37 protein-coding genes, 5 pseudogenes and 1 riboswitch (1 of these 43 running past the window's edge) are annotated in these 40,389 nt (G+C 68.1%); of the genes and pseudogenes, 26 read left to right on the top strand and 16 right to left on the bottom strand.

Annotated elements, in window-relative coordinates:
* Window positions 1-268: 268 nt before the first annotated feature.
* A pseudogene (locus tag L6E10_RS33590) lies at window positions 269-755 on the top strand (adenosylhomocysteinase); the annotation flags it as partial.
* 320 nt (window positions 756-1,075) lie between these two features.
* Here L6E10_RS33590 and L6E10_RS33585 read toward each other — a convergent pair.
* The 5 genes and pseudogenes from L6E10_RS33585 to L6E10_RS33570 form a co-directional block, all read right to left on the bottom strand.
* Entirely contained in the window at window positions 1,076-2,422 is a 1,347-nt protein-coding gene (locus tag L6E10_RS33585) for a cytochrome P450 (protein WP_236224169.1), read from the bottom strand.
* Window positions 2,423-2,659: 237 nt separating this feature from the next.
* Window positions 2,660-3,090: pseudogene (locus L6E10_RS40500) on the bottom strand (aromatic amino acid lyase).
* Between the two features lie 61 nt (window positions 3,091-3,151).
* Window positions 3,152-3,604, bottom strand: a complete 453-nt coding sequence (locus L6E10_RS40495) for an aromatic amino acid lyase (RefSeq protein WP_275677250.1) — start codon at window positions 3,602-3,604, stop codon at window positions 3,152-3,154.
* Window positions 3,598-3,912, bottom strand: a complete 315-nt coding sequence (locus L6E10_RS33575; protein ID WP_236224168.1) for a hypothetical protein — start codon at window positions 3,910-3,912, stop codon at window positions 3,598-3,600. The genes L6E10_RS40495 and L6E10_RS33575 overlap by 7 nt, the downstream gene beginning before the upstream one ends.
* 11 nt (window positions 3,913-3,923) lie before the next feature.
* Window positions 3,924-4,106: a hypothetical protein gene (locus tag L6E10_RS33570; RefSeq protein ID WP_236224167.1), complete on the bottom strand. Its 183-nt coding sequence runs from the start codon at window positions 4,104-4,106 to the stop codon at window positions 3,924-3,926.
* A 788-nt stretch (window positions 4,107-4,894) separates the two neighbouring features.
* Between L6E10_RS33570 and L6E10_RS33565 the strand changes: the two genes are divergently transcribed.
* The 7 genes and pseudogenes from L6E10_RS33565 to L6E10_RS33535 all read left to right on the top strand — a co-directional run.
* A complete protein-coding gene (locus L6E10_RS33565; RefSeq protein WP_236224166.1) occupies window positions 4,895-5,968 on the top strand; it encodes a ketoacyl-ACP synthase III family protein in 1,074 nt (357 codons plus the stop codon).
* Window positions 5,965-7,395 carry a class I adenylate-forming enzyme family protein gene (locus L6E10_RS33560; protein WP_236224165.1) on the top strand — a complete coding sequence of 477 codons (1,431 nt, stop codon included), beginning with the start codon at window positions 5,965-5,967 and terminating at the stop codon, window positions 7,393-7,395. Before L6E10_RS33565 ends, L6E10_RS33560 begins: the two co-directional genes overlap by 4 nt.
* A complete protein-coding gene (locus L6E10_RS33555; protein ID WP_236224164.1) occupies window positions 7,392-7,658 on the top strand; it encodes an acyl carrier protein in 267 nt (88 codons plus the stop codon). Before L6E10_RS33560 ends, L6E10_RS33555 begins: the two co-directional genes overlap by 4 nt.
* Window positions 7,659-7,669: 11 nt before the next feature.
* On the top strand, window positions 7,670-7,819 hold the full coding sequence (locus tag L6E10_RS33550; protein WP_236224163.1) for a hypothetical protein: 150 nt from the start codon (window positions 7,670-7,672) through the stop codon (window positions 7,817-7,819).
* Between the two features lie 104 nt (window positions 7,820-7,923).
* Window positions 7,924-8,196, top strand: a pseudogene (locus L6E10_RS33545) (transposase); the annotation flags it as partial.
* Window positions 8,197-8,263: 67 nt separating this feature from the next.
* Window positions 8,264-9,428: pseudogene (locus L6E10_RS33540) on the top strand (IS3 family transposase).
* A 32-nt stretch (window positions 9,429-9,460) separates the two neighbouring features.
* Window positions 9,461-9,620: pseudogene (locus L6E10_RS33535) on the top strand (ISL3 family transposase); the annotation flags it as partial.
* A 172-nt stretch (window positions 9,621-9,792) separates the two neighbouring features.
* Here L6E10_RS33535 and L6E10_RS33530 read toward each other — a convergent pair.
* Window positions 9,793-11,010: an acyl-CoA dehydrogenase family protein gene (locus L6E10_RS33530; RefSeq protein WP_236224162.1), complete on the bottom strand. Its 1,218-nt coding sequence runs from the start codon at window positions 11,008-11,010 to the stop codon at window positions 9,793-9,795.
* Between the two features lie 262 nt (window positions 11,011-11,272).
* On the bottom strand, window positions 11,273-11,608 hold the full coding sequence (locus L6E10_RS33525; protein ID WP_236224161.1) for a hypothetical protein: 336 nt from the start codon (window positions 11,606-11,608) through the stop codon (window positions 11,273-11,275).
* Between the two features lie 197 nt (window positions 11,609-11,805).
* Here L6E10_RS33525 and L6E10_RS33520 point away from each other — a divergent pair, with 197 nt between their 5' ends.
* From L6E10_RS33520 to L6E10_RS33510, 3 genes are all read left to right on the top strand, one after another.
* Window positions 11,806-12,264 carry a hypothetical protein gene (locus L6E10_RS33520; protein ID WP_236224160.1) on the top strand — a complete coding sequence of 153 codons (459 nt, stop codon included), beginning with the start codon at window positions 11,806-11,808 and terminating at the stop codon, window positions 12,262-12,264.
* Window positions 12,265-12,719: 455 nt separating this feature from the next.
* A complete protein-coding gene (locus tag L6E10_RS33515) occupies window positions 12,720-13,136 on the top strand; it encodes a hypothetical protein (RefSeq protein ID WP_236224159.1) in 417 nt (138 codons plus the stop codon).
* Window positions 13,137-13,142: 6 nt separating this feature from the next.
* The gene (locus tag L6E10_RS33510) at window positions 13,143-13,508 is read left to right on the top strand and encodes an ANTAR domain-containing protein (RefSeq protein WP_236224158.1); all 366 of its coding nucleotides are present in this window, start codon (window positions 13,143-13,145) and stop codon (window positions 13,506-13,508) included.
* A gap of 202 nt (window positions 13,509-13,710) precedes the next feature.
* Here L6E10_RS33510 and L6E10_RS33505 read toward each other — a convergent pair whose 3' ends face one another.
* Together L6E10_RS33505 and L6E10_RS33500 are read right to left on the bottom strand one after the other, a co-directional pair.
* Window positions 13,711-14,064 (bottom strand): hypothetical protein, encoded by a 354-nt coding sequence (locus tag L6E10_RS33505; protein ID WP_236224157.1) that lies wholly within the window; start codon window positions 14,062-14,064, stop codon window positions 13,711-13,713.
* A 569-nt stretch (window positions 14,065-14,633) separates the two neighbouring features.
* On the bottom strand, window positions 14,634-15,263 hold the full coding sequence (locus L6E10_RS33500) for a superoxide dismutase (RefSeq protein WP_236224156.1): 630 nt from the start codon (window positions 15,261-15,263) through the stop codon (window positions 14,634-14,636).
* A gap of 584 nt (window positions 15,264-15,847) precedes the next feature.
* Window positions 15,848-16,055: riboswitch (cobalamin riboswitch) on the top strand.
* 111 nt (window positions 16,056-16,166) lie between these two features.
* Here L6E10_RS33500 and L6E10_RS33495 point away from each other — a divergent pair.
* Window positions 16,167-18,509 (top strand): ribonucleoside-diphosphate reductase subunit alpha, encoded by a 2,343-nt coding sequence (locus L6E10_RS33495; protein WP_236224155.1) that lies wholly within the window; start codon window positions 16,167-16,169, stop codon window positions 18,507-18,509.
* Window positions 18,506-19,534 carry a ribonucleotide-diphosphate reductase subunit beta gene (locus tag L6E10_RS33490; RefSeq protein ID WP_236224154.1) on the top strand — a complete coding sequence of 343 codons (1,029 nt, stop codon included), beginning with the start codon at window positions 18,506-18,508 and terminating at the stop codon, window positions 19,532-19,534. Before L6E10_RS33495 ends, L6E10_RS33490 begins: the two co-directional genes overlap by 4 nt.
* Here L6E10_RS33490 and L6E10_RS33485 read toward each other — a convergent pair.
* Both L6E10_RS33485 and L6E10_RS33480 read right to left on the bottom strand, forming a co-directional pair.
* Window positions 19,428-19,829: an adenosylcobinamide amidohydrolase gene (locus L6E10_RS33485; protein WP_236224421.1), complete on the bottom strand. Its 402-nt coding sequence runs from the start codon at window positions 19,827-19,829 to the stop codon at window positions 19,428-19,430. The genes L6E10_RS33490 and L6E10_RS33485 overlap by 107 nt on opposite strands.
* A gap of 187 nt (window positions 19,830-20,016) precedes the next feature.
* On the bottom strand, window positions 20,017-20,238 hold the full coding sequence (locus L6E10_RS33480; protein WP_236224153.1) for a hypothetical protein: 222 nt from the start codon (window positions 20,236-20,238) through the stop codon (window positions 20,017-20,019).
* 223 nt (window positions 20,239-20,461) lie between these two features.
* Here L6E10_RS33480 and L6E10_RS33475 point away from each other — a divergent pair, with 223 nt between their 5' ends.
* Window positions 20,462-20,782 (top strand): hypothetical protein, encoded by a 321-nt coding sequence (locus L6E10_RS33475; RefSeq protein WP_236224152.1) that lies wholly within the window; start codon window positions 20,462-20,464, stop codon window positions 20,780-20,782.
* Window positions 20,783-21,103: 321 nt separating this feature from the next.
* Here the strand turns inward: L6E10_RS33475 and L6E10_RS33470 are convergent, their stop codons facing one another.
* From L6E10_RS33470 to L6E10_RS33460, 3 genes are all read right to left on the bottom strand, one after another.
* Window positions 21,104-21,340 carry a hypothetical protein gene (locus L6E10_RS33470; RefSeq protein WP_236224151.1) on the bottom strand — a complete coding sequence of 79 codons (237 nt, stop codon included), beginning with the start codon at window positions 21,338-21,340 and terminating at the stop codon, window positions 21,104-21,106.
* A 341-nt stretch (window positions 21,341-21,681) separates the two neighbouring features.
* On the bottom strand, window positions 21,682-22,788 hold the full coding sequence (locus tag L6E10_RS33465; RefSeq protein ID WP_236224150.1) for a protein kinase: 1,107 nt from the start codon (window positions 22,786-22,788) through the stop codon (window positions 21,682-21,684).
* 1 nt (window position 22,789) lies between these two features.
* Entirely contained in the window at window positions 22,790-23,434 is a 645-nt protein-coding gene (locus L6E10_RS33460; RefSeq protein ID WP_236224149.1) for an SAVMC3_10250 family protein, read from the bottom strand.
* Between the two features lie 81 nt (window positions 23,435-23,515).
* On the opposite strand from L6E10_RS33460, the gene L6E10_RS33455 reads away from it, so the two are divergent.
* Entirely contained in the window at window positions 23,516-24,142 is a 627-nt protein-coding gene (locus tag L6E10_RS33455) for a hypothetical protein (protein ID WP_236224148.1), read from the top strand.
* Between the two features lie 6 nt (window positions 24,143-24,148).
* Window positions 24,149-27,415: a serine/threonine-protein kinase gene (locus L6E10_RS33450; protein ID WP_236224147.1), complete on the top strand. Its 3,267-nt coding sequence runs from the start codon at window positions 24,149-24,151 to the stop codon at window positions 27,413-27,415.
* Window positions 27,416-27,460: 45 nt separating this feature from the next.
* On the opposite strand, the gene L6E10_RS33445 is transcribed toward L6E10_RS33450, so the two are convergent.
* Window positions 27,461-27,808 carry a hypothetical protein gene (locus tag L6E10_RS33445; RefSeq protein WP_236224146.1) on the bottom strand — a complete coding sequence of 116 codons (348 nt, stop codon included), beginning with the start codon at window positions 27,806-27,808 and terminating at the stop codon, window positions 27,461-27,463.
* 227 nt (window positions 27,809-28,035) lie between these two features.
* Here L6E10_RS33445 and L6E10_RS33440 point away from each other — a divergent pair, with 227 nt between their 5' ends.
* From L6E10_RS33440 to L6E10_RS33395, 10 genes are all read left to right on the top strand, one after another.
* On the top strand, window positions 28,036-29,232 hold the full coding sequence (locus tag L6E10_RS33440) for a zinc-dependent alcohol dehydrogenase (protein WP_236224145.1): 1,197 nt from the start codon (window positions 28,036-28,038) through the stop codon (window positions 29,230-29,232).
* Window positions 29,229-30,116 (top strand): SDR family oxidoreductase, encoded by an 888-nt coding sequence (locus L6E10_RS33435; protein WP_236224144.1) that lies wholly within the window; start codon window positions 29,229-29,231, stop codon window positions 30,114-30,116. Before L6E10_RS33440 ends, L6E10_RS33435 begins: the two co-directional genes overlap by 4 nt.
* A gap of 309 nt (window positions 30,117-30,425) precedes the next feature.
* Window positions 30,426-31,229: an alpha/beta fold hydrolase gene (locus L6E10_RS33430; RefSeq protein WP_236224143.1), complete on the top strand. Its 804-nt coding sequence runs from the start codon at window positions 30,426-30,428 to the stop codon at window positions 31,227-31,229.
* Window positions 31,229-32,587 carry a SpoIIE family protein phosphatase gene (locus L6E10_RS33425; RefSeq protein ID WP_308102930.1) on the top strand — a complete coding sequence of 453 codons (1,359 nt, stop codon included), beginning with the start codon at window positions 31,229-31,231 and terminating at the stop codon, window positions 32,585-32,587. Before L6E10_RS33430 ends, L6E10_RS33425 begins: the two co-directional genes overlap by 1 nt.
* A gap of 6 nt (window positions 32,588-32,593) precedes the next feature.
* Window positions 32,594-32,941: an STAS domain-containing protein gene (locus L6E10_RS33420; RefSeq protein WP_236224142.1), complete on the top strand. Its 348-nt coding sequence runs from the start codon at window positions 32,594-32,596 to the stop codon at window positions 32,939-32,941.
* A 367-nt stretch (window positions 32,942-33,308) separates the two neighbouring features.
* Entirely contained in the window at window positions 33,309-34,298 is a 990-nt protein-coding gene (locus tag L6E10_RS33415) for an iron ABC transporter substrate-binding protein (RefSeq protein WP_236224141.1), read from the top strand.
* A gap of 56 nt (window positions 34,299-34,354) precedes the next feature.
* Window positions 34,355-35,800, top strand: coding sequence for an iron ABC transporter permease (locus L6E10_RS33410; protein ID WP_236224140.1), 1,446 nt, complete (start codon window positions 34,355-34,357; stop codon window positions 35,798-35,800).
* Window positions 35,797-36,798, top strand: coding sequence for an ABC transporter ATP-binding protein (locus L6E10_RS33405; protein ID WP_236224139.1), 1,002 nt, complete (start codon window positions 35,797-35,799; stop codon window positions 36,796-36,798). Before L6E10_RS33410 ends, L6E10_RS33405 begins: the two co-directional genes overlap by 4 nt.
* Window positions 36,795-39,230 carry an AMP-binding protein gene (locus tag L6E10_RS33400; RefSeq protein ID WP_236224138.1) on the top strand — a complete coding sequence of 812 codons (2,436 nt, stop codon included), beginning with the start codon at window positions 36,795-36,797 and terminating at the stop codon, window positions 39,228-39,230. Before L6E10_RS33405 ends, L6E10_RS33400 begins: the two co-directional genes overlap by 4 nt.
* Window positions 39,231-39,234: 4 nt before the next feature.
* Complete coding sequence (locus tag L6E10_RS33395; RefSeq protein WP_236224137.1) at window positions 39,235-39,834, top strand: GrpB family protein; 600 nt, start codon at window positions 39,235-39,237, stop codon at window positions 39,832-39,834.
* On the opposite strand, the gene L6E10_RS33390 is transcribed toward L6E10_RS33395, so the two are convergent.
* Window positions 39,812-40,389 carry the 3' portion of a HAMP domain-containing sensor histidine kinase gene (locus L6E10_RS33390; protein ID WP_236224136.1) on the bottom strand. 496 nt of this gene lie beyond the right edge of the window, so 578 of the gene's 1,074 nt are visible here — the last part of the coding sequence; its start codon lies beyond the right edge, outside the window; it ends in the stop codon at window positions 39,812-39,814. The genes L6E10_RS33395 and L6E10_RS33390 overlap by 23 nt on opposite strands.

Below are 40,389 nucleotides of genomic sequence, written 5' to 3'. Positions count from 1 at the left end.
CCGCATCGGCCCCGGGACGCAGGCCGTGCTCCAGGTACAGGTCCGGTCGAGTACCGAGGTCATCGAAGACGTCCCGGTAACGACTGATTGCGCCGAGCCAGGCATCCACGCCCGCAGCATGCTCAGGCCACATGCACACCGTCACACCGTTTCGAGTTCCGCAGCTCACCGACCGGTTCAAAGCCTGGAGGCCGCGGCAGAGGTCGATGTGTTCCCGGCTGTCCGGTCAGGACAGTTCCCCCTCTGAAGTGCCTTGGAGGACTTGGTAATGACCGCGGAACGGTTGCAGACCCGCAACGGCATCGACTTCGCAGTGGCCGACCTGTCGCTCCACGAGTTCGGTCGTAAGGAGATCCGGCTGGCTGAGCACGAGATGCCTTGCCTCATGGCGTTCCGCCGCGAGTACTCCGGGGTGTACCCGCTCAAGGGCGCCCGCATCTCGGGCTCGCTGCACATGACGATCCAGACGGCCGTCCTCATCGAGACCCTGGTTGGCCTGGGCGCCGAGGTGCGCTGGGCCTCCTGCAACATCTTCTCGACGCAGGACCACGCGGCCGCAGCCGTCGTCGTGAGCCCCCACGGCACGAAGGAGGAGCCCAAGGGCGTCTCCTGCTTCGGTTGGAAGGGCGAGACCCTGCCGGAGTACTGGTGGACGGCCGAGTAGATGCTGACCTGGCCGGACGGCAAGGCCGAACATGATCCTGGACGACGGTGGCGACGCCACCATGCTCGTCCACAAGGGCGTCCAGTACGAGGCGACAACCGCTACGACATCCGCCACTTGCTGATCGACGGCATCAACCGCGGCGCGGACGTCCTTGGCACAGCGGCTCGATCGAGAACAGGTCGACCTCGCTGCGGAAGACGCCCCGCCACCGCGCCCACTCCGCCGTTCGCTGCCTGGTCGAACGCGACATCGCCACACTGAAGCGCTGGTGCGTCCTCACCCGAGCCCGCACCAGCCCCGACCGGTCACCTACTACGCCCGCCCCATCCTCACCCCTCGAACAACGCACGTGATCATGAGGATGGACAAGGTTCGGCAGCATCAAAGCAGGGACGCTCACGACAGTCCTCAGTCGAGCACGACAGGAAGCGACTCCAGCCGCCTCAGGAACATGCTTGGACGCCACGGTGCCTGCGCGATCGGATCGGCGAAGCGGACGGAGGAGAACCTGGTGAACAACGCGTGGAGGCCGACTTGCGCCACCATCGTACCCAGCCGAGCACCGGGGCATCGGTGGATGCCATGCCCGAACGCCAGATGACTCTTCGCATCACTCCTGTGAATGTCGACGCGTTCCGGCTCCTCAAACCGCTGGGCGTCGTGGTTGGCCGCGGACAACGACACCAGGACGTATTCCCGCGGAGGAATCGTCACCCCCTCAAGTTCAACCGGTGCATTTGTGTGACGCGGCAATGTCAGGCGCAGCGGGCCCTCATAACGCAGCAGCTCGTCGATGGCGGCCGGCAGCAACGACAGGTCGTTGAGGACCTCACTCAACTGGTCCGGATGCCGGAGCAGCCCAACTAAGCCATTCGTCAGTGCGGCGTGTGCCTCCTGGCCAGCGTGTAGCATCAGCACCACGAGGCCGTGCATCTCGAAGTCACTCAGGATCCCCTCGTCCCGCGCGTGACACAGGTCGGTGAGCGCATCGTCACCTGCGTTCTCTCGCTTACTCTCCATGAGAGAAGCGCAGAACCCGTAGAGTGTGCGCCCTGCCAAGCGAGCGGCTTGCGGGTCCAGCATATGGAAGTTCAGCAGATCGCTCCATCGGGGGAACTCGCGCGGCGTGTCAGAAGGGATGCCGAGGAGGCCGGAGAGCGCTTCCGCGACCAGCGGAACCCCGTACCGGGCGTGCAAGTCCACCGGTTCGCCCACGGGAAGATCGCGGACGAGCCGGTTCGCGGTCTGTTCCACCAAGGACTTCAACGCGTTAACACGGCTGGGGTTCAGGGCTTTGACCAACAGCGGCCGGATGCGGACGTGACGCTCGTCCTCCATGGCGAGCGGGATGTTCTTGGCGTGGTAGCCATCGTCCGGAATCCTGACGCGCGGATCGTCAGCTCGGTTCACCTGAAGCGGGGCGTCGAAGATGTCGCTGCTCACGTGGGGGTGCGCGAGCACTTTACGGGCATCATCGTACCGGGTGACGAACCAGACGTTCGCACCGCCGAACGTACCGATTACTTTGGCCGGACCGCCTTCCCGAACCGCCTTCAGCACCTTGTACGGGTCAGCGGTGAAGCCGAGTGCTCGCAGGTCGTGCCATCGGGACGACGTGGTCTTCGTCGACGCGGGCGCCGCGGAACCGTTCGCGCTGGGCAAGTCGAAGGTCTCCTCGAAGAGTTCCACGAAGTCGGCGATCTCGATGAGGATCATCTCTGTCAGCTGGCTCGCCTGTTCATCAATGCTGGTCATATCAGCTTCCTTTCTTTGATTTTGTCTGCGGCACGATCGAGGAGTTCAGCGGCGCGCAGGACGTCCGTGTCAAGAGGACGATCTGGATCAATCGACGTCACGACGACGGCAAGCCCTGGCGTATCCGGCTGCTGTCGGTGTTCGCTTCCCGACGTCAGCGGCTTGGCGCAGGGCCACGGCCGGCGAGCCGTGCACCAGTCGCAGGGATTCCGCCTGGTGGTAGCCATTCAACGCCGCCTATGTGCCGAACGGGACGATGTCTTGGTTGTGGAGATTGGTGTGCAGGCTCTGGACGTTGGCCGGCGTCGCGGCACGGCGCGTGACGGCAACGATCACCGTGGCGGCGAGTTGAACGCCTTGAACACCGTCCTGCCAAGCTCGGGCGATGGACAACATCGGGGAAGGCCGCCGTTGCGATGCGGATCAACCAGCAGGTTGAGCTGGCGTTCGACGAGGTTGCCGAGTTGCATCGCGACCACGGAGAGATCTCCGGCGAAGGCGATCGACTGCCCGAAGAAGTTCCCTCCGTGCGCGATCTCGTCGAACTCGGGAAAGAACAAGGGTCGCTCACTCCGTTGAGATCCGATCACGTCGCCGGCGTGCGGCAGACTGGCCCGCGCCGCACTCACCAGCTGAGGGGTGCACCGGATTGCATACGGATCCTGCAGCGGACGGTGCCCGCTCGGTGCCGCGCCTTTGAGTTGTCGTCGTAGAACCCAACCGGCATGTTCAGTGGCGGGGGTACCCGAACGCCTTCAGCAGCGGGGCGGAGAGGACGTCCTGAGTACGGCCGAGCAGATCGGTGAGCACACCAGTGAGGTGTATTGCCGTGACAACACCGCGGCGCAACTTGGCGAGTGTGAGCACTGCAACTGCGGAGGTGACCGAAGTTCCATTGACCAACGCCACTGCGCCCCGGCCGCCGAGGGCGAGTGGTCCGGGCTCGGCTCGCGTCAGCGCCACGTCTGCAGCCAGACGCGCACCGGTGTGATAGGCGAAGCCAAAGCCGCGCAACGCCTTCACCACGTGGGCCGGAGGAACGAGGTCACCGCTTGCGTCGACTGAGCCGAGTTCTGGGACAGCGAAGGCGAACGACGTCCGCAGTGCACCAGCCAAGGCGTCGATGACCCGCGTCGACACACCGGAGTGGCCGCACACGAGCGAACACAACCGCGTCAGCATCGTGGCGCGAACGACAGGAAGCGGTTGATCGCGGCCTTGGCCGCGGGCAGATGAGCCAGCACGTCTTCACATTGCCCGTTGCTGTCACCGTGTCCCGGTAAGGCAACCGACAGGCCGAATCTGCTGCTGCCGTAGATCGAGTCATCGGCCGCTAGCCGTCCAACCATGAAGGTCCGGCACGCTGCCACTCGGTCGGGGGTGGTCGCCTCCATGGTGACGTCGATCGGATCGACGGCTTGTTCGAGGATCCTCGTGCTGAGCCGATCCGCTGCGGAGAAGGCCGGCGGCGCCGGGCTGAGGTCCGGCATTCGCCATCCCTTCATTTCGAGATCAGTGGCTTGGCGATGGTCCTGCTGTCCATGGTCTTGTAGACGCTGTGGAGGCTGGGCAGATCCACGACGAGATCGAAGACAGGTGAAAAATCGATGCGGCCCAGCAGAACCTCGGTGCGCAACGACGGTAGATGGTGCCGAGCGAGGGTGGCTCCTTCGGTGACGGTCACGTCCAGCGTGGTGGCGGTCGTCGTTTAGGTCGAAGATCGTCACGTGTGGCGTCCTTCGGTTGTAGCTGTCCTTTGCTCGACAAAATCAGAGCTTAGCCAGCGCTGCAACGGTGCCGTGCCAAAGGGTGGAACGGATAGTGGCGATTTCGCCCTCCGGGGCGCAAACTCGCCTGAGCTGGAGTGAACAGGCACAAGCGATCACCACTGGCATGCCTCCAACCTCAAGCAGCCGGGAACTGCTGATCAGTGCCGATTGTGGAAATGAGGGCGTTGCCGGTGGCCAATTGCTGGATTACGGGTGTGACGGGTCTGCTGCACCGTAGGCGACACCTGAATTGACTTACCATGATGGTGAGCTGAGGTGATGTCGCTGTATCCACGCCCTGCCCTCAGGAGTCCCCGACAATGTCGTGAGGGTTGCTGAGAACACATCGGGAGAGGTGAATAGGAATAATATCACGCTGTTCTCCGATCGCCTCGGCTTGCTGTGGCTTGTGGTATGGCGGAAAGTGTTCGCGAAGTGGTCTAATGTGTTCTTGAGAGTTGGGAAGTGTGAACTTCCCGCTGACTCGAAGGTAGAACATGCCCGGTTGGACCACTGATCTCCGAATGGCGATGGTGAACTTGACCCGTATTAGTTGCGGAGACGCCAACGTCGTGTCCGGCTGTTGCCTCAGTGTGCACGACGACACTGGCGAGCTTATGCGTGATCGCGCAGAGCGGCCGAACGCAAAAGTCTTGCGGTTGAACAAGTCCGAGGCGCTGCTTCATAGAGAAGGAGGGGACACATGAAAATCAACGGTCGAATCGGAATCAAAGCCCTGTCGACGTGGTTACCGGACGATTCGGTTCTGCCGGATCAGGAGTCGGTGGCACCGACGCCGTTGCGCAACGGTGGGCCATCGCTGCGAGTGGAGTCGCTGCCCGTCTCCAACGCGCTCGCCCCGCCGGAGATGGCGGTAAAAGCAGCACAACAATGCCTGAAGAAAGCGGATTGCGAGTCCGGTCGCGTGGACCTGCTCATTCACGCGTGGCTGTACCACCAGGGACACGACGTCTGGCCAGTCGCCCACTACATCGCCGACCAGATCGGCGCCGGAGAGCAGGTGCACCTCGTTGGCCTGCAGCAAGGTTGCACTGGTGGCCTGAGTGGCATGTACTTCGCGGCGACGGCTCTGCTTGCGGACCCCACGGTGCAACTCGCTCTGGTGACCACTGCGGACCGGTTCTGCGAACCTGGCTGGAAGCGCTGGGAGAAGGGAGGCGCCAGCGGCTTCGGCGACGGTGCCACCGCGGCCCTGCTGCACCGCGCCGACGGCACCCCCGATGATCTGAGCTTGCTCTCGATCGCGCAGACCTCGTCGTCGCCGTCCATGGAGTGGCTGTTCCGCGGTGAACCGGACTTCACTCCAGCGCCCATGTGGGAAAAGGCCTTCATCGACACCGCCGTGCTTGCCGGGGTCGCCGGGAGCGCGCCAACGGCGCCGCCGCACAAGCCGGAAGTCATAATTGCTGCCATGCGGGCGGGAGTGGAACGGAGCCTTCACCAGGCGCTCGCCCATGCGGACATCCGGCCCGACGACCCTCGTCTGCGCTTCGTCACGGTGCCCCGCATCGATCAAATGCTGCTCGACATCATGTACGACGGAGCTTTCGCGGGACTGCCCAACGCGGAGCTTGTGCTATTCGGCACACATACCGGACACCTCGGCGCAGGTGATCCGATTGCCAATGCCACGGAACTGCTCGACCGGAAGATGCTGCGTCCAGGTGACGTGGCCGTGCTGGCGGGCGTCGGTGCGGGCTGGACCTGGACGACCGCCGTGGTCCAAATGCCAGGCACGGACGGCAGCGTGTCATGAGTCGGCCAATCACGACAGCGGACACGCCGCCGTCCCGCGAGGGTGCGTGGTGGGGCGCGAACCTGCTCGATCGGCAGCCCGCACAACAGCTCTGGGCGTCTGGCTGGTCGGACGTCACTTGGGAACAACTCCGTCAGGAGGTCGCTGGTCTGAGTCGGGAACTGGCCGATCACGGCATCGGCGTGAACAGCACGGTGGCCTTGCGATGTCCGCCCAGTTTCACGGTGGTGTGGCTGCTATTGGCGCTGTGGTCTCGGGGCAGCCAGGTCGTGCTGCTCGACCCCCGCCTTAAACCACAGGAGATCGAACGCATCCTTGAGCACACCCGTGCCGAGTACACGATCTCCGCAGAGACATCCGCAGAATCCTTGAAACCGTTCCACGACACCTGTCAGTTCACCGTCGAAAGCCGAGCCAGCGGCGTGCGCACGGACGACGACGTTTGTCTGGTGCTGTGCAGCTCCGGCACGACCGGAACGCCCAAGCTCATCGGGCGGACCCCCAGACACCTTATGGCGGACCTCGACCGGCACGCGCGCAACCCCGGCATGGTCAGGACCGGCGAAAGGGCTTTCCTGCTGGCGTCACCCGTGCATGGCTTCGGTCTTGCCTGCGGTGTGCTGCACGCACTCAACGTGGGCGCCACGCTGGTCTTCCCGCACAGCCTGCAACCGGACGAACTCGTTCGGCGCGCCCGCGAATCACGCGTCAACGCGATCCTGGGTGTGCCCGCCCACTTCGCGCTCCTCAGCCAAGCCACGGGTACGGACCCCGTTTCCGTGCTCCGGCTTGCGATCTCCTGCGGCGACGTGCTGTCCGCCGGCATCAGGCAGCGGTTTTACCACCGGTTCGGCGTTCCGCTGGGGCAGATATACGGGATGAGTGAGGTCGGTGCCATCGCCTCCGATCTCACCGGCGCCTGCCAACCACCTGCTGTCGGGCGCCTGCTGCCAGGTGTCGAGGGCAGGTGCGACGACGGCGAGCTGTACATCAAAGTGGACCGGTCGCCGTATTTGCGCAGTGATCGCGACGACCGCTACACCGACGGCTGGTTGCGCACCTTCGATCGCTGTGAAATCGACCCCGGATCCGGTGAGCTGCGGCTGATGGGACGTACCGACTCGGTGGTCACCGTCGGAGGGCTCAAAGTGGATCTCACCGAGGTCGAGGCGGTGTTGCGCGAGCATCCCCAGGTGATCGACGCACTGCTCGTGCACGGTGTTGCCGCCGGGCAAGCCGCACCAGGTCCAGTTCTCGAAGCCCATGTGACCGGTGACGCGTCGTTGACTGCCGATTCACTGGTCAGGTGGTGCAGGGAGCGGCTGAGCGACTTCAAGATACCCAAGCGCATCCATGTAGGAGTGGACCTTCCCCGCAACGCCAACGGAAAGCGGCTTCGCGTGCATCCGGCCGAGGACCAGACGTGATCACCGAGGAGGACGTCATGACCCTGATCGCGGATATCCTCGGGCAATCGGTCGAGGAGTTCGACGCCGATGCCGAGGTCGCCCTCGATTCTCTGTTCCTAGTCTGGCTGGTGCACAAGCTTCAGCAGCGAGTCGGCTCCTCCCTTCAAATTGACTTCGACGCGGTCATCGGCGGGCGCACTGCGCGAGAGATGTACAGCAGGTTGATGACGGAGATTGAGCGCTGTGGAGGAAAGGTGCGCCGTGCGAGCAGCCGTCCTTGAAGGTCCCGGTGATGTTCATGCCACTGAGGGTGCCGGATCCTGTGGTGGGCGATCCTCGTGACGCCGTCGTCGCGGTTGCACTGGCCGCGGTGTGCGGGACAGACCTGCTCAACGCGTTCGACATCGCCTTCGACGGCCGCCTGGCCGCCGACCGCAAGTAGTTTTCTTCAACCCGAGTTAGAACTCCTAACAGAATGATCTTGGAATACTGTCGATCATCGGTGTGTTGACCTTGGTGTGAGGAAGGGTGAGCTAGCTTACCTGGATCGTGTTCGACGAGTTGTGGACGCGGATCGAACCGCTGCTCCCGCTGCTCCCGGTGGTGCCGCGTCGCGCGGATCATCCGGGACGTAAGCGGCTGGATGACCGCAAGGTGTTGTGCGGCATCCTGTTCGTGCTCTACACCGGGACCCCGTGGGAGTTCCTGCCCCAGGAACTCGGCTTCGGCTCCGGCATGACCGCCTGGCGGCGACTGCGCGACTGGCATCAGGCCGGGGTGTGGCAACGGCTGCACGAGAACCTGCTCGCGGAACTCAAGGGTCTGCTGCACGAGTAGGTGACATCTGAGTTGGCTTGCCGTGATGGCGAGCTGGGAGGATGTCTCTGTGCCCAAGCCCTACCCTCAAGAGTTCCGCGACGATGTCGTACGGGTCGCCCGTGACCGTGAGCCCGGTGTGACGGTCGAGCAGATCGCGAAGGACTTCGGGGTGCACCCGATGACGTTGTTCAAGTGGCTGCGCCAGGCCGAGATCGACGAGGGTTTCAAGCCAGGCGTGGCCAGGAACGACTCGGCCGAGCTGCGCGAGGCGCGCAAGCGGATCAAGCTGCTGGAGCAGGAGAACGAGGTCCTGCGTCGCGCGACCGCGTATCTGTCGCAGGCGAATCTGCCGGGAAAAGGCTCTACCCGCTCGTGACGGAGCTGGCCGCGGACGGTGTTCCGGTCGCGGTGACGTGCCGGGTACTCGGAATCGCTCGGCAGCCGTACTACCGGTGGCTGGCCGCGCCGGTCACCGCCGCCGAGCTCGAGCGGGCGTATCGGGCGAACGCGTTGTTCGACGCCCACCGCGACGATCCGGAGTTCGGCTACCGGTTCCTGCCGACGAAGCCCGCGACGCCGGTGAGTCGATGGCGGATCGGACCGCGTGGCGGATCTGCTCGTCGATGGGCTGGTGGAGCGCGTTCGGCAAGAAACGCGGCCGCAACGGCAAGAAGACCGGCCCGCCGGTCCACGACGACCTCGTCCGCCGCGACTTCACCGCCACCACGCCCAACCGGCTATGGCTGGCCGACATCACCGAACACCGCACCACAGAAGGAAAACTCTATCTGTGCGCGGTCAAGGACGCCTGCTCCAACCGGATCGTCGGCTACTCGATCGACTCCCGGATGAAGTCCCGGCTCGCCGTCACCGCGCTCACCAACGCCCTCGCCCGCCGCGGTGACGTCGCCGGCTGCGTGGTCCACACCGACCGCGGATCGCAATTTCGATCAAGGAAATTCGTCCGTGCGCTCGCGCGTCACAGCCTGTCCGGGTCGACGGGACGGGTGGGCGCGGCGGGTGACAACGCCGCTATGGAGAGCTTCTTCGCGTTGCTGCAGAACAATGTTCTCGACCGCCGTTCCTGGTCGACTCGCGAGGAACTGCGGATCGCGATCGTCACCTGGATCGAGCGCACCTACCACCGCCGCAGACGCCAGGCCGCCCTCGGCCGGTTGACCCCTATCGAATACGAGACAATCATGGCCACGCCAGCCAGTCAGGCTGCGTGACTACCGCTGTCACCTACTCGTGCAGCAGACCCGTCCGCTCGCACGCCCGATGCTCGGCCACCATCAACCCGCACCGCCCCGGTGGCATTCATGAGCAGATCACGCGCGACGCTGGAACAAGGTCCACGATCTGCTCGGCCAAGGGCCGGGCTGCTCGACTGCGCCCGCCACCTCGGCGTGGCTCTCGGAACGGGGTTGCCGAGTTCATGCCGGCACCTTGACGTCGGTCTGGTGCGGCGGCGCGCTGGTGACCACAAAGTCGGCGAACCCGGAGATGTCCGGCTCGATGACGCAGGACGGACCAGTCCAGCTGCCCGTGCTGGGCAACCTCGGCACCCGCCTGGGCACGAGCAGGATGGGCCGGTCACGTGTACCAGGTGGGTTCGGGCAGTTCGTTCAGCAGTGCGTAGCGGCCGACCTCGGCGCGTTTGTGGGCGATGGGGTCGTGCAGGCTGTGGGTGCGAATGTTGCGCCAATAGATGTCCAGGCCGACGGTGTTGGCAGTGGCGCGGGCGCCGGTCACGTCGAAGACGCGGGTGCCGATCTCCAGGCCGGTGTCGATGGCGCGTTGCTTGGCTGCGGCGATGACGACTGCGGCTTCGCCGCGTTGGCGTTCGGTGACGGTGTCGGGGTGGGCGTTGATCGCCTCGATCAGCGTGGCGGCGCGGTCGGCCAGGGCTTCGGCGGCCCACAGCTTGGACTGGAGGTCGCCGTAGGTGTCCAGGACGTGGAACTCCTGCACCGCGGTCTCCTTGACGTCGACGGCGTAGGGCCAGGGGCGGGTGCGGTCGCGGGTGTAGGCGGCGGCGGTGGTGAGGGCGCCCTTGGCGATGCCGAGGTAGAAGTTGGTGAACACCAACTGGATCAGCGGTACGTTGAGACTGTTGTAGGCCCGCGGCTGGAACTGCTTGTCGACGTAACCCAAGGCATCCGACCAGGGTGCGCGCACGCCGCGGATTTCGACGCTGCCGCTCTCGGTGAGCCGCTGGCCGAGGTTGTCCCAGTCGTCGTTGAACACGATGGCGTCCTGGTGGGACGCGGCGATGGCAAAGACGTGCTTGTCGGTGCCTTCCAGCACTCCTTCCAGGACCGTGACGTCGGAGACCTTGCTGCCGGTGGAGAAGGACTTGCGGCCGGTGAAGACGAGCTCGTCGCCTTCGTCGACCACCACCAGGTCGTTGTCGCGCGGGTTGACCGCGCCGCCGAAGAACCAGCGCTCACGGGTGGCCTGTTCCTGCACCGCGGCGACCTGTTCGGGAGTGGCTATCAGGCGAGCGGTCCAGAACCACAGGTAGTGGTAGCCCAAGAGCTGGCCGATGGAACCGTCGCCCACGGCGACCTCGCGAACGACCCGGTAGGCGGTGGTCCAGTCCTGTCCGCCACCGCCGTGCTCGGCCGGTCCGAGCAAGGTGACCAGACCCGAGTCCTTGAGCAACGCCACCTCGGCGTACGGGGTGGCCCCGGCTTGGTCGCGGGCAACGGCGTTGGCGGCCAGCACGACGGCCACTTCCCGGGCGCGGTCGAGCCACTCGTCGGCGGTGGTCGCGGCGGTGGTCCAGGTGTGCTGCGCGGACGCGGTCACAAGGGGGCTCCGATCACGTATGCGGGTCTACGGCATGTCCTTCGTATCGAGAACACAGATCACGCGACAGGACCCAATCGGTGAAAACATATTCCCGTTCCACGCGAAAGCGCACCGGCGCGACTCCTTACTTCGGCGACGCAGCACTCAATCACGGTATTTCGCCGCAATCAGTTTTCACATGAGCCGGAACGTCGCGTACCTGTCGGCAACTACTCGGCAGTATGTCGGCCGAAGATCGGTCAGCCGGTGAACGTGATCGTCAGGGGGCCGTTGACGGTGCGACTCCGGTGGCCGAGCAGGCCAGGGGATCGGGGTGTACGAAGATGACCGTCTGCGTGAACTGGGCGTCCGCGAACAGGCCGGCCGTGACGGTTCCCCGCGTGACGACGATCGTCTGTCCCAGGGGCCGGGTGGCGATGGTGTCGCCCGTGGTGGTGCTGGTCGCACCGCTGTTCCAGCTGGTCTGCTGGGTGACGGTGGACGAGCCGCTAAGCAGGCAGCTGGCCTGTGCCGTGCTGGTGACGGCTGCGGTTCCGGCTGTCACCGGACCGCCGATACAGCTGCTGTAGGTCACGTCCGCGTCGATTTCGGTCATCTGCGTGCGCAAGGTGAGCGGCGGGCTGTAGGTCTGCGTGGGCTGGCTCGCACAGGCCATCAAGGTGGCCGCGGCCTGAGCGGCACGAGACCGTGGTCTATTCGGGTGAACGGGCATGGTCTTGCCGGGGGAAGCGCGGAGTCGCTGCCAGGCTGCTTCGTGGCATATCTGCCACGCGATCGATCTTGGGAGGGATCATGGCGGTAACGGGTTTGCGGCGCATGCTCGGCGCGGCAGCATTGGCGTGCGTGACGGTGCTGGCCTCAACCGTGATGGCGCCGGCCGCGCACGCGGCTGGCAAGAAGTGGGGGCCGATCTACGCGAAGACCGACGGCACGTCTGCCGCGGCCGCGTGGGGCGACTTCGCCAACAACGGTGGTGTCTACGCAACGGTCGGTGCCAACTGGACGGACTTGAAGTACACCGATGGCTGGGACGCCTACGTCGAGGTGCAGTTCACTTTCTGGAAGCAGGGTCGGTGGCAGTACGCCTCCACTGTGCAGTCCAAGCGCACCTACGACACGGCCAGTGGCCCCTTGTCAGCCAGGTTGCGCTCGGACGCGACGGCGGCCCGCGCGGTCATCAAGGTCTGCGTCGACAGGTCCGCTCGGCCCGACGTCTGCTCGCCCACGTCGATCGTGTCGTTCAACTACTGACCGACCACGTGATGGGCATCGGTTGGGGCCGGCCGCGGAACTACCTGGGGGTAGGTCCCGACCTGTGCAGGCGTGTGCAACCTGTTCGTGGAGGCCCGCACACGCTCGGGCGGGACGATCGGTGGCCATGTCGGCCTCCGCATGCGAGGAGTTCGGCACAACCGCCGGGATCGAGTACTGCGCGGCTTCGTACTGATCTGCGCAGGATTGGATCACCGTCGGCTGGGTATTGACGGAGCGCCGGACACGTGCGCGTGAACTCGGTAGGCCGCTTCCGAGCGGACCGGCCGGTTCCGGCGTGGGGAAGTTGAAACTCTGCAGCTCCCCGCGCCGGTCCCGGTTCGCTTGCGGCTGGACGGCCGCACAGTTATGTCTTGATCATTGCGTACCGTGCGCTGACGACGTCAAGCAGTGGCGCCGCAGATCAGTTCCTCTGAACCACGAGGTGCCGCGGCATGGCTGACGAAACGCATGCATCCGAGATGTCCCCGGCCAAGCCAGATGAGGGTTACCGTCCCGATGCCCTGAGCAGACTCGACGAGACCGCCGAGGCGCTGACGGTGCTCCGGAACTTCTTCACCGACGAGGAGCCGCTCGACACCGCGTTGCAGCGGCTGGCCGACACCGCCAGCGGGGCGATCCCGGACGCGGATGCGGTGACGGTGTCGCTGATGGATCTGGCGCAGCCACGCACCGCGGCCGCCACGAACCCCCGGCTGATCGAGGTCGACGAGAAGCAGTACAGCGCCAACCGAGGCCCGTGCTTCGAGGCCGCACGCACCCTGCGCGCAGTGCGGGCGGTCGTCGGCGAGCACTTCGAGGAGTGGCCGGAATTTGAGGCAGCCGCGGCCGAGCAGGCGATCCGCGCCTAACTGTCCGTGCCGGTGCTGCTGCCCTCCTCACAATCCACCCAAGAGCAGCACCTCGGCTCACTCAACATCTACAGCTATACCGCCGCGGCCTTCGACCCCTTCGACGAAGGGCTCATGCGGCTGTTCACCACCACAGCGTCGGCCACGATCGCCAGCGCCCAACGCCACCAGCGCTCACGAGACCACATCAGCAGCCTGGAACAGGCACTCGTCTCCCGGGCCGTCATCGACCAGGCTAAAGGCGTCTTGATTGCCGTGCACTCCTGCACCGCCGACAAAGCGTTCGCGATGCTCGTGCAACGCTCACAGCGCGAGAACATCAAACTCCGCGACATCGCCAAAAGTCTGCTCGACTCAGTCGCCCGCTCCTGAGCCCCTCTCGGCCGCATCCCTAGATCGCGTGAATTGTGATCCATGCGGTATCGGCCGGATGACCCCTGTCGGCGACATCTTTTGAGCAGCCCACGGCGGTGCCAGGCCTACGCACTTCTCGAAGACGTCAACGTTGTCTCGCCCACCGAGTCATTCTTCCTGAACCTTCAGGCGCTTGAGGCGCCGCTGGTGGAGTTCGACGTCAGCGACGGTAGCGCTGAGCTGGATCGTCACCTGCTCTCGGCGCCGGCCAAGAGCACTGCGGCCGGTCGTAGCCGGATCGGTGGCGGTAGGCGCTGGCGACGTGCCTCAGCAAGGTGTTGCCGCTCAACGCCCAAAACATCTCGTTGATGACGTCGGCCCCGCTGGCGGCGTCGAGCCCGATGGTGGACCGAACGTTGGACTCAAGGAAGACCAGCGGCGCCTCATGCGCGTCGGCGATCGCCAGCACGTCCCTCACGTCACGACCGCCGTCTCGGCGCTCCGCCCCCTTCTTCTCAGCACGCGCCCTGTCGTGCGCGATCTGCTCACGAATCCACGCGATCACCTCGCTCACACTGGATGCGCTCACGGAAGTCCTCACCTGCCTTCCACGCTCACGCTGAAACACCAGCCGAATCCACGCTTACCGAGCACCGATGTGCTGGACTGGTCGGCCGGACCTGCGCGAGGCGTTACCGCGAACGCAGCGGATCACGGCCTCGGCGAGGCTCAACGCGTGATGCGGTGCATCGGAGGAAGTGACACGACAACTGAGACTGATCATGGTGCCACCACCGTGAGATACGTGCAGATACGCAGGTCACACAAGATCGACATATCTCGCTTGGTGCTTCGTGATGCACTCCGAGCTGCTCGGCCAGCCGCCGGATCACCGGCTTCGGATCCGACTCCCGATACAGCCGGACCGCACGAGCCCCTCAGCTCATCGGGGTACTTCCTCGGTGCTGCCACGGACGACTCCCTTCAGGTCCTATCGGACCATGCTTGAAAGTCTCCGAGCTACCGGGGGAACCTCAGAGGGCCAAAGGGCCGTTGGAAGTAGCCGTGCCCCCGCCGGGTGACGGGGGCACGTCACGGCAGCGAGGTGGCTTGTCGGAGCACCCACTGCCAGCCTTCGGTGGCCTACTTCGACGGCGCGATGAGCCCCGAGCCGCCCGCGCGGGCCTGGTCGAACCGGCGGGTGACGTCGGTCCAGTTGACCAGTGACCACAGCTTCTGCACGTAGTCCGGTCGCACGTTGCGGTACTGCAGGTAGTAGGCGTGCTCCCACGCGTCGAACACCAGCACGGGCGTGGTGTTCATGCCGACGTTGCCGTGGTGGTCGTAGACCTGCTCGACGATCAGGCGCTGCGACAGCGGCTCCCACGCCAGCACGCCCCAGCCCGACCCTTGCACCAGCGACGTCGCGGCCGAGAGCTGCTTGGCGAACGCGTCGAACGAGCCGAAGTGCTCGTCGATCGCGGCAGCGAGCTCGCCGTCGGGGCGGTCTCCGCCGTCCGGGCTCAAGTTGTCCCAGAACATCGTGTGCAGCACATGCCCGGACAGGTTGAAGGCGAAGGTCTTCTCCAAGCCGACGATGCCGGTGAAGTCCTCCTTCTCCCGGGTTTCGGCAAGCCGTTCCAGGCTGTCGTTCGCGCCCTTGACGTAGGCGGCGTGGTGCTTGCTGTGGTGCAGCTCAAGGATCTCGCCGGTGATCGCGGGCTCAAGCGCCGCGTAATCGTAGGGCAGATCCGGCAGCACGTACTGGCTCATGGGGGCTTCTCCGAGAACTCCGTGGGGTCTATCGCCACTCTTTCGCAAGAGCCATAGATTTGCAACAGACTGATCGTGAGGTGGGGTGGAGGAGTGCTTCGCGGGAATCACGGACGGGTCCGTGGCGCGCCTCGCTATCCCGAGCACCCAGGATCATTCAGGCGCGTGTCCAGGTCATTGGTGCTGTCCACGGGCGGCCGACTGCCGGCGAGCCTCTTGACCTGATGGTGAATCCGGATCATCGGGAGCTGTAGCTGGGAGCGTGTCGCTCGGTCAGTTGGTCGACCCGCACCCGCTGGCCTGGTACGCCCACATCGCCTGTCCGTGGCTCGCGCACGCCGGGCTGGCCGTCACCAGGTCTGCTGGTCCAACAGGGGAATTGGCGTCAGTGAACAAGGCATGATGATCTGACGACGTCGATCCGCTGTTCACTGATCAAGCCGGTGCGAACGCACTTGGGCGCGACGGTGCGGCTCAGGGGAGTGCGGGCACAGCTCGGCCATCGCTGGAGTGATCGTTCGGGTGCTGCCCAAGCGAATAACACGCCCACTAGATGTAGTTGCAGATCACTCGACTCCGCCCATGTAGTGTGCCGCAGAGCTGGTTCGGCCGATCATCCAGATCGGTCGTCGCAAGAGGGAACCCGGTGTGAGTCCGGGACTGCCCCGCAGCGGTGAACGGGAACGAAAGCCGTCAGAAGCACTGGACGTGAACGTCTGGGAAGCGACGGCCGGTAGGAGCCGACAGGCGTGCCCGCGAGTCCGAAGACCTGCCAGCGCCCCGCACGCTTCGACGCGTGCGGGTGTCCGAGGCCCCGAGGGAGGGCGGGAGGACGTGGCGGTCGCGCGCGCCCGTTCGCTCCTCGCTGTCCTCGTGGCCACCTGAGCTCGCGAGGAGAGAGCTATGACGGCGGTCGACACAGTCGCCACCACGATGCGCGTCAAGAAACGCAATGGTTCACTCGAACCGGTCGACCTGAACAAGATCGTGCGCGCGGTCGAGCGCTGCGCGGTCGGTCTGCACGACGTCGACCCGTTGCGGGTCGCCACCAAGACGATCAGCGGCCTCTACGACGGCGCCACCACCGAGGAGCTGGACCGGCTGTCGATCCAGACCGCCGCGGCGCTCGTGTCGGAAGAGCCCGAGTACTCCAAGCTGGCCGCTGGTCTGCTTGCGGCGTTCATCGAGAAGGAAGTGCACCGGCAGGGCGTGCAGTCCTTCAGTCAGAGCGTTGCCCTCGGCCACGCGGAGGGCCTGATCGGTGACGCGACCGCGAAGTTCGCGGCCGCCAACGCCCGCGAGCTCGACAACGCGATCGACCTCGAGGGTGATCGGCGGTTCGAGTACTTCGGTCTGCGCACCGTCTACGACCGCTACCTGCTGCGCCACCCCGCGAAGCGCTCGGTGATCGAGCAGCCGCAGTACTGGCTGCTGCGCGTCGCCTGCGGTCTCTCGCACACCGCCGCCGAGGCCATCGACTTCTACCGGCTGATGTCGTCGCTGGCGTACCTGCCCAGCTCGCCGACCCTGTTCAACTCCGGCACGGTGCACACCCAGATGTCCTCGTGCTACCTGCTCGACTCGCCGCGCGACGAGTTGGAGTCGATCTACGACCGGTACAAGCAGATCGCCCGGCTGTCGAAGTTCGCCGGTGGCATCGGCGTGCAATGGTCCCGAGTCCGGTCACGTGGTGCGTTGATCCGCGGCACGAACGGCCACTCCAACGGTATCGTGCCGTGGCTGCGCACGCTTGACGCGTCGGTCTCGGCGGTCAACCAGGGCGGCCGCCGCAAGGGCGCTGCCTGCGTCTACCTGGAGACGTGGCACCCGGACATCGAGGAGTTCCTCGAGCTGCGCGACAACACCGGCGAGGACGCCCGCCGCACGCACAACCTCAACCTGGCCAACTGGATCCCCGACGAGTTCATGCGCCGCGTCGAGGCTGACCAGGACTGGTCGCTGTTCGACCCGGACGAGGTCCCGGAGCTGGTCGACCTGTGGGGTGACGAATTCGACCGCGCCTACCGCGGCGCTGAAGAGGCCGGCCGGGCTGTGCGCACGGTCAAGGCTCGTGACCTCTATGGACGGATGATCCGCACGCTCGCCCAGACCGGCAACGGCTGGATGACGTTCAAGGATACGGCGAACCGCATGTGCAACCAGACCGCCGAACCGGGCAACGTGGTGCACCTGTCCAACCTGTGCACCGAGATCATCGAGGTCACCAGCGACGAGGAGACCGCGGTCTGCAACCTCGGCTCGGTCAACCTCGGCGCGCACGTGGCCGATGGCAGGATCGACTGGCAGCGCCTGCGTTCCACGGTCCGCACCGCTGTGGTGTTCCTCGACCGCGTGATCGACATCAACTACTACCCGACCGAGCAGGCGGCGCGGTCCAACCCGCGCTGGCGCCCGGTGGGCCTCGGTGTCATGGGCCTGCAGGACGTGTTCTTCAAGCTGCGCCTGCCGTTCGACTCACCACAGGCGCGCGAGCTGTCGACGCGCATCGCCGAGGAGATCTACCTGACGGCCCTGGAATCCTCGGCCGAGCTCGCCTCGTCCGCAGGCGCGCACCCGGCGTTCGCGGAAACGCGCGCCGCCAAGGGAGATCTGCAGCCCGACCTGTGGGGCGTCACGCCCACGCAAACCGAACGGTGGAGCGCCCTGCGTGAGCGGGTCAGCGAGCACGGGCTGCGCAACTCGCTGCTGATCGCCATCGCGCCCACCGCGACGATCGCCTCGATCGCCGGCTGCTTCGAGTGCATTGAGCCGCAGGTGTCGAACACGTTCAAGCGTGAGACGCTGTCCGGCGAGTTTTTGCAGATCAACTCCTACCTGGTGCGCGAGCTCAAGTCCCGCGGCCTGTGGACGGACGCGATCCGCAACCGGCTCAAGCAGGACGAGGGCTCGGTGCAGGGCGTCGGCGAGTTGCCCGAGGAAGTGCGCTCGTTGTTCCGCACAGCGTGGGAGTTGCCGCAGAAGTCGCTGATCGAACTGGCCGCGGCGCGCGGACCGTACATCGACCAGAGCCAGTCGCTGAACCTGTTCGTCGCCTCGCCGACGATCGGCAAGCTCTCCTCGATGTACCTCTATGCCTGGAAAGCCGGGCTGAAGACCACGTACTACCTGCGCTCCCGTCCGGCGACGCGCATCCAGCAGGCCACCGTCAGCGTCCCGACCGCCACCTCGGCCGACGCCGTCGCCTGCTCCCTGGAGAACCCCGAGTCCTGTGAGGCTTGCCAGTGACCACGCTGTCGAACACCAGTCGCAAGAACGCCCTGCTCGACCCCGGCATGGACCTCACGCTGCGGCCCATGCGCTACCCGCTGTTCTACGAGCGCTTCCGTGACGCCATCAAGAACACCTGGACCGTCGAGGAGGTCGACCTCCACTCGGACCTCGCCGACCTCGGCAAGCTCTCCGAGGCCGAGCGGCACCTGGTCAACCGGCTCGTGGCGTTCTTCGCGACCGGCGACACCATCGTCGCGAACAACCTGGTGCTCAACCTCTACGAGCACGTCAACGCTCCCGAGGCGCGGCTCTACCTGTCGCGTCAGCTGTTCGAGGAGGCCGTGCACGTCCAGTTCTACCTGACGCTGCTCGACACCTACCTGCCCGACGAGAACGACCGCGCCGACGCGTTCGCCGCGGTCGAGACGATCTCGTCGATCCGCGCCAAAGCCGAGTTCTGCTACAAGTGGATCGACTCGATCTCGTCGCTGACAGAGCTGCGGACGCGCGAGGACCGCCGATCGTTCCTGCTCAACCTGATCTGCTTCGCGGCGTGCATCGAGGGCCTGTTCTTCTACGGCGCCTTCGCCTACGTCTACTTCCTGCGGTCGCGCGGGTTGCTGAACGGACTCGCGTCCGGGACCAACTGGGTGTTCCGCGACGAGTCGATGCACATGGCGTTCGCGTTCGACGTCGTTGACACCGTGCGCCGCGAGGAGCCGGACCTGTTCGACGAGTCATTGTTCGAGGACGTCCGGCAGATGCTGCGCGAGGCCGTGAACGCCGAAGTGCAGTTCGCCGAGGACCTGCTCGGCGGTGGCGTTGCCGGCATGTCGGTGGCGGACATGCGGTCGTACCTGGAGCACGTCGCCGACCGTCGGTTGCAGGTGCTCGGGGTCGAGCCGATCTACGGGTCGAAGAACCCGTTCGCGTTCATGGAGTTGCAGGACGTGCAGGAGCTGTCGAACTTCTTCGAGCGCAGGGTGTCGGCGTACCAGGTCGGGGTGACCGGCACGGTGTCGTTCGACGAGGACTTCTAGAGGAGAAGGGCGACCAGGTCCTCTGGCCGCCCTTCTGAACTGTTTGCTGACAGCGGTAATAGTGGCTCAGCTGCTGGATCAGGATGTCCTTACCCGGTAAGCAAAAATCCAGGTGTGGCCTGCACGTGATGCAGGCCCACGCCTGGATCGCGCCCCATGACGACCTCGAGCCGCCATGCTGCTCGCCGTCGCCGCTCGGGCAGCAGACTACGACCGCGTCGCTCGGTGTCCCTGTGCCTGGCGTGCCTGCTTCGGCCAGGGCTTGAGCTTTGGCCTCGGCGGCCGTCACGACCATCTCCCACGACAGAACGGGCCGCCGGTCGCCCCGTTCGTCGAGGACTTCCTTGATCGAAAGCACCGCCTCACGCCACCGCACTGATTCTCTCCATAGCTTCAGTGTATACTGAAAGCAAGCTCCGGCGCGGAGTCAACCGACGGCAAAGGCCACTAACCGCAGGATTGCAATCAAGGCACGACCACTGTCAGCTGAGTCGGCGAACCCGCAACACGGCGTAGTTCACGGTCCCTGGCTCTTCTGATGGCCCGGTGACCTCGCGGGAGATCACCTGTTCGGTGTCGACTGCCCATCCGCCAGGCCCGGCGTCCGGCACGTCGAGGATCACGGAGTCAGGGATCAGTTGCTCGGCCAGGAAGTCCGGTGGTGGTTCGGCCAGCCAGGTGGGGAAGCCGGCGTGACTGATCACCGGCAACGTCCCGCTCGGCGTGACGGCGGCACCGGTCGAGACGAAGATCGCCTCACGCTCGCGTGCACCGGCGACCTGTGAGCGCGGGAACCTCGCCGACACCGGTGGAATGCACCGGAGGGGAACAACCGCGTGAGGTCGTGCTCCTGTCCGCGACCCCTGCTCGGGCCGCGGCGGCGGCCGCCAGGACAACACCGTCGCCGACACGTCGGCCGCGCTGGCGGTGGGGGAGCTGCAGCGGTGGCTGACCCGCACGAACACCCGGTCGTGCGGGCAGGGCCTCGCCATCGACTTGCCGGCGAACGTGTGGCAGTGCGAGTTCACCGCGGACGACGGACGGCTGCTCATGATCCGCTGGACGCACGAGGGCACCGCGACGACGTCACTCCCACCACGTGCCGAGGAGGTGCGCGGTCTCGACGGCACCAGCCCTCCGGTGCGGGCGGGCTGCACCATCGAGGTCTCCGGAACGCCTGTGCTCATCGTGCAGCAGCCAGGAGCTAGTAGCGCTCACCGCAGCATTCGCACCGCGTTACGTCAGTGACGGATCAATGCCACTATTTCCGAACGAATCGACCGGATCGACCGCCGTAAAGTCAAGGCTCGGCATCGGCAGAACACCGCCCTTCGACCCGACCTGTACGAAAATCGCAACGTGGTTGAACGCTGCATCAACGGGCTCAAGCAGTTCTGCGGCATGGCAGTCAGCTTCGACGACCAGCCCGTCTGCCGCCGAGTCTTGGTAGTCCTGCCTGCATCGGTTTCGACCTCGCAGCGCAAATGGCTGGGCGGAGCCCGGTATACCCCACCGCGACTCCGCCCCGACTTGCCACCACGGCGCAACCGAAGGGATGCGCCGCTCACATCAGTTGTCGTCCGGGTTCGCGCACAGGCCGCTGTCGTTGCCGGACAGGACCGGCACCGCGATGACGTTGACGTCGATGAAGCAGACGTTCAGGTCGCTGAGCACCTCGGAGTCGTCGAGGTTGACCCCGCCGACCTGGTGGGTGAGGTCCAGCTCCGGGGCGTCGGCCGACGCCGTCGAGCCGATACCGATGAAAGCGCCCGCGATAGCGATGGCCGCTCCAGCCTTCTTCAGCACAAAAACTCCTTCAGATGTTTTGGGTCGCGGATCGCCAGAAGAGACACAGGTGACGATCTCGGCCGAACCATATCCAGCGGTGCGGGAAGAACCAAACTGCCCATCACTCGCGCGAGGATGCGAATCAGGTTTCGTTTACACGATTGGGTGAATTCGTGTCGCATTCCTGGGTGACACCCAGGCGACGACCTGCCGTTATCCTCACCGCAAAAACATCTCCAGCAGCGAAGAATCCATCGAAAGAGTGAGTGCGCTGGTGCGCAGTCGACGTGAAGCAATAGCGCGGCTGACGAGCTGACGGCGACTGCCGAACTCCGTTGAGCCGCAGGGGTTCGCGCGCCTCACCCAGCTTCGATCAGCATGTCGCGGAACCGCTCGGCGGACACCGGCTCGTCCTCGGTCAGCACCTCGTCGACGGCGGCGGCGAGACGTGCCGGCAGGGCTGGTTCGCGTGCCCGGATCGGCACCGCCGGCTCGCGGAGCACCACGGCGACCGGATCGGCGCCTGCGGGGAAGTCGCGTGGTGTGGTGCCGGTCAGCATCCAGTAGAGGGTCGCCGCGCATGCCCACACGTCCACGGAGGGTGGGGCGTAGCGGTAGTTCAGGATCTGCGCGCGTGGCATGAAACCGAGGCTGCCGCCCACTTCGCCGGTGCGGGTGTGTTCGGAGAGACCGGCGAGGTCGAAGGCTTTGGCGAGCCCGAAGTCGGCCAGTCGTGCGACGCCTCCGTGGAGCAGGACGTTCTGCGGCTTGACGTCCCGGTGCACGATGCCTCTCGCTGACCGGGTGGTGCCGTCGGCGAGGCGGACGCCGGGCACCTCGGCGGAATGGGCGTGGGCCAGACCGGTCAGGACGTCGCGGATGATCCGGACTGCCTCCACCAAGGGTTGTTTGCCCGACTCCTCGATGCTGCCGCCGTCGCAGTAGGAGCTCACGAGGAAAGGCACCGGCTCGGTACCCGCGTCGAGCAGCGGGACGATGTTCGGGTGCCGCAACGCTCGCATGGCCGTGACCTCGCGGATGAGGAGCGCCGCGGTCTGCGGCGTCATGTCGTGCAGCACCTTCACGGCCGCGGGACCGCTGTTGGCGTGCCGGGCGAGGAACACCGTGCCCTGAGCACCGCCTCCGAGTTCCTTTTCGAGCGTGTAGCCGGCGAACTGTGCCGGCGTCACGGCGATCCGCACGATCGTCGAACCGATGCGGACCTCGTCGCCGTCGGCGAGGTCGTGCTCGTCGACCGGGACGCCGTTGACGTGGGTGCCGTGGCGGCTGCCCAGGTCGTGCACGCGGACTGCGGGAGGTGCGATGGTGAAGCGGCAGTGCCGGCGGGAGGCGGTGAGGTCCCCGACCCGCAGCGCGCAGCCCGGGTCGCGGCCCGCCACCACCGTTCGAGGAGCCAGGTGGACTTGCCGCACCCCGTCGACCTTCAGGTGGACTGCCCAGCGCACGTCAGTCCACGAGTGCCACGTACAACGGCGAACCGAGCAGCACCGTGTCGCCGCCCGTGCTCTTCCCGTGCAGCAGCCGGCGGGCGACGAACTCCATGTTCTGGGCGGGTCCTCGCAGGTCGGCGGTCGTCCGGCGGACGGCTTCGAGCGCTTCGGCGTTCCCGTCGTACTTCTCGGTGAGCACGGCCGCGACCTCCGGCGCCTTGACGATGCCGTCCAGCAGGGACGGCAGCATCGACCGGCTGACCAGCGGGTCCTGTTCGCTCTGGGGCGGAGCGCCGAACACGTGGGCGCGTGAACCGCCGAGGCCGAGCACGGTCTGTCCGGTGCGTCCACCGAAGTACACGAGTGACAGGCCGTCCGCGCCGACCAGCGGGCCCCACGTCAGCGGCAGCATGCCCCAGAAGAACTGGCCCGGTTCGTCCACCGAACCGAGGTCGCCGAAGTCGGTCAGGTACCGGACGACGCGCTCGAGCCGCGCCGTGCGGTCGGCGCCCACCACGGCTTCCGCGCCACGCTTGCCCTTGAGGAACTTCAGGTCCACCGCCAGCTCGGACGTGCGCTTGCGCGTCGCGGCAGGGTCGATCTGCTGCAACAGCATGTCCACCTTGCTGTCGCTGATGTAGACGAAGTACTGGAACGACATCCAACCCCCTCGGTGCTCCTCGGCATGATCGTCTCACCGATGTCCACCCATCGGTCCGGTGTTCTTGCCATCATGTGTGCGGTGACCCTGCCGATCTTCATGAGCACCGTGCGCCAGGAGGTGGGCAACCTCCTGCGGGCAGGCGCGATCCTGCACCCCGTCATGGACGAGGACGCCCATTTCCGGTACGGCCGCGTCTGCGCCGCTCAGTTCGTCGACCTCGCCCTGCGCCGCCACCTGTGGTTCTCGTACGGCGGCACGCACGTCGGGCCGAGGGGGCTGCAGGTCACGCGGCACCCCGACCCGCTGGACAGCCCGGACCCCGACGAGCAGCTCCTGCTGAACGTCGTGTTCGAGGGGACCGCCACCACGTCGATCGTCCGGCCACGCCCGCTGGAGTGGTGGAACAGCCCGGCGAAGCAGGCGAGCGAGGGGCTGAAGGCGGACGGGCTCGGCATGCTGCGCCGCCGTCGATACCGGGTGTTGCGACTGCTGCGTGAGCTGCGAACGGACATGCGCCTGATCGCGAGGAGCGGTGAGCAGAGCTGGGACAGCGCACCGGACGTCTTCCGCGCCGGGTGCTCGTTCGCGGTGTTGTTCAACATCGACACCGCCGTCCCGCACTGGCCCATGCCACCCGAGGAGGAGTTGTTCGTGCCCTCGATGCTGTCGACGGCGTTCAACCTCGCCCTCGACATCGCCACCTGAGCAGCAGTGGACGAGCACACCCTGGACGGCGACCCGCCCGCGCCCCTCGTCGAGTGGGACGTGGGTGACCGGGTGCTGGACCGGTACGAGATCACCGGTGTGCACCGCGGTGGCATGGGCGTGGTCTACCGGGCCAGGCACCTCGGCTGGGACGTCGACGTGGCGATCAAACGGCCGCGGCCGGAGCTCTTCCGCACGCCCGCGAACCGCGACAGGTTCGCCCGCGAGGCGCGGACGTGGGTCGACATCGGGCTGCACCCGCACGTCTGCAACTGCCACTACGTGCGCACGATAGACGGCGTGCCCGCCGTCGTCGCCGAGTACGTCCACGGTGGCAGCCTCGCCGACTGGATCCGCGATCGCCGCCTGTACACGGGGTCAGAGCGGGAAGTCTTCGCCCGGATCGCGGACCTCGCCGTGCAGGCGGCCTGGGGACTTGCCCACGCGCACGCGCTCGGCGTGGTCCACCGCGACGTGAAGCCGGCGAACATCCTGGTCGGCGGCGACGTGAAGATCACCGACTTCGGGCTGGCCGGTGCGGCGACCGGTTCCCACCGGGGCACCAGGCAGTACGCGTCACCGGAACAGGCGGCCGGGAAGACCACCGGGACGCGCAGCGATGTCTGGAGCTTCGCGGTGCGCGTCCTGGAGATGGCGACCGGTGACGTCACCTGGCTCGCGGGTCCCGCCGCGGGGAAAGCGTTGGCGGGTCTGGACCTGCCGCGTGGGCTTGCCGCGCTGCTCGGGTCGTGCCTGGAGTGGGATCCCGCGAACCGGCCCGGTGACATGGCCGAGGTGGCGACCGCGTTGATCGGGCTGCACGAAGCCGGGGCAGGCCCGTTCCGCAGACTCCCGCCTCCCGCGGCGGTGCTCCGCGCGGACGAGTTGAACAACCGCGCGCTGTCGGTGCTGGACCTTGGCCACACCGAGGAGGCCGTGCACCTCCTGGACGAAGCGTTGAAAGCCGACCCGCGCCACCCGGAAGCGACCTACAACGCCGGTGTGCTGCGATGGCGGACCGGCAGGACCACCGACGACGCGGTGCTCACCGATCTGGAGGCGACGGACCCGTCACGGGCCCGGCCGCTGATCGACCTGGTACGAGCCGAACGTGGTGACGCGCCACCGGTTCACACCGTCCACATCGGATCGAGGCGGAGCGCTGCCCCTGTGCGCGTGACGCCGGACGGGAAGCTGCTGCTGCTGGGGGACGGTGCGGGGACGGTGCGCGTGATCGAGATGGCGACCGGCGCGTGCGTGCGCGTCCTGGCCGGTGAGGGCGATGAGGTCGAGAAGATCGCGGTCAGCTCCGACGGCCGGCAGGTGATCACTGCGAGCAAGGCCTGGGAAGCGGTGCTGTGGGACCTGGCCGGCGGCCGTCCACTGCTCCGGAAGAGCAGTTGGGGCAGGACGCGGGACGCGTTCCACCTCGAGCTGTCCGCCGAGGCCGGGACCATCCTGACCACCAGGCTCCTCAGCGACCTCAAGACGGTGCGGGTCCAGCGCCTGGACAGCAGGCGGCCGGCGCGCAGGCTCACCGCCCCCTCGGGCGTGTCCGCACTGCGGATGACCGCGGACGGCCGGCACGCGCTCGTGGGCCAGAACGACGGGTCGGTGCGGGCGTGGGACCTCACCACCGGCACCGCGATGTTCACGCTCGAAGGACACACCGGGCCGGTGAACAAGATCGAGATCGGTGCTCACCACGTGGTCACCGCGGCAGGCGGCTCGTTCGGGGCCGCCGATCGCACGGCACGAGTGTGGGATCTCCGCACGGGCCGGTGCACACACGTGCTGAACGGCCACACCGGTTCGCTCACCTCGATCAGCGTGACCCCGGACGGACGGCTGGCCCTGACCGGGAGCGGCGACCGCACGGCGAGGTTGTGGGACCTCTCCACCGGTGCCTGCCTGCAGGTGTTCACCGGCCACACCGACATCGTCCGGTCGGTCGCGCTGCCGCGGGACAACCCCCGGCTGGCGCTGACCACGGAGTTACATGGTGTCGTGCGGGTGTGGGAGATCGAGACCGGCCGTTGTCTGCGCACGATCACCGATGGAGTGCAGTTCGAGGACAACGCCCTGCTCACCCCGGACGAGCGGACGCTGGTGCACGCCGGTCGCACCGAGGTCCGCCTCTGGCGGATCGGCGCGTGGGTGCCGAGTCCGTTGCGGCACGCCCGGTCCCGTGCCGCCGCCGAGTTGCTGACGGTGTCCAAGGAGGCCGAGGAGCTGCTCGCCCGCGCCGAACGGGAACCGGAACGGGCGCACGACCTGCTCCGCCGAGCGAGAGACCTGCCCGGGCACGAGAGGTCGGCGCGGCTGATGGAAGCGTGGCGGAAGCTGCCGTCAGCGCGGCGGGAGTTCCGCACCGCGTGGCCGAGCGAGGGCATGGACGGTGGCGAAGGCCCGTTGACGGGCATCTGCGCGACATCGGACGGCCGAGTGCTGTCCGCCGGTCATGCCGACAACGCGGTCCGGGTGTGGGACTTGCCGTCGCGCCGCCGGCTCGCCACGCTCGCCGGGCACGCGGAACGCGTCCGCTCGGTGTGCGCGAGCGGGCCCTACGTGGCGGCGACCGCGGACGACGGCACTACGCGGGTGTGGCGATCCGGCGAACTCGAGCACGTGCTGCGCGGCCACCACGGTCCGGTTCGCAGTGTGTGCGCAACGTCTGATGGCCGACTCTTGGTGACGGGTGGCGAAGACTCGACAGCGCGCGTCTGGGAACTGAACTCAGGACGGCCGGTGCACGTCCTTCGCGGTCACACCGGTGGCATCGCCGCCGTTCTCCCCACGCCGGACGGACGTTTCTGCGTCACGGTCGGCATGCGGGACAGGTCGGTGCGCGAGTGGGACCTGCTGTCCGGCCGGTTCACCCGCTTCCTCGAGACCTACCCGTCGCAGTCGCTGTACTCGGCGAGCATCACGCCAGAAGGGCACCTGCTCACCGTCGGGGTTCCTTCGCGGCAGGGCGTGCGAGTGCGTGACATGGCGTCGCTCGAACTCGTCCGCACTCTCGGCCGCGACACCAGTTCGACCATGTCCCACCTCTGCACGAGCCCGGACGGCGAGATCGCACTCGTTGTGGAGTCAGCCGGCGTGATCGGTGTCTGGGAGGTCGCCGCCGGCCGGTTCCGGGGCCACCTCGAGGGAACGACCAGCGCGACGGACGCCGTCTGCTTCACGCCCGACGGCAACCACGTCCTCGTCGCCGGTGGTGACGGCCGAATCAGGGTGTGGGACGTCGACTGGGAGCTGATCCGGCGCTGACGCGTTCCAGGCGGTGGACAGCGCGATGTCCCCGGCTGCCGGAAATCAGTCGGTGAGGCCGGGCAGGTGGTAGCCGGTGTGGCCGTCCCACTCGATCTCGTAGTCGTCGAGGGTGAAGGTCCAGTCCGCGTCCGGCACCACGTTGCGCAGCGCTGTCACCGCCGGCAGCCAGTGCATGAGCGACGGGATCGCCCGATCGTCCGCGGCGGGCAGCTTGGTCGACCCGTCGAGCACCGTTCCCGGCTCCAGCCGGTCGTAGAGGTGCAGCCCTTCTTCCTCCGCGGAGAACGGCGCGTTCTCGTTGCAGGTGCTGACGACCTGGCTGATCGCCGCGGACTCGGCGCCGGTCAGCGGGATCGAGCGGCGAGCCGTGTAGTAGAGGGATACGCCCACGTGGGCCACTCTAACGGGCTCGCTCGGGCCGGCCGGTGTCGCTGCACACTGTCGAGTGAAACGGTTTTGAGTCGATTTCTGAGGGTACTGCTGCCTTGTCGGAACGCAGCAATGAGGGGAAGTCGTATGCCTCGGATCACCCGCTCAACGGCGGCCGTGTGCGCGGTGCCGCGCAACCCGGTCACGCCCGCAGGTCCCACCGCGCCGGCGGGGGAGGTGGCGCGGTCATGAAGGCGCTGACGTGGCAGGGCAACGAGAAGGTCGAGGTCGTGGACGTGCCGGATCCTCGGATCGAGGAGCCCACCGACGCGATCATCAGGGTCACCTCGACCGCGATCTGCGGATCGGACCTGCACCTGTACGGGGTGCTCGGGCCCTACCTGAAGCCGGGCGACGTGCTCGGTCACGAGGCGATGGGCGTCGTGGAGGAGGTCGGTTCCGGTGCGAGCGGTCACCTCAAGGTGGGTGACCGGGTCGTGGTGCCGTTCAACATCTCGTGCGGTCACTGCTGGATGTGTGAGCGTGACCTGTTCGCGCAGTGCGAGACGACGCAGGTGCGCGGGGAGGGCAAGGGCGCGAGCCTGTTCGGCTACACCTCCCTCTACGGCTCGGTGCCCGGAGGCCAGGCCGAGTACCTGCGCGTGCCGCAGGCCCAGTTCGGGCCGATCGTCGTTCCGGACGGCACGCCCGACGAGCAGTTCCTGTTCCTGTCGGACATCCTGCCGACCGCGTGGCAGGCGGTCCGCTACGCCGACGTCCCGCCCGGTGGCACCGTCGCCGTGCTCGGGCTCGGCCCGGTCGGGCAGTTCGCCGTCCGGATCGCCAGGCGGCTCGGCGCCGGGCGCGTCATCGGCGTCGACCGCGTTCCCGAACGCCTCGCGCTGGCCGAACGCCACGGGGCCGAACCCGTCAACCTCGACGAGTTCGACGGCTCCGACGAGGTGGCGGCCGCGTTGATCGACATGGTGGACGGACGCGGGCCGGACGCCACCATCGACGCCGTCGGCATGGAGGCCCACGGCGGTGGTCTGGTCGCCGCGGCGCAGAAGGCCGCCGGGCTGCTTCCCGACGGCATCGCCCAGAAGGTGATCGACAAGGTCGCGCTGGACCGCCTCGACGCCCTGCACGCCGCCATGAAGGGTGTGCGACGCGGTGGCACGGTGTCCGTGTCCGGCGTGTACGGCGGCGAGCAGGACCCGATGCCGATGATGGAGATGTTCGACCGCGGGATCCAGTTGCGGATGGGGCAGGCCCACGTGCGCCGGTGGACCGACGAGATCCTGCCGCTGGTGCTGGACCCGGCCGACCCGCTCGGCACCCTGGACCTGACCACGCACCGCCTCCCGCTCGCCGAGGCCGCGCGGGGTTACGAGATGTTCCGCGCCAAGAGCGACGGCTGCATCAAGGTCGTGCTGAGCCCATGACCGGCCGGGTGGTGCTCGTCGTGGGGGCGAGCAGCGGGATCGGGCTGGCCGCCGCGGTGGCGTTCTCCGCCCGCGGGGATGCCGTGGTCCTGGTCTCCCGCAGCGGTGAGGCGCTCGACGCCGCGGAGAAGGCCTGCCGGGCCGCGGGAAACGCCGCGGTCGACGTCGTCGTCGACGACATCGGCGATCCCGGCGGCGCCGGCCGGATCGTCGGGAAGACGATCGATCGTCACGGGCGGATCGACGTCGTCGTGCACAGTGCGACGGTGATGGGGTACGGGACCGCGGAGGGGATGCCCCCGGAGGTGTTCACCTCGGTCGTGGACACCGCGGTCCACGGCACGCTGCACCTCGCACAGGCGGTCCTGCCGGTTCTGCGTCGCCAGCACGGCGGCGTGTTCATCGGCGTGAACTCGTTGCTCGGCTCGATCACCGTGCCGCAGATGGGCGCCTACTCCACGGCCAAGTGGGGACAGCGCGCCCTGCTGCGCACCTTGCAACAGGAGACGCGCGACGAGCCGGGGGTGCACGTGTGCATCGTGAGTCCCGGCAGCATCAACACGCCGATTTACGACCAAGCCGCCAACTACACCGGTCGCGCGGCGCGGCCACCGGTTCCGGTCCTGAGCCCCGAACGGGTCGCGGCCGCGATCGTCCGCCTGGCCGACCGTCCGCAGCGGAACGTCTCCGTGCCGGTCGGTCCCGCGAATCCCCTCATCATCGCGGGGTTCCGCTTCCTGCCCCGTGTGTACGACCTGCTCGTCGGACCTCTCTTCCGCCTCGCGGCGCTGACGGGGAAGACGGTTTCGGCCACTCAGGGCAACGTGTTCCGGCCGCACCCCGCTGTGGAAGGGGCGCAGGGGCGGTGGCCCGTCAAGCGGTGAAGGTGCGGAGCGGCATCAGCGAGACGCAACTGCGCCGGCTCTCCCCGGAGTCGTGAAAGGACCGAGCCGGAATCCGCGGCGGTCTGACTCGCACCGGCGGACCGGAGCCGATCACCGTCCCGGGCGTCATCCACCACGGCACCGGTGACACCATCGACGTCTGGTCCGTGGGGTCTGCACCGTGATCGCCGGAAGGCTCTGCTGGAGGTCACACGGGCCGTCGTCGTCGTGCCGCGGCACGGTCGGTGGACGCACATGTGCGGCCAAGGCCTAGTGTGATCAGCTTGGGCTGGTCCGAGGGAGAAGCACATGGACATCCGTCACCGGAACAACGTCACGGTCACCGGCGCGGCCGACGGGCAGACCGTGGTGCTGGCGCACGGTTTCGGCTGCGACCAGAACATGTGGCGGTTGATCGTTCCCGCGTTGGCGCGGCGGCACCGGGTGGTGTTGTTCGACTACGTGGGATCGGGCGGCTCGGACCTGTCCTCGTGGACTGAGGAGCGGTATTCACGCCTTGAGGGATACGCGCAGGACATCATCGACGTCTGCGAGGAGCTGGACCTCGAGCAGGCGGTGCTGGTCGGTCACTCGGTCAGCGCCATGATCGGGGTGCTGGCCGCGCGGATGGCTCCGCAGCGGATCGGGTCGCTGGTGATGGTGGCGCCGTCGCCCTGCTACATCGACGACGCGGACTACCGCGGCGGGTTCACCGCCGAGGACATCGATGAACTGCTGGCCGCGCTGGAGTCGAACTACCTGGGCTGGTCCTCGGCGATGGCGCCGGTGATCATGGGCAACCCGGAGCGGCCGGAACTCGGGCAGGAGCTCACCAACAGCTTCTGCGCCACCGATCCCGACATCGCCCGCGTGTTCGCCCGCACCACGTTCCTGTCCGACAGCCGTGCCGACCTGGCCGACGTCGCGGTGCCCACGCTGGTGCTCGAGTGCGCCCAGGACGCGATCGCGCCTCGCGAGGTCGGTGCCTTCGTCCACGCCGCGATCCCGTCCTCCCGCCTGGTCACCCTCGTCGCCACCGGGCACTGCCCGCAGCTGAGCGCACCCGAGGCCACCGCGGCGGCGATCGTGGACTTCCTCGGGACCCACCCGTGATGTGCCGTGCGGACGGGATCTCCGCCGAAGACCCGCCGGAGCCCGCCCACACCGGGAGCGGCACGGATCCAGGCCACGCCGGCAGCACGGACGCGGCGTTCACGGCGCTGCTGGAGGACAGCGCCGAGGACCTCTACGACGCGGCGCCGTGCGGCTACCTGTCCACGATGATGGACGGCACCATCGCGAAGATCAACGCCACGCTGCTGGACTGGCTGGGGCTGACCCGTGAGGCCGTGGTCGGCCGGAAGCGGTTCGCCGATCTGCTCACCGTCGGCGGCAAGCTGTACCACGAGACGCACTTCGCCCCGCTGCTGCGCATGCAGGGCGAGCTGCGTGGCATCGCCCTGGAGATGAAGGCGTCCGATGGCCGGCGGCTGGCGGTGCTCGTCTCGTCGGTGGTCAAGCGCGGTGACGGGGGAGAGCAGCTGCTGATCCGCACCACGGTGTTCGACGCCTCCGACCGCCGCGCTTACGAAGAGGAGCTCCTGCGTCGCCGGCAAGAAGCCGAACAGGCCTACGCCGCGGCCGAGCGAGCCCGCCTGCAGGCCGAGGCCGACCGGGAACGGCTGGCGGCCACGCTGGCGGTGCTGCAGCAGACCCTGCTGCCGCCGTCGCTGCCGGTGGTGCCCGGTTTGGAGCTGGCCAGGCACTACCACACCGCTTCCCCCGACCAGCTCGGCGGCGACTTCTACGACGTCTTCCCGCTGACGGACACCACCTGGGGTTTCTTCCTGGGTGACGTGTGCGGCAAAGGTGTCGAGGCCGCGGCGTTGACCTCGCTGAGCCGCTACACCCTCCGCGCCGCCGCTCACCACGACCCCGACGACCCCATCGCGGTTCTCAGCGCGCTCAACACCGCCCTGCTCCGCGACCCGGGCGTGGGCATCCGGTTCTGCACCGTTCTCTACGGCACCCTCACGCCGACTCGTCACGGCACGACCGTGCGGCTGGCCGGCGGCGGGCACCCTCCGGCGTTCCACCTCTCCGCCGAGCACGGGAGCGATGAGGACAGCCGGGTGCGGCCGGTCGAGCTGCCCGGGGCGATGCTGGTCGGTGCGCTGCCCGAGGCCCGCTTCGCCGAGACCACCGTCGACCTCGAACCCGGTCAGACCTTGCTGCTCTACACCGACGGCCTGACCGAGGCCCGGGACGCCGACGGCCAGTTGCTCGACACCGAAGGGGTCGCCGCCATGCTCGTGGCGCGCACCGGCCCCTGCGCCCCGGCTGCCGTCGTGGCCGACACGGTCGCCTTCCTCGCCGGCTTGCCCAACGGCACCGATGACGACGTCGCCCTGCTGGCCCTCGGTGTCCCCAGTGCCGGCACATCGGCCGCAGACGTCGATCGAGAGCGCTGACTGTCCATGACGAAGGCTTTCCACCTCGATGTGCGGCACGACGAAGCCGGCCACGCCCTGATCGCCATCAGCGGCGAGCTCGACCCGGTCACGGCACCACGCCTGCGCGAACGGGGAATGTCCTTGCTCGCCGAGGGTTTCACGAACCTGCTGCTGGACATGTCCGGAGTGGACTTCTGCGACTCCTCGGGCCTGAGCGTCGTCATCGCCCTGTGGCAACAGGCGCACGCGGGTGGCGGCAGCCTGGCGCTGGCCGCCGTCCCGGCCCGCCTCAGCCGTCTGCTGCGCATGACGGCCATGGACACCTTGATCCCCGTCCGGCACGTCGACGGCTCCGTGCCGGAACCGAGCTGACGCCTCACGTCCGGACCTTCCTCCGCGGAGTCGGGCGTTGCCGACGAACACGGCGTGCCTTTGTGGACGGGTGAGGCGGGACGCGCTGTTCGGTGCTCGCCGCGCAGGCGCTGGGAGTCGGCGCGTGTCAATTGTTTGGAAGTGGCACAAAAATTCTTCACACACTCGGACGCCATCTTGCAACCACTTTCGGATGCCGCGCGAGCGACGCCGAGAGGGGAGCCGCACAGGTGATGTGTCCATCGTCGCACCGCGTAACGGCAACTGCGTCTTGATTGGTGCCTTAGGTTAGCTTTACCTTGTCGGCGCCCCTGTTGACCTGGGGATTGGCCGAGGAGGACTGCTGGTGAGGCGTCGAGCACGGACCGTGACACTGGTAGCGGCGCTGCTGGCGTCGACGGTGACCGCCTGCAGTTCCGAGAACGACCTGATCATTTATTCGGGTCGCAACGAACAATTGGTCGGCGCCCTCCTGGAGCAGCTGGAAGAAGCCGTCGGAATCGATGTGGAAGTCCGCTACGGCGGCAGCGGTGAAATGGCCGCGCAGCTGCTGGAGGAAGGGCAGGGCACCGAGGCGGACGTCTTCTTCTCCCAGGACGCCGGCGCGCTCGGGGCCGTGGGGGAGCAGGGCAGGCTGGCCGAGCTGCCGGCGGACGTGCTCGGCATGGTGCCGGAGAACTACCGCGCGAAGGACAAGCGGTGGGTCGCGACGAGCGCCCGTGCCCGCGTGATCGCCTACGACCCCCGCGTGGTCAGCGAAAGTGAGCTGCCGCAGGCGATCGAGGACGTCGTCGACCCGAAGTGGAAGGGCAAGGTCGGGTACGCGCCGACCAACGGGTCGTGGCAGGCGTTCGTGACCTCCGTGCGGGTGCTCAAGGGCGAGGTCTTCGCCAGGGACTGGCTGAAGAAGTTCGCGGCCAACGAACCCAAGCGGTTCGACAACAACATCAGCATCCTCAAGGCCGTCGACGAAGGTCAGCTCCCGTTCGGACTGATCAACCACTACTACTGGTACGCCTCCGCCGCGGAGAAGGGCGGCGAGGCCACCATGAAGGCGAAGCTGCACCGGGTCGGAGGTGGTGACCCGCTCGCCCTGGTCAACGTGGCGGGGGTGGCGGTCGTCCAGGGCTCCAACCAGAGCGAGGCGGCGCAGAAGGCCGTGCGGTTCCTGCTGTCCGAGCAGGCGCAGCGGCACTTCGCCGACCAGACCGCGGAGTACCCGGCCAACCCGGCGGTGAAGCCGGGCAAGCACCGGTTGCCGCCGATCACGGACCTCCAGGCGCCGGACATCGACCTCTCCAAGCTGTCGTCGCTGCAGGAGACGGTGAAGCTGTTGCAGGAAGCGGGGTTGTCCTGAGACCCGGCCACCGGGCCGCGCCTGTCCTGACCACGCTGTCGCTCCTCGTCGCCGCGGTGGCCGTGCTGCCGCTGGCGTACCTGGCCGTGCGTTCGTTCGAACGCGGCGGAGGGGTCGTGTGGGACGTTCTCGTGAGGACCCGGACCGCCGAGCTCGCACTGCGCAGCCTGTCGCTCGCCGTGGCGGTGACGGCCGCGTGCCTCGTCCTGGGTGTGCTCGGCGCGTGGCTCGTGGCCCGGTCGGACCTGCCGGGACGGCGGGCGTTCGGGGTGCTGCTGGTGCTGCCGCTGGCGGTGCCGTCCTACGTCGGCGGGTTCACCTGGATCTCCGTGGCGCCGGGCCTCACCGGGTTCGGCGGGGCGTTCGTCGTGCTGACGCTGGTGTCGTACCCGTACGTGCTGCTGCCGGTGGCCGCCGCGTTGCGCACCGCCGACCCCGCCGTGGAGGAGGTCGCGCGGTCGCTGGGCCGCACGAGCGCGCAGGTGTTCTTCTCCGTGACGGCACGACAGGTCCGGCCGGCGGCCCTCGCCGGCGGGTTGCTGGTCGCGCTGTACGTGCTGAGCGACTTCGGCGCGGTGTCGCTGATGCGGTACGAGGCGTTCACGCTCGGCATCTACACCAGCTACCGGGCGACGTTCGACCGCACGCCCGCGGCGATCCTCGGCCTGGTCCTGGTGGTGCTCGCGATCGCGCTGACCGTGGGTGAACGACGAGTGCGCGGCGTGGTCGCGCATCGAGGCCGCCGCACCCCCTCGACCGCGCCTCTGGGACGGGCCCGCGTGCCCGCCCTGGTCGCGTCCGCCGTGCTGGTGCTGCTGACGCTCGGCGTGCCGGTGGCCAGCCTGGTGTGGTGGCTGGCGGCGGGAACGTCGACGTTCTCCGTCGCCGACGTGGTGGCGACGACCGGGAACACCATCGCGGTCTCGGCGTTCGGCGCTCTGCTCACGCTGCTGTTCGCGCTGCCGGTCGGGATCCTGGCCGCACGGCACCGCGGGCGGCTCGTGCGGGGAGTCGAGCTGGCCGGGTTCGCGGGACACGCGTTGCCCGGCATCACCGTCGGACTGGCGCTGGTGTTCTTCGGGATCCGGTTCGCGCCGGCGCTCTACCAGACGGTGCCGATGCTCGCGTTCGCCTACGCGGTGCTGTTCCTGCCGTTGGCCGTGGGAGCCGTGCGCACCGGTGTCGCGCATGCGCCGCCGGTCCTCGAGGACGTCTCGCGCTCGCTCGGCCACGGGCGCTGGCGGACGGGGTTGCGGGTGACCGTGCCGCTGGCCGCGCCAGGGGTGCTGGCGGGCACCGCGCTGGTGTTCCTGACCTGTGCCAAGGAACTGCCGGCGACGTTGCTGCTGCGCCCGACCGGCGTGGACACCCTGGCGACGGAGCTGTGGACGCGCACCGAGGTCGCCGCGTACGCCGCGGCGGCGCCGTACGCGGCGGTGTTGCTGGTGGTGGCGGCGATTCCGGCTCTCGTGCTGGACAGGTTCCTGGGAGGTGAGCGGTGAGCGGCTTGACGGTGAAGCGGCTGGTCGCGGGCTACGGCGGTGACCCGGTGCTGCGCGAGGTCGACCTCGAGGTCCGGGAGGGCGGTCTGCTCGCCGTGCTCGGGCCGTCCGGGTGCGGCAAGACGACGCTGCTGCGCGTGCTCGCCGGCTTCCACCCGATCTCCTCGGGTGAGGTGTGGCTGGGGAAGCGGCGGCTGGACGCCGGCGTGCCGCCGGAGCGCCGCGGCATCGGGATCGTGCCCCAGGAGGGCGCGTTGTTCCCGCACCTGAGCGTCGCGGGGAACGTCGGGTTCGGGTTGCGGCGCGGTGAGCGTGCCGCACGGGTCGAGGAGCTGCTCGACCTCGTCGGGTTGAACGGGTTCGGGCACCGGATGCCCTCCGAACTCTCCGGCGGGCAGGCGCAACGCGTCGCGCTCGCGCGTGCTCTCGCGCCACGGCCCGGCGTCGTGCTGCTCGACGAGCCGTTCTCGGCGTTGGACGCCGGTCTGCGTGAGGAACTGCGCGCGGATGTGCGCGCGACCCTCAAGGCGGCCGGGGCGACGGCTCTGCTCGTGACGCACGACCAGGAAGAGGCGCTGGGCATGGCCGACCTCGTCGCGGTGCTGCGCGACGGCGCGGTGGCCCAGCTCGGGCGGCCGCAGACGATCTACTCCTCACCCGCCGACCTCGGGGTCGCGCTGTTCGTGGGCGAGGCCGTGACGTTCCCCGGTGTGGCGAGCTCCGGTCACGTGGACACCCCGCTCGGCACGGTGCCGACGTCCGGGGAAGGCCGGGGCACCGTGCTGCTGCGCCCCGAACAACTGGTCCTCGGGTCGCACGGGGTACCGTCCACTGTGGACGACGTGCTGTTCCACGGTCACGACGCCACAGTGCTCCTGCGTCTCGCCGACGGCACCGCTGTGCGATCGCGGGTGCAGGGCGAGATCGCGGTGCGGGCAGGCGACTCCGTCTCGGTGTCGGTGAACGGACCGGCGTTGTTCTTCGGGAACACGCCATGACGGCCACGGCGGACCTCGGTTTCGCGCACCACCTCGCCGCCCACGGCGACCGGCTCGCGCTCGTGGCGGAGACCGGTTCGCTCAGCTACCGCGAGCTGGACCGGCGGGTGGCGGCCGCCGCAGACCGGCTCGGCACGACCCGGCGGCTGGTGCTGCTGGCCGCGGAGAACGACGTCGAGTCGCTCGTGGCCTACCTGGCGGCGCTGCGGGGCGGGCACCCCGTCGTGCTCGCCTCCGCCGCCCGGGTCCCGGCCCTCACCGCGACGTACGACCCGGACGTCGTGATCTCGGGCGGCTGGACCGAGAGGCGCACCGGCACGGCCCACGAGCTGCACCCCGACCTGGCGCTGCTGCTGTCGACGTCCGGGACGACCGGGTCGCCGAAACTCGTGCGCCTGAGCGCGGACAACCTCGCCGCGAACGCCGCGTCGATCGCCGAGTACCTGGACGTCCGGCCCACCGACCGCGCCATCACGTCGCTGCCGCCGCACTACTGCTACGGGTTGTCGGTCGTGAACAGCAACCTGGCGCGCGGCGCCGGACTGGTGCTCACGAGCCGGTCGGTGATCGAGCCGGAGTTCTGGGACCTGGTGCGGGAACACGGCGTGACCAGCCTGCACGGGGTACCGCACACCTTCGGGCTGCTCGACGGCATCGGCTTCGCCGACCTCGACCTGCCGAGCCTGCGGTACGTCACGCAGGCCGGTGGCCGGCTCGCCCCGGCCGACGTCGTCCGCTACGCCTCGCTGGGCTCCGAGCGGGGCTGGCGGTTCTACGTGATGTACGGCCAGACCGAGGCGACCGCGCGCATGGCCTACCTGCCACCGGAGCTCGCCGCCGCGCACCCGGCCGCGATCGGCGTGCCGGTCCCCGGCGGAGCGCTGCGGATCGACGACGGCGAACTCGTCTACAGCGGCCCCAACGTCATGCTCGGCTACGCGGACTCGCCCGCCGACCTGGCCCGCGGCCGCACCACGTTCGAACTGCGGACCGGTGACCTCGGGACCGAGTCGGGCGGGGTGTTCTCGGTGACCGGCCGCAAGAGCAGGTTCGTGAAGCCGTTCGGCCTGCGGGTCGACCTCGACCGGGTCGAGCGCTCGCTCGCCGACGACGGCCTCCGCGTCGCCTGCACCGGGGACGACGACGGCCTGGTCCTGGCGGTGCTGGGCGACGCCGATCGCGCGGCACGCCTGGTCCGCGCCCTCACCGGCCTGCCCGCGACCGCTGTCCGGGCGCACCCCGTGACCGCGATCCCGCTGCTGCCCAGCGGAAAGGTCGACTACCGGGCCGTCGCGTCACCGCCCGGGCGCGAGTGGACCTCCGTGCGGGAGGTGTTCTCCTCGGTCCTGGGCGCGCGTTCGGTGCCCGACGAGGCGACGTTCACGTCGTTGGGCGGCGACTCGCTGCGCTACGTGCAGATGACCGTCCAGCTGCAACGCCTGCTGGGCGATCTGCCGGCGTCGTGGCCGTCGATGCCGGTGTCGCGGCTCGAACAGCTCCGCGTCACCCACCCCCGCACCCCGATGATCGACACCACGATCGTGCTGCGCGCGCTGTCGATCCTGCTCGTCGTCGGCTCGCACGTCGGCCTGTTCAAGCTCCTCGGCGGCGCCCACCTGCTGCTGGTGGTGGCGGGCTGGAACATCGCCCGGTTCCTGCTGCCCGCCCATCCGCTGCGGATCCTGCGCGCCACGGCGTTCATCGCGGTCCCGACGTCGCTGTGGCTCGTCTACCGGATGGCGGTCACCGACGACGTGACGCTGGACAACGTGCTGCTCGTCAACAACTTCACCCGCGTGGGCGCCGCCGGGTACTGGTTCGTCGAAGTCGTCGTGCACGTGCTTGCACTGTGCGCCCTGGTGTTCGCGATACCTGCCGTGCGGCGGTGGGAACAACGCCACGCGTACCTCTTCGCCCTGGTGCTGCTGGCTTCGGGACTCGTGCTCAGGTCCACCGTCGACGGCGACTTCTTCGTCCGCAACATGACCACGTTCGGTGCGGCGTGGTTCATCGCGCTCGGATGGCTGGCGCAACGCTCACCCGCGTTGTGGCAGAAGTGCCTCGTCGTGGCGGTCCTGGTCGTCATGGTTCCCGGCCGCATGGAGGAGCTGTCCCGCGAGGTCGTCGTGATCTCGGGTGTGGTCCTGCTCCTGTCGCTGGCCCGCCTGCCGGTGCCGCGCCGCCTGCTCACCCCGCTGAGCCTGCTGGCGAGCGCGTCGCTCGCGATCTACCTGACGCACTACGCGGTGTTCCCGCCCCTGCAGCCCTGGGTGCCGGCGGCGATCGTGTGGGTGGCGTGCACCGCTGTCGGGTGCGCGGTGTGGCTGGTGATCGTCCGCGTGGCCGCGGTGGCGCGCCGCGCCTTGGCCGCGCACGTGGGACCGAGAGCACCCTCCGAGCCCTTCGTGGACGCGGTGGCGGCCCTAAGGTGACGGCATGCCCGCCGCTGTCATCTCCGCCTACGACCCCGCCTGGCCCGCTCGTGCGGAGCGCCTCCTGACCGAGGTGCGGGCGGCGCTCGCGTCCTTCCCGGACTCGGAGCGGTTCGTCTACGAGCACATCGGGTCGACGGCAGTGCCCGGCCTCGGCGCGAAGCCGATCGTGGACCTCCAGGTGCGGATGCCCCGCCTGCCCCCGCTCGCCGAGCTCGCCGAGGCCCTGGCGCCGACGCCGTTCGTCCCGGCGCACGGCTCGCGGCCCGACTCGCCCGGTGTGCACCGGGACGCCGTGCGGCCGGGCGACCAGGCCGAGCCGGACGCGTACGAGAAGCGTCTCTTCCACGTCCCGGCCGGGACCGCGATCCTGCACGTCCGCCGCGCCGATTCGCCGTTCGCGCGGTTCGTCGCCGACTTCCGCGACTGGCTGCGCGCACACCCGGAGGAGACGCGGCGCTACGAGCAGGTCAAGCGCAGACTCGCCGTCGAGCACGCCGGCGCCTCCGACTACGACGACTACACCCGCGCCAAGACGGCGTTCTTCGACGAGGTCGGGCCGCGGCTGCGGCAGTGGTCGCTCAGGCGGGCAGCCGGATCGTGACGCGCAGCCCGCCCCCGGGGCGGGCGACGACGTCCAGCGCGCCGTCGTGGGCCCGGACAGCGCTGTGCACGATGGCCAGCCCGAGCCCGACCCCGGCGTGGTCGTCGGCGCGGATGCGTTCGCCGCCGCGCTGGAAGGGTTCGACGAGCGTCTGCACGACGTCCGCGGGCAGGGGCCGGCCCGTGTTCTCCACCCGCAGCACGCAGGCCCGGTGCTGCTGTTCGGTGTGGACGGTGACGGTGCCGCCGGACGGCAGGTTGTGCACGATCGCGTTCTGCACCAGGTTCGTGACGACGCGCTGCAGGAGCTCCGCCGAGCCGGTGGTCCGAGCCGTGCCTCCCGTGACGTCGAGGGAGACCCGCCGTCGTTCGGCGGACGGCAGCAGCGTCTCCGCGACCTCCTCGGCGACCAGGGAGAGGTCGACGGGCTCGCGGGGGAAGCCGCCTCGCTCGCCACGGCTGAGCAGCAGCAGGGCCTCGGTCAGGTCGATCGCCCGCCGGCTCGCCGCGTGGAGGCGGTCGAGGAGCTCGGCGTCGACCTTCGACGGGTCCTGGC

The organism is Lentzea sp. CC55, assembly GCF_021056325.1.
GTDB lineage: Bacteria > Actinomycetota > Actinomycetes > Mycobacteriales > Pseudonocardiaceae > Lentzea > Lentzea jiangxiensis.
This window is presented reverse-complemented; position numbering and strand designations above follow the sequence as displayed.

Bases quoted from the DNA above. Each gene is read 5' to 3' on its own strand.
- L6E10_RS33585 (WP_236224169.1), bottom strand. From the start codon at position 2,422: ATGACCAGCATTGATGAACAGGCGAGCCAGCTGACAGAGATGATCCTC.
- L6E10_RS40495 (WP_275677250.1), bottom strand. From the start codon at position 3,604: ATGCTGACGCGGTTGTGTTCGCTCGTGTGCGGCCACTCCGGTGTGTCG.
- L6E10_RS33575 (WP_236224168.1), bottom strand. From the start codon at position 3,912: ATGCCGGACCTCAGCCCGGCGCCGCCGGCCTTCTCCGCAGCGGATCGG.
- L6E10_RS33565 (WP_236224166.1), top strand. From the start codon at position 4,895: ATGAAAATCAACGGTCGAATCGGAATCAAAGCCCTGTCGACGTGGTTA.
- L6E10_RS33560 (WP_236224165.1), top strand. From the start codon at position 5,965: ATGAGTCGGCCAATCACGACAGCGGACACGCCGCCGTCCCGCGAGGGT.
- L6E10_RS33550 (WP_236224163.1), top strand. From the start codon at position 7,670: ATGTTCATGCCACTGAGGGTGCCGGATCCTGTGGTGGGCGATCCTCGT.
- L6E10_RS33525 (WP_236224161.1), bottom strand. From the start codon at position 11,608: ATGACCGAAATCGACGCGGACGTGACCTACAGCAGCTGTATCGGCGGT.
- L6E10_RS33520 (WP_236224160.1), top strand. From the start codon at position 11,806: ATGGCGGTAACGGGTTTGCGGCGCATGCTCGGCGCGGCAGCATTGGCG.
- L6E10_RS33515 (WP_236224159.1), top strand. From the start codon at position 12,720: ATGGCTGACGAAACGCATGCATCCGAGATGTCCCCGGCCAAGCCAGAT.
- L6E10_RS33500 (WP_236224156.1), bottom strand. From the start codon at position 15,263: ATGAGCCAGTACGTGCTGCCGGATCTGCCCTACGATTACGCGGCGCTT.
- L6E10_RS33495 (WP_236224155.1), top strand. From the start codon at position 16,167: ATGACGGCGGTCGACACAGTCGCCACCACGATGCGCGTCAAGAAACGC.
- L6E10_RS33485 (WP_236224421.1), bottom strand. From the start codon at position 19,829: ATGGTCGTGACGGCCGCCGAGGCCAAAGCTCAAGCCCTGGCCGAAGCA.
- L6E10_RS33460 (WP_236224149.1), bottom strand. From the start codon at position 23,434: ATGTCGTTCCAGTACTTCGTCTACATCAGCGACAGCAAGGTGGACATG.
- L6E10_RS33440 (WP_236224145.1), top strand. From the start codon at position 28,036: ATGAAGGCGCTGACGTGGCAGGGCAACGAGAAGGTCGAGGTCGTGGAC.
- L6E10_RS33435 (WP_236224144.1), top strand. From the start codon at position 29,229: ATGACCGGCCGGGTGGTGCTCGTCGTGGGGGCGAGCAGCGGGATCGGG.
- L6E10_RS33430 (WP_236224143.1), top strand. From the start codon at position 30,426: ATGGACATCCGTCACCGGAACAACGTCACGGTCACCGGCGCGGCCGAC.
- L6E10_RS33425 (WP_308102930.1), top strand. From the start codon at position 31,229: ATGTGCCGTGCGGACGGGATCTCCGCCGAAGACCCGCCGGAGCCCGCC.
- L6E10_RS33420 (WP_236224142.1), top strand. From the start codon at position 32,594: ATGACGAAGGCTTTCCACCTCGATGTGCGGCACGACGAAGCCGGCCAC.
- L6E10_RS33400 (WP_236224138.1), top strand. From the start codon at position 36,795: ATGACGGCCACGGCGGACCTCGGTTTCGCGCACCACCTCGCCGCCCAC.
- L6E10_RS33395 (WP_236224137.1), top strand. From the start codon at position 39,235: ATGCCCGCCGCTGTCATCTCCGCCTACGACCCCGCCTGGCCCGCTCGT.